We start from the raw sequence: 57,671 nt of genomic DNA, 5'->3' as shown, positions 1-57,671 counted from the left end.
TGCCGATGATAGTAATCACGTAGAACAGGATTACTGAGAACATGACGTAGTTGAGCAGTTCACCGTAGGAGCCGGACAAGCAGAGCAGCGAAGCCCAAACGCACTGCGCCCACAGCGCCACGCCCGGCACACCAGCCTTGTTCAGACGAGCCATGCCAGGGAAGAACAAGCCATCGGCGGCCATGGCGTAGTAAGCGCGGGCACCAGAAAGCAGAATGCTATTATCAGCACTAAACGTGCTGATCATGATCAGGATAGCCATAACATAGGCGCCTACCTGGCCTAGAATGCTCTCGGCTACCGCCGTGGCTACCCGCTCGTTGGTGGCGTACATAATGCCCCGGCCCACAACGGTGGTGGCTTCTGGGTTGCCGTGTAGGGGAAGTACCAGCAAATACACCACGTTGATGAGGATGTACAGTGCCGTGACGATGGCCGTGCCCAGGGCCATGCTCAGTACAATGGTACGCTCAGGCTTTACAATTTCATCGCCCGAGAAACCGATGTTGTTCCACGCGTCGGAGCTGAACAGGGAGCCGGTCATGGCCAACCCGATGGCCGTAATGAGGGCCGAGGTACTCAGTGGCGACGACTGGCCTAGGTTGTTGAAACTGGCGGCCTGCCACATGTCTTGGAAGTTCAGGCTCACGGCTTGCTGATTGATGCCCAGCGCCAGGCCACCCAAAATCAAGAGGCCTAGTGCCACCAGCTTGGTGCTGCCGAAGATGTTGGAAATGAGCTTGCCGCTGCGTACCCCACGGGAGTTGATGTACGTGAGCACCACCAGCAGCACAATTGCCAGCAGCTGCACCGTGCTGAACTGAAAGCTTCCCACGCTGAATAACACATTGGTTTCGCTGAACCACGGCAGCAGCACGCCGGTAAAGCGAGCAAACGCCACGGCCACGGCGGCAATTACTCCGGTCTGGATTACCAGAAACAACGTCCAGCCATACAGGAAGGCCACCAGCTTGTTGTAGGCCTCCCGCAGGTACACGTACTGGCCGCCTACTTTCGGGAACATCGACGACAACTCCCCGTAGCTCACCGCGCCAGCCAGGGTAATAAAGCCCGTGATGAGCCACACTACCAGCAGCCAGCCTGCCGAGCCAACCAGTTTGGCAATACCCGCCGACACAATAAAAATACCGGAGCCAATCATGCTTCCGGTCACAATCATGACGGCATCAAACAGCGTAATGGCCCGCTGGAAATGGCCTTGTTTTTCAGACATACAGGGAAAGTAGGAGGTGTTTCAGGGCCGGAAGATAGAAAAGAAAAGGGCTGATAGTAGAATGCCCGGTTGTAGAGCCGTAATTCACTTTGCAGCCTGATTCCAACTACTCCTGAGCGAGACCAGAAAGGTGCTAGGCCAGTAGCACGGGAGCTTGAAAAACGCTAAGGTCACATCATAAGCAGCCGTTTGTGCGTACTGCCGTAGCAGGAGTGGCCCTAATCATCGTGAGCCTAAGGAGTAATCCTTATTTTTGCCGCCCGCACTTCCCGGAATCCTGCATGTCGCAACGAGTACTGGTGTTTCTGACAGGTCTGCTGCTGCTTACGGCACTGGGTTCCTACGTGTACTATCGCCACCGCGAAGCCCAAATCCCCGTGGATCCGTGGGCGTTGGTGCCCGATGATGCCGTACTGGTCACCGTCACGCATGATCATCCTACCCTGGTACGCCACCTCAAGGAGACCCAGCTCTGGGACAACCTGACGGCCGTACGCTATTTCCAGCAGGTGGAAGACAACGTGGCATTGGCTGATAGCGTGACCAACAGCCAGGATGTGGTGCTGCGCTTTCTGGGACGCAAACGGGTCCTGACGTCGGTTCACGTGACGGGTCCTAACAGCTTTGATGTACTTTTTCAGGTGCCCATCAGTAGTGTGCGCGAGTACCGGCTAGTGCGCAACCTGGTGGAGGGGCTAGGACGCGATTCGCGCTTTGAGGTTAGCACCCGCGAGTTTCATGACCAACAGTTTACCCAGGTGCGGCAGCGCAGCACCGGTGATGGTATTACGTTTTTCAACTACCGCAACCACTTGCTTATCAGCGCCAGCTCCGCGCTGGTGGAGGCCGTTGCATTGCGGCTGGAGCACCCTGAGCAGCCCACCGTAGCGGCAGATTTCCAGAATACTGATTTCTTCCGGCAGAAAAACGTGGATGCGACGCTGCTGCTCAACCAGCGTCGGCTGCCGCAGCTGCTGGGGGTGTTTTTTAGGCGAGATATTGAATCTGATCTGGCTGAGGTCAGCAGCTTAGCCCGCAACGGGCTGGTGCAGATGAAGCTGGAGGGTAATAAGGTGGTGTTCAATGGCTTTGCCAACGCCGAAAATGCTCATCATAGCCTACACGAGCGCCTGCGTGGGCAGCCCGCACAACGCCTGCGCATGGCCGAGGTTGTACCGCTGCGTACGGCATTGCTCGTGCACATGGGGCTAGGCCAGTCGGCTATGCTTCGGAGTGGCACCGCTCCTGTAGCTTCTGATTCGCTGGTTACCACCGCCGCTCCGCTGATTGATAGCATGGCCACTCTGCTCCAGCAAGAGGTAGCCTTGTGCTACCTGAGCACAACATCTGCTCGTTTGCGGCCCAGTAAGCTGGCCCTGGCTTGGTGCTCTAACCCAGCGCAACTAGGCATACTGCTTGGCCAGATGCGTCGGGCTACTGGCACTACGCCTTCCTTTGAGCGGGTGGGGTCCTACCAACTCTACCAAACTGGGGTGCCCGAGCTGCCACAGCGCCTGCTAGGCCCCTTGTTTCATAATTTCCCGCAGCCCGTGGTAGCCCAGGTCGGCAACTACGTGGCGTTTGGGGAAGACGCGGAAGCGGTGCGCCAGTGGCTACGTAGCGTGGCTGCGGGCGAGGTCTGGAGCCGCTCACCCACGCAAGTAGCCTTCCTGCAGGATACGCAGCCACTGGCTAGACTAAGCGTACTCCTTGATATGGGTAATGCCTGGAACGTGCTGCTGCGCGGCTTGGTGGAAGAGCGCCGGGCTGGCCTACTGCGTAACGAGACCCTGTTCAAGCGCTTTCCTCAGGTGGCTATGCAGTGGGTGCCGGCCACTAATGAGGCCGAGGAAGGAGCGCAGTATTACACCCATTTTGTGCTCCGTCACCCCGCTGAAGGCCCCGCCGTGGCCCGGCCCCAAAACCAGGATGGTACCGGCAGCGTCTTAACCTTCAAAACGGCCCTCAGCAGCTCGCCAACGCTAGTGCCGGTGAGCGGAGCCCGCCTCTCGGGTATTCTGGTGCAGGATACGGCGCGGGTGCTGCACTACGTAACCCCCGATAATGTGGTGGCCTGGTCTGATACCTTGCCTGGACCAGTTATCAGTCAGCCTTATCATCTGCCTGGCAATGGTGGCTTTCTGATGGCCAGTGGCACGCAGCTATTCGGCTACAACGGCAGAGGGCAGCTACTGCCCAATTTCCCCCTGAACCTGCCCGATACGTTGCAGGCCACTTCCCTGACCGTGTTGCCGGCAAGCAGCGGGCAGACCACGCGCTTGCTGGTAGCGGGCAGTGGAAGCAACTTGTTTCTCTATGACACGCAAGGGCGCAGCTTCCCCAATTGGCAGCCCAAACAGCTCGACTTCCGGCTGGCCGCGCCTCCGCACTACCTAAGCGTGAACGGGCGTGATGTAATTGTCGTCTTGCTCGAAAACGGCTATGTCTATGCCTACGACCAATCGGGCGGGGTATACCCGGGCTTCCCCATTAGCGTGGGTGCCCGCCTGCACAGCGGTGCTCTGGCCGAAGTAGGCCCCACCATGCGTCGCTCCCGCCTAACGGTGGTAACTCAGCACGGGGAGAAAGTCAGCTTTAACCTCAGTGGCGATATTGTAGCCCGAAGCCGCATTGCCACCTGGAGCCGCAATTCAGAGTTTCGCCTGGTGCCAGACCAGCATCAGCGCACATTTGTGGTTACCCGTGAGGAGGGGGGGCGCTTGGCCCTGTTTGACGCCACGGGCCGCCAGCTACTTACCCAAACGTTCGTAACATCTGCCCCGAAGCAAGCGCAGTATTTCAATTTCGGCCCTGGCCGGCAGGTGTACGTGTTGTCGGAGCAGGGGCCTAGCAAAGTATATCTCTATGATGCCCGGTCCCGGCTAGTTGGGGGGCAGCCCTTTGATAGCTCTACCCCCCAGATAGCTCTGGAGTTCAACCCTGCCACATCCATCTATCACTTGTTCCGAGTGGTTGGTACTGAACTGCGCCGGTCTGACCTCCGGCTTAACTGAGCCTTCAGAAGGAGTAAGGTTCAGCTTCATCACTGTAGTAAGGCGCTACATCCCAAAAAATATGGGTGCCAGATGAAAAATTTATAGCCGATTAGGCTAGCAGGTCGGGCCAGTCATAATCTGCTGTTATCCAATTAAAATCAATATTTTGCTATTGGTTTGACTTTTTATTATCAAGTTGATAGGGGCAACAACTAATGGTTATATATATTGTATTATATTATTATAGTAGGAAAATATAGGATTGACTTATAGATTGGTCAAAATGTCGGCTGGTTCTGCTGCCGTAAGCTGCACAGTATATGCGCTGCTTTCTTGGAGCATACCAATAAGCAAAAGCCCTTTGCTGGCATAGATAATTTGTTCTGATCTATCCTTTCTTTCCACCAACAAACAAATTTATGAAGCACCTTAACCGCCTCACGGCGATGTTCGCTTGCTCTATCATCCTGCTCTCAGGATGCTCTAAGGAAACGGACAACACTATCCGCCCAAATACCACTACCCAACAATCAGCCGAGCTTTCTTCCTCTACCCGCGACAAAGTCAACCAGTTGCGGGCTTCTTTGCCCGCCGGCGTTGAGGCCAAACTCAAAGAGCGTTCCGCTCTGTTATTACAAACTGATCCTCAGTATCAGGAAAAAGTGCGGAGCCTGTTGGCTATTGAGCCCACGCCCTGCAACGATAATACGCCTGTTAACCAGTGGTTCGACCAGCAGCTGAAGGGCTGGAACAGCGAAGTAATTGGCTACGTGCTAGACTTCGCTATGCTAGATCTGCCACAATACGATGCGCTGGTTTTCGAAAACAGCTCGCAGGGACAGACCTTTGGGGTAAATGGCGAATACACCCAAACGCTGACCAAGACCTTTAAAGACCTGCAGCGCTTCTGGAATATTGAGTCGGCTGATATTGTGCTGGCCGCCATGCACGGCAACATGCTCACAAACCGCGACCGGGTTATTCGGACGTATGAGGCCGTGTACGGTGTAGATGCTGCTACGGCCGGTATCTTGGCTGATATCGTCACCATGCTGGCTGCTGAAATCCCGCAGTACCGAGAGGGCAACCACCCCATCTTTACATTTAATGCGTTTGCTCAGCAGGGCTTTAACTTTCCTCCCTACGGCCGCATCCCCGACAAGATTATCATGGGCGACGGCATCCTGAATGCCTTCACGGCCACTGGCTACGGCGACGTAGCTCCACAAGCCATTTTGGCCCACGAGTTTGGGCATCAGGTGCAGTTTCAGTTAAACCTGTTCGGGACTGTGCAAAGCCCCGAAGCAACCCGCCGCACCGAGCTGATGGCCGATGCATACTCTGCCTACTACCTCTCGCACGCTCGTGGCGCGGCTATGCAGTGGAAGCGGGTGCAGCAGTTCCTGGGCGTGTTCTTCAACATCGGCGACTGCAGCATCACCAGCAACGGGCACCACGGCACACCTACCCAGCGGCTTGCAGCAGCACAGTGGGGCTACAACCTAGCCAACAACGCCCAGAAGCAAGGGCACATCCTCACCAGCCAAGAGTTTGCCCGGTTGTTTGAGGCGCAGTTGCCAGTATTCGTGAAAAAATAAGGCAGCAATGAGGCTTCCTCTGAAGCCTAGGTGTGGCCTAGCTTCAGAGGAAGCCAAAGTCAACAAGCCCTTACCTCCTGCCGGAAGTAAGGGCTTGTTGCGTGATAACAAAGCAAGGAAAGTGCCCAGCAACTAAGCGCTAGGGTTGTCTATCTGTTGGTCAGCCAGCCTTTACGATAGAAATAGATTAGCTGAAATATCACAATTAGCGCCAGAATGGCTAGCAGTACCGGATAGCCCCAGGGGCTATAGAGCTCGGGCATATTAAGATAGTTGATGCGGCCATCGGGGGCTTCGCGCTGGAAGTTCATCCCATAGAGGCCTACCACGAAGCTAAGCGGAATGAAGATGCTGCTGATGATGGTGAGCACCTTCATTACCTCGTTCATGCGGTTGCTCTGGTCAGAAAGAAACAAGTCTACGAGGCTGCTCACCGATTCGCGGTAGCTCTCAGCTAAATCCATGGCCTGGATGGAATGGTCGTAGCAGTCCTTGAAGTAGGTCTTGATTTCTTCAGGCACAATTTCCTCGGGCATGCGCAGTATCTCGGCAATCTTTTCCCGCTCAGGGTACACCAAGCGCCGGAAGCGCACAATGTCTTTCTTGATATGTAAGATGCGGTTCAGCAGACGGCGGTCGGAGCGACCCGTGAAAATGCGCTCCTCAAGCTTCTCAATATAGTCGCCGATGGCCGCCATGGTGGGGTAGTAGTGGTCGAGCACTACATCAGTAAGGGCGTAGGCCAGGTACAGCGGGGAGCGCCGGCGGATAGAGCTGCGACCGGAGCGCAGGCGCTGGCGCACGGCCTCTAAGCAGTCCTCGTAATCGTCTTGGAAGGTTATTATGTAGTTGTCGCCAGTAAAAATGGAGAGCTGGTCGTCTTCAATGTCCAGCTGTGAGGTGAACTCCGTCATGCGCGACACCAGGAACAAGCCGTCTTCGGTTTCCTCTACTTTAGCCCGCTGATAGTCATTCAGTACGTCTTCCATCATCAGCGGGTGAATGCGGAAGTCGTCCTGAATCCGTTGCATCAGAGCCAGATTATTGTAGCCCCGCACATCAAACCAGTGCTTCAGATCAGGGTGCTCACGAATGAACGTGAGCAGGGCCGGATAGTCAAAGTACTCGCGCTCTTGAAAGAAGCTCTCAGAATAACTGACCAGGAATAGGCGGGGAGGCACGGCATCGGCCCGTACCATGAGGGTGCCGGGGCGCTGGCCTACCGTTTGTTCGTGTGCTTGGCGGGTGGCGTCGCGGTCGGCAAGGGCGCCGGTTGGACTTGGTAATTCAGCTTCCGGGTCCGGAAGCGCAGGCGTAGGGATAGCAGCTGAAGGGGAGGAAGCGGCAGAATTCATGGACGGCGGGGGCAAGTAAGCAAGGCAGTTTACGAGATTTGAAGGGAAGTTCGTTGTTGCAGACAAAACCATGCGGGCAGGAGCGCACCGTGCTTGGAAGTGGCGTGGGCAACCTGGCGCGCCATTTTTCTCGTACTTTCGCCACTACTCTGTTGCTTTTGCCTTTGGATTCTGCCGCTACCTCTACGCCCGATCTGCTGCCCCTGCCTTTGGAAGAGGGCCGCTACATGGTGCGTTGTGTGCGCGGCGTGGAGGCTGCCCCGGCCCGGCCCCTGGCCTACACCCCCTTCCTGTACCTGACCCCGGCGCACCTGGCCTTGCAGCAGGCTCCCGGCGAGTGGCTACACTTTCATTTGGAAGACCAGCGTAGCAACCACACCGTAGGGCAGTTTCAGGCTTTCTTGGCTGAGGGAGACACGGTGGCCTACAGCCCCTGGCAGGCGCCCTTTGGGGGTGCCCAACTGGCACCCGGCCTCCCGGCCGATGTGGTGGCTAGCTTTTTAACCGTAGTTGAGGCGCAGCTTATTCAGCGGGGCGTGCAACGGCTGCAAGTGCGTAGCTACCCCTTGGCGTACGATGAAGCTGGCGGGGCCCAACTCACCCAAGCCCTCACGCAGCAGGGCTTCCGCATCACGCAAACTGAGCTAAATAACCATTTGCCTTTGCAGGAGGAGTTTGTGGCCCGGCTGCACCCCTCAGAACGGCGCCGCCTGCGCAAGTGCGAGCGACACGGCTTTCAGTTTGAGCAAGAGCCCCCGCTGCTGCTGCCCCTGGCCTACGAATTTCTTAACCGCTGCCGTCAGGAGAAAGGGCAACACTTATCGTTACCCTTAGAGCGCCTGCAGGAGCTATTCCGGCTGTTTCCGCAGCACTACTTTCTATTCTCGGTACGCGACGCCAGCGGGGAGTGGGTTGCGCTGACGGTAGCCATCCGGGTTAACGACGAAGTGCTCTATAACTTCTATCCGGCCAGCCCTTTGGCCTATAATGCCTTCAGCCCGGTGGTGCTGCTGAATGCTGGCCTACACGCTTTCGGCAAAGCCAGTGGCATGCGGATATTAGATTTAGGCACCTCCATGCTGCCCGAAGGGCCCAACTACTCGTTGCTGCAATTCAAGCGGCACTTGGGCGGGGTGCTAAGTCTGAAGCTGACCTTTGAGAAATGAGCAGCCGGCTGTTCCGTATTTATTTTCGGCTCTGGGTGGCCTAGCTGCTGTACTTTCTGATGCAGCCAACCACGCCTTCTATTGTACCTCAGCCTGAACCCCGCGCTGCCGTGCTGGGGCGTTTTCTGCGGGGCTCGGTGGGCTCTGGGGTGGCCGTGTTAGCGCGGGCCGCAGGGGCTTTAATCCTCAATAAACTGCTGGCGTTATACGGCGGTGCAGGCGGCATCACGCTGCTGGCGCACTTTCAGAACCTGATGGCTCTGTTTACCACCCTGCCCAATGATGGGGTGCACGTAGGGCTAGTGAAATACTTAGCTCCTCTGCGCGCCGGATCGGGGCGCTACCGGGCTTGGTGGGGTGCGGGGCTAGTCTTGAATGTAGGTGCGCTGCTGGTAGGGTTTGTGGCGCTGGTGCTGGTGCCCACCCCGCTTATTGGTGTATTTCAGCCAAGTGTGGCCTGGGGGCTGTTATTTGCCCTGGGTATTGTGCTTCTAACAGGCCACGCCTTCTTAGTGTCGGTGCTGCTAGCCGCTGGCAAGCTTCAGAACTATGTTGCCCTAACGGTGCTGCTTAGCGGCTTGGGTGTGGGAGCCGTGGCCCTGGTGCTGGCATTGGGTGGGTCTAGTGAAGTGGCCCTACTGGCCTACCTGCTAGCCCAGGGGCTCACCGTGGTGCCCACGCTAGCTCTGGCGCACCGGGCAGGCTTGCTGCCTCAGCTGGTTGGGCGCACTAGCCGGCCAGCGGTACGGGGGCTGAGCCGCTTCTTGCTGATGGCCGTGAGCGTTCTGCTTTTTGGTAAGGGCGTTGATTTTGCCATGCGCGAGGTCCTGATTCGTCAGCTCGGGCTAGCTCAAACCGACCTCTGGCAGGCGGTGGCTAAGCTGTCTGATAACTACACGATGGTGTTTTCGGCCATTATGGGTAGCGTATATTATCCGCGGCTGGCGGCACTCACGGTCCAGCCCACGAAACGGCGTGAGCTAGTACGAGCGGTCCTGACGTTGTTGGCGCCGGGCTTATTCGTAGGCTTTACGGGGTTGTGGCTTCTGCGCAGCTGGCTGTTGCCATTGCTCTTCGACCAGCACTTTGCTGCTGCTGCCCCCTTGCTTGCTCCTCAGTTGCTGGGCGACTGGGCCAAGTTTCTGACCTGGACGATGCTGTTTCTGCTTACTGTACAGGCGCAAGTTGGGCGCTACGTATTGGTGCAGGCCGGCTCAGCCATACTATACTCTGTACTGCTGGTGTGGTTGGTGCCCCGCTATGGAACCATGGGAGCACCCATGGCTCATGCTGCCCGTTACTGGCTACTCTTGCCCTGGTGCTTTTGGTATTTTAGAAGAGATGTATTTTAAGGGGTAAGTTGCTATAAGAAGATGAACAATATATCATCATTTAGTTTATGTATGATATGATAAGTAGTTGATTATGTTTTGGTAATAATCATTGATATGGGCCTGATTAGCCTCCGGGTTTTCCTATAAAACAGCAATAGATAAAGCAACAGTAACTTGCACGCTATGTCTGATGCTGAGCTGCCGCTTGTAACTATTGTAGCCCTGTGCTACAACCACGCCCGCTTTCTGCCACAAGCCCTCGACTCCATTCTAGGCCAGTCGTACCCGAATTTAGAGGTGCTGCTGGTTGATGATGCCAGCACTGACAGTAGTGTTTCTATCCTGCAGCGGTATGCCGCGGCTACCCCCCAGTGGCGTTTGCTGCTGCTGCCCGAAAACGTTGGTAACTGCCGGGCCTTCAATTATGCTTTCCGCCAATCAGCCGGGGAGTTCGTGATTGACTTTGCCACCGACGATGTGCTGCTGCCGCAGCGGGTAGCCCAACACGTAGCAGCTTTCCAGCGGGCCGACCCGGCGTGCGGAATGGTATATTCCGATGCAGAGTTAATTGACGAAGAGGGCCAGCTGGTGCGGCGGCATTTTCGCCGGACGGCCCAAGGGTTGCAACCGCGGCCAGCTTCCGGTTGGGTGTTTGCTGATGTACTGGCTCGCTACTTCATTAGCACGCCCACCATGACGATGCGACGAGCCACGCTGGAGCAGTTAGGCGGCTACGACGAAACCCTGGCCTACGAGGACTTCGACTTCTGGGTGCGCGCTTCCCGCGACTGGCAATTTTATTTCCTGGATGAAGTAACCACCCAAAAACGCCTGCACCCGCAGTCGATGTCAAAGAAAGGCTACCGTCCCCATGACCCGTACTTGGCCTCCACCATTCGAGTCTGCTACAAAGCGTTGGCCTTGTGCCGCACTGATGCGGAGCGCGCCGCGTTGGCTGTGCGAGTGCAGTGGGAGCTTCGCCAAGCCGTACGCTGGCGTAATTACAGTGAAGCCCAGCAGCTTTACCAGCTTCTACAACAGCTAGGCCACCTCCGCCCGCTAGATAGGCTCCTAGGCCTATGGGCCAGAATAGTAAGGTGAAAACGGCACAACTAACCATCTCATCCTGAGGTAAGAGTGATGACATGATTAGTGATCCGCAGCCTATCTTTTCACTAGTACCTAATCACCACTTCACCTCATACAATGAGACCTTGCCATCCTCGGCGATAAGGCGACGACGGGGGTACCAGCTCAATACTGAGTCGGGAGAGTAGCGGATGAGCTTACGGGTGAGTTCATCGTTGGTGAGGGTGCTGCGATTGAGCAAAAGCCATGCGTGCTGGCCAGGCTGGAGCTGCAGTGAGTCGCGCGACCAGTAGCGCCGGAACTGCAGGTGCGGTGGCACCTTGAAACCGTAATAGAAATCGTAGTTGTCGATCAGAAAATCATCAACCAGCACCACACCCTGGGCTGGAGCCTGCAGGTGCTGCCGAATTACCCGATCCTGCGCGAAGTGGGAGGATACTGAAGGCTTCCACATAAAGTACGCCGGCCGAATAGCTAAGCAGCCAGCAAACACCACCATTGCCAGGATGAATACCCCCTCGTTGCCAAGACGGAACACCGCGGGCCGTTGACGCACATACTGGGCTGCCGCTACCGCGCCCAAAAACAGGCCTAGGCCACCGTATAATACTGATAGACTGTTGTGCAACCACACCGCACACAGCAACAGGCCTAGGGTTACCAACAGCAAGCCCTTTCCCGTGCGCAACATAGTACGTAGCCCAAACCCGGCAGCCAGTGCCAGCGGGGGCAGCAGGGGAGTGGTCATGCGCGGCAGCAGCGTAATGGGGTTATATTGGCTTAGGGAGGTGCTGCCCACCCAATAAAAAAGCAGTGTGCTGAAGCCTAGCGTAACCCAGAAGCGCCGGTCAGAACCCGGCTCCGCGGGCTGGAACAGGGCGGCACAGGCCAGCAACAGCAACGGACCAAGCCCCGTCCCGATGAAGAAAGCTAGCGGCTGCCAAGTAATGCGGCCTAGCAAAGCCGCCCGGTTACCGACCAGGTAGTTGCCTTCCTTCAAGAACTCATTGGTATGCTCAATGAGGTGCAGTCGGTAGAGCGCATCATCCGTATAGATTTGGTAAAAAGCCAGATAGCTCGCCAGCAACCCAACGCCCGTAATAACAGCAGCCACCCAAAACCGCCGATGTTGGCGCTGCCATGCATCGCGCGCCAATAGGGCTAGGTAGAAGGGCAAATAGTACACGATGGTTTCCTTGCTGAGCAGGGCCGCGAAGCTGAGCAGGGCAAACCCCACGCCCCAAGCCAACTCATAGTCTGCAGAACGCCGCCCCACCAACAACGCCGCTGCCCCAGCCAGGCACCAGAACATCAAAATGTTATCGGGGTAAAGGTAGTTTGTAAGGTTGAGGTTGAAGTAGTGGAGGCCCAGCAGCAACATTGCGGCGGCGGCCACCACCGGCTCGCGCCGGCGGTACAGCTTCCAGATAACAACTGAGCAGCCTAGCGTAGCCAGCAGGGGCCACAGCGTACTGCTAATGATGTTGGTGCCAAACAATGCGTAACAGAGCCCCACGGGCCCATAAATCATGGGCCGTTCTTTTAGGGGGTCGTGGAGGAGGCCCTGCGGATCGGGGGCTATCCGGAAGGTGCCGCTGATCAGTTGGTGTGCATACCGAGAATAGTAATAGTCATCAATAGCGTACAGCCCTTCGTGGCTGAGGAAGAAATAGGCCACAGTGAACAGCAGCACGAATAGCAGCGTCCAGTCGGCCAGGCGGCGAGATATCATGGGCGTAAAGCTACGCAGCAGCGCTATGGCAGAGGCTGTATCTTGCACGCATGAATCTGCCCCGCCTCTCCCTGTTGGTCTTGCCACTGCTATTGCTTCTGGTAAGTGGCCTAGGGCTAGGCTGCTTCAGCGAAACTAACGATGACCTCACCATCGTAGCGCTGTTGCGGGGCGTATCAGCCGCGGCTCCCGTGGAGAATCTGCACCTGTATTTCCACGGCTATGCGGTAGTTTTAAGCCAGTTATACTCCGCATACCCGTTGGTGCCCTGGTATGCTCTTACGTTGTATGGGTTACTGTACGCGGCTACCGTCCTCACGTTTGCGGTGTTGGAGCAAGTGCTGCGGCCTCAACTCTCGCTAGGCCAGAGGTTGATTTTCCTGGTCTTGTTCTTTGCGGTGGCATGGCTAGAGCATGGCTTCTGGTTCAATTACGTGCGGGTGCCGCTGCTGCTCGCCGGGGCCGGAATCTTGTTTGCGGCCCAACGCGCTCCGGCCCGCTGGGCGTTACTGGTGGGGCTACTGGCGTTTGCTTTAGCCTGGTTAATACGGCCCAGCGCGGCGGTGCTAGGACTTATAGCCGCGCTGCCCGGTGCTTGGTGGCTTGCTCGCCGGCAGGCACTGCCCGTTGTAGGTGGGGCAGTGGCTTGGGCTATGCTCGGGGCCCTGTGGCTCAACCTGACCTGGACCCCTGAGGAGGCTCGGTTCCGGCGGCTTGATGTGCTGAAGTCGAATATAAACGACTATCAGCTCTATCACCAGCAGCCTCGCACGTCTACCGATAGCCTAGGCCTAGCAGAAGTGCGCCATTGGATGCTCGGCGATTCTTCTTTGGTGAACGCAGCCCTATTCACCCGCGCTGCCCCACTCGATATCCCATATTTTCTGCAGCAAACAGCTCCTGAGAAGCTCCTGGTGCTGCTCCAACAGTTAGGGCGCGACTACTTCCCTGTGCTACTAGCTCTTTTGGCGGTGGCCTACCACGTAAGGCGTCAGCCCGGCTTGCAATACCGCCACGAGTTTTGGTTCGTGCAGTTAGCGTTTGCAGGCTTGCTGCTGGCCCTAGGCGTTGTGCTAAAACTGCCGCCCCGCCTGGCTCTGCCACTCCTCAATTTCTGGCTGCTGGCTAACCTGATTTATGTAGGTCAGCAGACGCGCGGTGCTCTAGGCCAGGTGTGGGGTGTACTAGGAGTGGTGCTGGTGCTGGCTGCTGGGCCCTATGCGTACAAAACCTGGCACCGGCGCACGATGCTAGGGCAGGAGCGGCGTACCAATGAGGCGCTACGGCGTGAGCTACTCAGGCCAGCCGGTGTGGCAGGCTTACTGGTGTCTGATGCGGTAGAACTGACGTACAAATCGTCCTCGCCCTTTGCCGACCCGGTATTTGGTTCTCCCGTGCAAGTGCTGTCCTTGATGGGATGGCAGACGCTTGATCCTTCCCAGCCCGTTTTCCGGCAGCAACTCACCGGTACGCGCAACTTTTCGCTGGCTTTGCGTCAGTTGGCTACCCGTGCCAATGTAAGCTGGATGCTGACGGAACAGGGGGCAGGGTTGCTCAACCGGCACCTGCAGCTAGCCGATAGTACCGCCTCAGCTTCCTTGAAATTCATGCCTAAGCCGCTGCAAACTAGCCAGGTGAGCGAAGTGATGGAATATGTAGTGAAAGTGAAGTAGCGGAAAAAGCCAAAATTTTATAGTACTGGTTTGGGACTTATTCCGCGTAATACGGGGTACTGATTACATACATTTGGCTCAGTTTTCCTTTCTCTCTTTCCGTCACCACCATGATTGCAACTGTCAGCTCCCGCTCGGAAGTACTGCAGCACCTCGAATCTTTTCTGAAAGAAAACATGAGTTCCTTTCTCAGAAGCGTTGAGGACAGCTGGCAGCCCACCGATTTTCTGCCCAACTCCAGCCTCGATAACTTCTTTGACGAAGTAAAGCTCTTGCGCGAGCGGGCCAAAGAACTTAGCTACGACCTGCTGGCCGTGCTCATCGGCGATACTATTACGGAGGAAGCCCTGCCGAACTACGAAGCATGGTTTCACCAACTAGATGATCTGAAGCGTGATCATAACAACGGCTGGGCTCAGTGGATTCGGGGCTGGACCGCCGAGGAAAACCGCCACGGTGACTTGCTCAACCGCTACCTCTACCTTTCGGGCCGCGTAAACATGCGCGAGTTTGAGGCTAGCACCCAGCACCTCATTGCTGACGGCTTCGATCTGGGTACGGCCCACGATCCGTATCGTGCGTTCGTGTACACCAGCTATCAGGAAACAGCTACTAATATCTCGCACCGCCGCGTAGGCCAGCTGGCCCGCAAAGCCGGCGACGAGCAGCTGTCCAAGATCTGTGGTATGATTGCCGGCGACGAAACGCGCCACGCCCGCGTCTATAAGACCTTCGTGGAGAAGATTTTCGAGGTTGACCCCTCCGAAATGATGCTCGCCTTCGAGGATATGATGCGCAAAAAGATTGTAATGCCCGCCCACTACATGCGGGAGCTAGGTGTGGAAATGGGCAAAACCTTTGGCCACTTCACCGACGCTGCCCAGCGTATTGGTGTGTATACCAGCCAAGACTACACTGATATTCTGGAAACGCTGATTCAGGACTGGAAAATTGAACAGATGACCGGCCTCAACGGCGCAGCAGAGAAAGCCCGCGACTACGTGATGGCCTTGCCCAACCGCTTGCGCCGCGTTGCTGACCGCATGCCCGTACCCAAGCTGGAGTACAAGTTCAAGTGGATCGATGAAATCGGCCGCTAGGCCAGTCTCTACATCAGAATTAAACAAAAAGCCCCCGCAACCTTAGTTGCGGGGGCTTTTTAGTTAACAGGTTAGTACGCTTAGCGCTGGCCGTCCATTGACTGACCCATAATCAGCTTGCCAGAGGCATCGAGAGTGTACTCAATGCTACGGCTGCTGGCAGCAGGAGCGGTACCATCAGTGGCAGCAGTAGCAGTGGTTACCGGGAACGTGCGAACGAGCTTGTTTCCACTGATCTGATAGGTGTCTTGGCCAGAGTAGCCGGTGCCTGCGTTGCCGCTAGGCGTGCTAGGAGCAGTGATGGGGGTGTAGCCCCGCTCCCCAAACTCATAGGCGTACAGGCCGCCGTTGGCCTTCTTGTTGTCCGTGAAAATATACAACTCAGGTTTGCCATTGCCGTTCAGGTCACCAGAAGCCACGTTCGTTACTGCGCCGTTGATGTCAAGGCGCAGTGGGTCAATGGTTTGGGCAGTGCCACGGTAGGAGCGGATGCTAGCTACACGTTGCTCCTGCGAGCCATAGGTCTTAACCGTAAAGCGGTAGTTCCCCTGCGTAACTTCGCGGTCGAAGCTCACATCAGAAGCTTCAACCGTAGGAGTCGTTGAGGCAGAGTCGTCGGAGCTTTCGCTGGCTACCGGGCGAGCTGAGTCGCAGGCAGTTAAGGCCGCGCTCAAACCGGAAGCGAGTAAGAGAAGGGAGAAGGAAGAGGTACGCATAATGGTGAATGGGTTAGGAGAGGCCAAAAGTCAGCTGGTGCGTCACCAAGCAGAACAGTAGTCCAGGGAGAGACTAAGAAAGTAAACGAGAGTGAAAGAAATCAGTTGTATTTTTCCTTTTAACTATAGTTTGCCAAAGCTATTTATATAAGTCAATATTAATATAATAAATAGGGACAAATTATGCCAGCGGGGAAATCTTTCTATCTAAGAGTAAAGGCGCTACAAAAATTGGGTGCTTCAAGTGTCTAAGTTTAGTGCTACTCTAGAGAGGACAGTAGGAATTTGATTAGCAAGGCGGAGCTATTTAGCGCGGCTCTGCTCCACTTTCCCCTGCCGCCACCCAGCAGTGCCGTTAGCTAGGGTATAGCGCACCGTCCGTTGGCCGCCAGTGGGGCAGCAGTTCGCATCAGCAGGGGCATAGACCGGAAACGTGCGCACAATTTCCTGGCCTAGCACCTGAAACGTATCATGGCCTTGGTAGCCCTGGCTGGCTGACCCCGTTAATTCAGGTAAGACGGGCAGGCGCTGTAACGTCTGGCCATTGGGCACGTAGCCATATAGTTGGCCGTAGGAGCCACTACCGGCGCTTTGCACAAAAACCAAGAGGTTAGATGGGGCAGTACTAGAAGCAGCCGGCAAGAGCGAAGCTTGCTGCACCTCGCCATCTAGCGTGTCTCGCACAGCGGCCAGCTCCCGGCCATTTTGGCGTACGGCTACAGTTAGCATCCGCATACTGCCCTCCCCAGTCGTCCGCACGCGGTATTGGGTAGTACCCTGGGTAAGGTCGCGGCGGTAGCTCGTAACCGTATCTACCCCTTGGGCTTCTGAAGGCATGGCCGTGGGAGCACCCGGTGTGGTAGCCGTCTCGCGAGTAGTATCGCAACTGGTAAGGGACAAGCCAGCAGCAGTAGCCAACAGGCCTAGTAAACGTAATGAAAACTTCATGTAGGAAAGAGAAAGAGAGCTTTCTATACGTAGGCCACTGTTCCGCTGTTAGCCTTATTTCTGCGTTTCGCCCTGAAAAATTCTACCTCCCTGTTGTGCCTCTTGAAGCGGGCAAATGCATAAGATGCGTTAAGCTTTATGTCAGCAAACCCCTCAATAAGAATGCAGCCTGTGCTGTGGCGCTTGTAACAAACACTGGGCCTCTGCTAACTATCTGCCCATGCTCCTATAGGCATATAAAAGAGAAAGGCTGGTTGAGGCCAGCCTTTCTGTAGAGAGCTACTTTTCTACTTTAACGCCTTTCCAGAAGGCTACGCGGCCCTCAATTTGCTGGGCAGCCTCCTTAGGTTCCGGATAGTACCAGGCGGCATCTTTGTTAAGCTCTCCATTGACACGCAGGGAGTAGTAGCTGGCGCGACCCTTCCATGGGCAGGTTGTATGGGCAATGCTGTCCTCAAAAAACTCTCGCTTGATGGAGTCGGCGGGGAAATAGTGGTTGTTTTCAACTACTACGGTGTCGTCGCTTTCGGCCACAACGGTGTTATTCCAGATAGCTTTCATGGGGTGTGGTGGGGTATGGAGGGAACTTGGTAACTTGAGAAATTGGCTTCTAGGCCAGTAACGCACCCCGCAAAACTCAACGGGAGCAATCCGGCACACAAAACGAACATTGCTGCCCGTGCAGTTGTTCTGATTTCTCACTCCCCCTTCATATGGCAGCAGGCTTTCGTTTCCGGGACTTCGTGCCCGAGGAGTCAACCGAGAAAGGTTTTGACTCCCTTTTCAAGATATTCATGCAGCTCATTACTATCACCAGCGGTGATGTAGGAGAGGCACTTTCCTGGCTTAATGAGCTCGATAAACAGTACGGCCTGACCGATGACGGTTACGGCATGGGCGACTTCATTGAGGACCTCAAGAAGAAGGGATACATTGATGAAGACCCGCAGGAGCAGGGGGCCTTTAACATCACTGCCAAAAGCGAACAAACCATCCGCAAGAGCGCGCTGGAAGAAATCTTTGGTAAGCTGAAGAAATCGGGGCAGGGTAACCACCGCACGCCCCACACCGGCCAGGGCGACGAGCAGAGCACCGACATGCGGGAGTTCCGCTTCGGCGACTCGCTCGACCAGATTTCCATGACGGAGTCTATCCGCAATGCTCAGCTCAACCACGGCCTCGGCTCCGGCGACTTCATGCTGACCGAGGGCGACCTAGAGGTGCGCGAGAACGAGCATAAGTCGCAGACCAGCACGGTGCTGATGATTGACATCTCGCACTCCATGATTCTGTACGGCGAAGACCGTATCACGCCCGCCAAGAAAGTGGCAATGGCCCTAGCTGAGCTAGTAAAGCAGAAGTACCCCAAGGATTTCCTCGACGTTATCGTGTTCGGTAATGATGCCTGGCAGATTGAGGTGAAGGAGTTGCCTTACCTGCAAGTGGGCCCCTACCACACCAACACGGTAGCTGGCCTAGAGCTGGCTCTGGATCTGCTGCGTAAGCGCAAAACGCCCAACAAGCAGATTTTCATGATTACTGATGGCAAGCCAACTTGTCTGAAGGAAGGCAACGGCTACTATAAGAATGCCTTTGGCCTCGACCGGAAAGTCGTTAACAAAACCCTGAACCTGGCCGCGGCCGCGCGTCGTCTAAAGGTGCCCATCACCACCTTCATGATTGCCTCCGATCCGTACCTGCAGCAGTTTGTGCAAGAGTTTACAGAGGTGAATCAGGGAAAGGCCTACTACAGCTCCCTCAAAGGGCTAGGCCACCTGATCTTCGAGGACTACAAGCGCAACCGTCGCAAGTCGGTGTAAACGGCCGGTAAGCCACTGCCCCGTAACAACGGCGGCCCGGATGTTGCATCCGGGCCGTCGTTTTCATTGAAGACCTACTCGCTAGGTGTACAGTAAGCTAGCGTAGCGCAATGGCAGGCTTATCTTCTGGCGTAGCATTTTGGATTTTAGGCACCGATTGCAAATAGATAAACAGTGCATGCACTTCCTCATCCGTCAGGGCTGAGTATTTGGGCATGGGGTAAGCAAGAGGCGAGTTAGGCGAGAGGCCATACTTCACACTCTTGGCAAATTGCTCCTCCGTCCAGTCACCAATGCCGGTTTCGGAGTCGCCGGTGATGTTGCGCGTCACCACTTCTTGTTGCTGCGTATTCAGAAGACGGTTGCCGCCACCCATATACCCCTTCGACTTTTCGGGCTCAAGGGCATTGTTAGTTTTGAAGTCGGCGCTATGGCAATCGTAGCATTTATAGCGTCCCACCACCAGGTAGCGCCCGTAGGCCAGTGCGTCAGTGGGAGCGGGAGCTACCACCGCTGCCGTTGGCAGGGGCGTGGGCTTCATCACCGTATTGGTAAGCGCCTTAAGCAGAAAGGAAGGTGCTTGCTGAGGCGTAGGAGTAGGGTCTGGCTTTACCATAGCGTTATCTGAGTGAAGAAACGCAACAATGCTGCTCACATCCTCATCCGACATTTGGCTGAAGCTAGGCATGATGACCCGGTATCGCCCATCGCGCCCAATGCCTGTGCGGAGCAGGGTTACCAACTCGGCATCCGACCATTTGCCTATGCCGTAGTTGGGGTCCTGAGTGATGTTGGCGGAATAAACCTGCCCAAAGTCCGGAGTTAGATCCAGTAGTTGATGGCCGGAAAGCGAGTTAGTTGCACGGTTAAGATGGCAATCGGCGCAGGAGGCCAGTACTAGCTTCTCGCCCAGCTCTACCCGCGTAGGAGTGCTGGCTACGGTCTGAGGCGTTAGCGTCGGCACAGTATAGTTTGGGATTCCTCGGGCCTGCACGAACACCACAAACCCAATCAAGAGGACTATCACCACAGATGCAAGGATACCAACAATTTTCAAAGCCCTTTTCATATAGCACTTGTTTAAGGCGTTGTATAAATAAAAATATATAAATTATAATATAAAAAAGAAGTCAATGGAAAAAAGGCATATACAATTGGTTGTTGAGGGCTACATTTTCTGCGGCCGAACCATTGGCCCTACTTGCTAGTTATACTACCAATCCGGCCTTCTGACGCCGACTGCTACTAGTCGGGCTCACGTAGACAAGCTGGTAACTCACTCCCCCGTATGACCCAACCCGACATCCGCACCCTTGGTGCCCTGAAAAAATCTGGCTATCAGCCACGCTCCGTGAAGCAGGAATTGCGCGATAACCTTATCGCCAAGCTGCGCAGCAAAGAAGACGTGTTTCCGGGCATTTTTGGTTACGAAGAAACCGTAATTCCGGAGCTCCAGCGCGCTATTCTGGCCGGCCACCACATTAACCTCCTCGGTCTGCGCGGTCAGGCCAAAACTCGTATTGCCCGACTGCTGATCGGCCTACTTGATGAGTACGTGCCCGTGGTAGAGGGCTCGGAACTGAACGATGACCCCCTGCAGCCGCTGTCGGTATTTGCGAAAAACCTGATTGCTGAGCACGGCGACAATACGCCCGTAGCTTGGCTGCACCGCGACGACCGCTACACTGAGAAGCTGGCTACCCCCGACGTATCGGTAGCCGACCTTATCGGCGACGCCGACCCTATTAAAGCCGCCACGCTGAAGCTGCCGTATTCTGATGAGCGTGTGATTCACTTCGGCCTGATTCCGCGGGCACACCGGGGCATTTTCGTAATCAACGAGCTGCCCGACCTGCAGGCCCGCATCCAGGTGTCGCTGTTCAATATTCTGCAGGAAGGCGACATTCAGATTCGGGGCTTTAAGGTGCGCCTGCCGCTAGATCTTCAGTTTGTGTTCACGGCTAACCCCGAGGACTACACCAACCGCGGCTCTATCGTAACCCCGCTTAAAGACCGCATCGACGCCCAAATCATCACGCACTATCCCAAGTCGATTGAAATCGGCAAGCGCATTACCAAGCAGGAAGCCCGCATTAAAGAGGAGCAGAAAGGCTTGGTGACTACCAACGAGATTGTGCACGATTTGGTAGAGCAGGTGGCCATTGAGGCGCGCGGCTCAGAGTTCGTAGACGCCAAGAGTGGTGTATCAGCTCGTCTGACCATTTCGGCCTACGAGCAGGTAGTGGCTGGCGCCGAGCGCCGGGCCCTCATCAATGGTGAAGCAAAAACCTATGTGCGCGTAGCTGATTTCGTTTCGGCAGTGCCCGCCATTACGGGTAAAGTGGAGCTGGTGTATGAAGGCGAGCAGGAAGGAGCCGGCATTGTGGCGGAGAAGCTAATGGGCAAAGCTCTGCGGACACTGTTCCTCAACTACTTCCCCGACCCCGACAAAGCCAAGAAACTGAAAGGCCGCCCCAGCCCCTACAAAACGGTGCAGGAGTGGTTCGGCAGTGGCCATACCGTAGACATCTTGCATGATGCCTCCGACAAGGATTACCACGCCGCCCTCGATCAGGTACCCGGCCTCCGCGATATAGTGAAGGAGCTGCACCCCAACGAGGACAAGGAAACCACCTACTTCCTAATGGAATTCCTGCTGCACGGCCTCTCCGAGTACAGCCTGATTTCGCGTAACCGCCTCACGGCCGGTGCGCAGTTCAAGGACCTTCTCTCATCAATGTTCACCATGCCTAGCTTTGGTGAGGATGATGACGACGAGGACGAAGACGAAAAGCCCCAGCGCGGCCGTCGTCGGTAAGTATCACTTGCCTGTCATTCCGAGCAGAGCAAGAAATCTGATACCTGGCCTAAATGCCAACTCAGATTTCTCACTTCGTCCGGAATAACAAAAAAGCCCCGCGTACCAACAGGTACGCGGGGCTTTTTTGTTATTGCAGGCTGGCCTAGGCCTGCTCGCTTACCACGATTTTCTCGATGGTATCGTTCTGCTTGATCTGGTCGATGATGTCCAGGCCTTCTACCACTTTACCGAACACAGTGTGGTTACGGTCGAGGTGGGCGGTGTTCTGACGGTCGTGCACGATGAAGAACTGTGAGCCGCCCGTGTTACGGCCGGCGTGCGCCATGCTCAGGGCGCCGCGCTCATGGTACTGATGGTCGCCGGTCAGCTCGCAGTCAATCTTGTAGCCGGGGCCGCCGGTGCCAGGCATGCCTTTCGCGCCCTCACGCGTGTTGGGGCAGCCGCCCTGAATCACGAAGTTGGGGATAACGCGGTGAAACTTCAGGCCGTCGTAGAAGCCTTTCTGAGCCAGATCGGTGAAGTTTTTCACGGTGTTCGGAGCATCCTGCTCATAGAACTCCACTTTCATTACACCTTTATTGGTGTGGATTTCGGCAGTTTTCATGGATGGTAGAAATGTTGGGTGATGTGCGTATACGCAAGCACGGCCGATGCCGGTGCATAAGGGGCGCAAATGTAGCCAATTTAGGCGCCCTCAAACATCCGAGTTATGGGCGAGTTGCGTAAGCATCTCCTGAAGCTTGGCTTCCGGTAAAACTATCCTTTCTCTCCCTTACCAAACCCTGTTCTACCTTCTTATGAAGAAGACTCTGCGTATCACCACGCTAGCCTTACTATCGGCTGGTACTGTTTCCTTCGGCCTCATTAGCTGCGGCGAAAATAAGTCGGCTGAAGAAACTACTGCTGCCACTGAAACTACCACCGAAACTACCGTTGATTCCACAGCTATGCTTTCCGACTCGGCTCGGATGGGCAAGAAAGAAGGCGTAATGGTAGACGGCGTGGCCATGACGCCCGACCGCACAATTGTGCAGAATGCAGTGCAGGCCAAGAGCGTAACTACCCTGGTGAAAGCCGTGCAGGCTGCCGGCCTTGATGGTACGCTTAGCGGTACGGGCCCATTTACGGTTTTTGCGCCCACCAACGCTGCCTTCGACAAGCTGCCCAAAGGCGCACTGGCTGGTTTGATGAAGCCCGAGAGCAAGGAGAAGCTTAAAGGCGTGCTCACCTACCACGTAATTGCCGGCCGCTTGCTGGCTCAGGACCTGAAAGATGGCCAAGAGCTGACGACCGTGAACGGTGAGAAAATTAAGGTGTCGGTGAAAAATGGCAAAGTGATGATCAACAACGCCAATGTGGAAACTCCCGATGTGATTTCCAGCAACGGCGTTACTCACCTAATTGATAATGTTTTGCTGCCGGAAGGCAAATAGCTCCCCTAAGATTTCCTGATTGGTTAGAAAGGCCCGGCTGCTTCAGCCGGGCTTTTTTGTGGTAGGAAAGCAGCTGGTTAAAGAAGGTAGCCGAGTTCTGCGAAGGGCTGAAGTGGAACAACTCGCAGAACTCGGCTACCTGACTGGCCTAGAGGCCGGCGTTTTCGGCGGCGCGCTCCGCGAAGCCGGCCCAGTCTACCTGCTCATTCTTAGCTACAGTAGTGGAGAGGTTGTCGTGAATGATGTTGGCGAAGGGCATCGGGGCCGTCTGGGCGCGTGACTCATCCAGCACCAGGCGCAGATCTTTGCGGATGATGGCCGGCGGAGCGCCCACCGGCTGGTAGTGGCGCTCGGCCACCAGCTTGCCGTAGCTTTTGTAGATGGGCGTGTTGAAGATGGTGCTGGTGAAAAACTCATACACCTGCTGCCGATCTAGGCCACTCTTCTGGGCCAGCGTAAAGGCTTCGGCCATGGCCTCAATGGCAGCACCCAGCATGAAGTTGCCGCAAAGTTTTACCACACTCGCCGCGCCGGGGTCGTCGCCGAAATCGTGCACGCCCTGGCCTAGCGCCTCCAGCAACGGCCGCACCTTCTCGCGGGCCGAAGCATCGGCACCGGCGGAGGCCAGCCACAGCTTGCCCGCTGCCGCCACATCAGGCTTGCCGAACACGGGCGTAGCAATGAGGTGGCTGCCGTGGGCGGCGTGCTCCTCGGCCAGACGGCGGTTGGTGCCGGGCGCTACGGTGCTGCAGGAGGCGTGAATGGCGCCGGCCTTCATGGCAGGCAAGATGCCATCAGTGCCCAAGCATATTTCCTGAAGGGCAGCATCGTCGGTGACCATGGTAAACACGAAATCAGCATCCTGTACGGCCTCAGCTGGCGTGGCAGCTACTTTGGCACCTTGCGCCTTAAGTTCGTCGGCTTTGCTGGCAGTGCGGTTGTAAACGGTAAGCTGATGACCGGCCTTCAGCAAGTTGGTGGCCATAGCCAGCCCCATGCTTCCCAGGCCCAAAAAGGCAACGGTGTGCGACATTGGTAATGAAGTGATGACAAGTGAAAATGTAACTGCTGCTTGGAACAGGCCTAGGTGGCGGGCTAAGCCCCTACGTTGTATACGCTGCCACGAGGCCTAGGTCCTGCAACAAAGCCTAATTAACCAGTCAGCCCACGTTCTGTTCACCCGCAAGTCTAATGGCGGTTATCGTCGCCTTCCAGCATGCTCACGTAGCTGTCGTAGCGGGGGAGGGCAATTTTGCCTTTGTCCACGGCTTCGCGCACGGCGCAGCCCGGCTCGTGAATGTGCTGGCAGTTATGGTAGCGGCACTGGTTGAGCAGGGCCCGCATCTCGGGGAAGTAATGCGCCAGCTCGCCCTTCTTAACGTCTACTAGCCCTAGTTCCTTAATGCCGGGTGTATCGATGAGGTAGGTGCCTGGCCGCACTTCCAGCATCTCGGCGAAGGTGGTGGTGTGCACGCCTTTATCGGAGAACTGGCTTATCTCGGCCGTTTTTAGATCGAGGTCAGGGACTAAGGCATTAATAAGGGTACTTTTTCCTACGCCGGAGTGGCCCGAGAGTAGGCTTACCTTATTGTCCAGAAGCGCATCAATGTCACTAACACCTTCGCCGGTATGTGCTGAGCTGCGCAGACTGGGGTAGCCCACACGCTTGTACATCTTGGCTATTTGCTCCTGGTAATCCAGCAAATCTTCATCGTAGATATCAGTCTTGTTAAAGAGAAGTGTGACGGGGATGTGGTAGGCCTCTGCTGTCACCAAAAACCGGTCAATAAACCCAAAAGACGTGGCCGGCGAAGCCAGCGTGACTACTAGCAGGGCCTGATCGAGATTGGCGGCTACAATGTGGGCATGCTCGCTCTTATGCACGGAGCGTCGGATGATGTAGTTACGGCGCGGTTCGATGTGGTGAATTACACCGGCACCTTCCGTTTGCTCCTCCACAGTAAAATCTACCTGGTCGCCAACGGCCAAGGGGTTGCTTACTTTGAGACCCTTGTTTTTGAACTTGCCACGCAGGCGGCAGCGGTGCAGCTGCCCCGTGGCAAGTTCGCGCACTACATACCACGAGCCCGTGGATTTAACAACAATACCCGTCATAGGGGAATGGTGAAAGGTGAAGTTGGGAGAGGTAAAGTAGTTAAATGGTGAAGTAGGAATTCTACATCCTAGTGGCCTAGGCGGTACTGGCAACGCCCGGGGGCAACAGGCTCAGCGCGGCATTATTTCACTACTTTACCTTCTATCCAGCGCATAATTCGTTCGGTAGCACCGCTGCTCTGGTGTACGTATTCGAGGCTGTCATCCAGGACACGTAGCCGAGCCGCCTCATCATGGTAGAGATACGCAAAGCTGCGGAGTAAGTCGTTGGGCTGCTGAATGGGAAATGCGCAGTTCAGCGCCACCAGATCCTTGGCCTCCTGAAACTTGCCATACGTAGGGCCAAAGAAAAGAGGCAGCCCAAAAGCCGCCGCTTCCAGCGTATTATGCAAGCCCTTGCCAAACGCCCCACCAATGTAGGCATACTGCCCAAAGCGGTAAAGCTGGCTCAGCAGCCCCACGTTGTCCATGAGCAGGACGCGCGACTGGCCTACAGTGGCTGCATCAGCCTGGGAGTATCGTACCACTTGCCCCGGCAGCGCCTGCTCCACTAACCGCAGATTGGTTTCGCTGATTTCGTGGGGTGCCACAATGAAGCGGAGCTGCTGCTGGTATTGCTGCAGCAGGGGCGTGAGAGCGGGAAGGTCTTCGGGCCAGCTACTCCCGATGATAAACACCGGCGCCCGGTCTTGCACAAACGCTTCCACCAGCGGTAGGGAGCGTGGTGGAGCCGCCGCGGTACGTACCACCGTGTCGAAGCGAGTGTCGCCAGCCTTGCTGGCTTGCGTTAGGCCAGCCTCGCGCAGTAATCTTACTGACTCATCATTCTGGGTGAAAATATGGGTGAACCGCCCTAGTATGCGCCGGAAAAAGCCTCCCCAAGGACGGAAGAAGCTTTGCTCTGGCCGGAAGATGGCCGACACGCTGATGGTTGGAATCTGGCGGCGGTGCAGCTCCGTGAGGAAGTAATACCAGAACTCATATTTTACAAACACGGCCAACCGGGGCCGCACGGCATCCAGAAAGGCCCGGGCATTTGCAGCCGTATCGAGGGGCAGGTAAAACACGTAGGCCGCGCCGGGCCAATTCTGACGTACCTCGTAGCCTGAAGGCGAGAAAAACGTCAGCACAATCTTATGTTGAGGATATTGAGCGGCGTAGGCTTCCATCAAGGGGCGGCCTTGCTCAAACTCACCTAATGAAGCGCAATGGAACCAGGCTAGCGGTGCCGTTTCATGGAGTAGAGCGGCCTGAATGCGAGGTAACAGGCCTTGCCTACCTTCCACCCAACGCGCCGCTTTGGGCACGAAAGAAGCCACTAACTGCAGCAGCATGGCGTAGAGGCGCAGACCAAAAGAATACAGAAAAAGCAAGGGTTAAAGCTGAGTATCTGAGTGAAGAACAGTAAGGAGTTTCACCATTCGAAAGTTGGGAACTTCTACCCCGCGAATTACTGGCTGCTGCTGCCCTTCTACTTCAAACCCGTAATGCGCAAAGAACGGGCGGGCGGTGCGGCTCGCATCGGTATGAACGGTGGGCAGGCCTAGCAGAGTGGCTTGTTGCAGCAGGGCGTGCAACAGCAGCTTTGCTATTCCTTGGCGCTGGTGCTGAGCACTGACGAAGAGAAAATCGAGGTAGCCATCGGGGCGCAGAGAGGCGAAGCCCGCAAGGCCAGTGGGCGCTTCGGCTACCAGAAAATGCTGGGCTTCTACCTTGGCTTGCCACCCCGCCGTATTCTGCCACCCACCCCGCCACGCCTCCACCTGATCGGGGGAGTAGTCGGCGGAGTTGATCTGGGTGATGGTATCGTAGAACAACTGCCCGATGTGCGGAATATCAGCCAAGGTGGCCCGGCGAAGGATCATGGTGCAAAAGTACGCGGTTCTGCTCCCGCACTAGCAACTTCATAAAAAAAGCCCCAGCCGTAACGGCTGGGGCTTTTTACAATTTAAGTACTGGCCTAGGTGCCGGTAGCGGGCCACTAGTGCAAGTGCTTAGTGGGCAGCTTGCTTGCCGAGGTAGTTAGCGACACCTTCACGGGTGGCCGACATAGCTTCTTTGCCTTCCTCCCAGTTAGCGGGGCACACCTCGCCGTTCTTCTCGAAGTACTGCAGAGCATCCACCATGCGCATAGCCTCATCGATGCTACGGCCCAGCGGACCATCGTTTACCACTTGGTGACGCACGATGCCGTCTTTGTCGATCAAGAACAGGCCACGGTAGGCCAGGGGCGAACCTACGAAGATCATCTCACCGGCTTCGTTGTAGTCGAAGTGACCACCCAGCACGTCGTAGTTAGCAGCAATAGTTTTGGTAGCGTCGGCTACCAAGGGATACGTTACACCTTCGATGCCGCCATTGTCGCGCGCAGTCTGCAACCAGGCAAAGTGCGAGAAGTGCGTGTCGGTAGAGCAGCCTACAATGGCTACGCCTTTAGCCTCGAAGTCAGCCAGACGCTCCTGGAAAGCAATGATTTCCGTGGGGCACACAAACGTGAAGTCGGCGGGGTAGAAGTAGAAAATAACGTGCTTCTTGCCCAGGTAGCGGTCGAGAGAGAAGTCCTCCTCAAATTCGCCGTCGATAACAGCAGTAGCTTTGAAAGAAGGAGCGCGTTTGCCAACAAGAACTGACATGAGTCTGAAAAATTAAAATGAAAAGTAAGTCTGTTTAGGGTTGCGTAATGCGCCTGTAAGTCAGGGTTATACGCTCAGTCTTTAAGGATGGCCGAATTAGTTTTTGCCTTTCACACCAGTAACGTGCAGGGAGAAGGAGTGAGGCTGAAAGTTTTTCAGGCCCCGGGCAGCAAAAAATTCACGAATCAAGAGGTCTAGCTGCGGGTCGCAGTAGTCAATAATCTCCTGGGTATCGGTACAGAACAGGTGGTGATGCTCAGAGCAGTCGGCATCATACCGGCGAGAAGCTCCCTCAGCAGATGCCACGCGGCGCGTGAGCCCAGCGGCCACAAAGGAATCCAACGCTTTATAGACGGTACCCAACGAAACGGTAGGCTCTTGCTCCACCACCCGTCGATGAACTTGCTCCGCCGTAGGATGACCGGGCAGCATCAAGAGGCTTTCCAAAATAACCACCCGCTGGCGGGTAGCCCGTAGGCCTGCCTGCCCCAAACGGCCGCGTAAGTGACTCTGGGAAGGAGGAGTGGGGAGAGGAAAAGATTCGGACGAATGGCTCACCAGACAAGAATGATTCTCCGCAAAGATAAGCAGATGCACTCTTGCTGGGCAATGATTATGGCTTGATGCCTCTAAAAACGCAATTATGCTCAAGCCAGCCTACCTATCTGGTGCGGCCCCGCCGACTGGCTGAGTAGCTGGCCTACAGGATTCTATCAACGCAAATGCTCGTGAGAGTCGGACCGGCACACAAACTGAAAAGTTTGACGGGTGCGCTGTTCCAGCAGCAGCTGCCGGTCCTCGGTAAGGCGGCGAATGCTGGCGGCGTTATAGTTTTTAATTGTGTATAGGTCTAGGCCAGTGTTGTAGTGAATGGAAAACTGGTCGCGCAGCAGCCCCAGCAATTTGTCGAGCCGGAACGCCGAGAAATCAGTGCACACTGAGAAGCTGATGGCGGAGTTCTGCATTAAGTGAATTTTGAGTCGCACCTGGGCAAGTGCCCCAAATATCACTTCCAGGTTCTCTTCAGAAATAAACGTGAGATCCTTCGACTCAAAAGAGAGTAGGCACTGGTTAGTTTTGCGGATGTAAGCCGGAGCCAGCAGGCCGTGGCGGCAGTTATGAATCTTGGTGCCCTCGGCCGTAGGGTCCAGAAACGACTTCACCAGCAGCGGAATCTGGCGTACTGCTAAGGGTTTAATAGTTTTAGGGTGAATGACTGATGCACCGTAGTATGCCATTTCAATGGTCTCCTGGTAGCTCACTTCCGGATAGCGGACGGTATCGCGAAACACCTTGGGGTCAGCATTCAACAGGCCCGCCACGTCTTTCCAAATCACTACCGACGATGCATCCAGGCAGTAGGCCAGGATGGCAGCCGTGTAATCGGAGCCCTCGCGGCCGAGGGTAGTGGTGTGGCTGCTGGCCGTGCCACCCAAAAAACCCTGGGTAACTACGTGGCCTTGTTGCAACAACGCGGGTACCGTTGCGCGCAGGTTACGCTCTGTGGTAGGCCAGTCTAGACGTCCTTCCCTCCAGGTATGGTCGGTACGGAGCAAAGGGCGGCAATCAAGCCATTGAGCAACTAGTGCCAGAGCCACAATGCGGGTAGCTAGTAGCTCGCCAAAGCTCACTATTTGGTCGTATTGCTTGTCATAGTCGCCGGGCGTAAGGGTAGCCAACCGGTCGTGCAATTGCTCTAGCAGTTCATCAACTGGGTTATCAGCAGTGGCGTCTCCGGTGCGTAGTTCTTCCGCAACTGAGCGATGAAAATCAGCCAGCTGCGCAAAAGCAGCCTCATATTCTTGCCCATTGTAGGCCAGTTGGAAGATGTCCTCCAGCGCATTCGTAGTCTTGCCCATGGCCGACACTACTATTAGCAGGCTTTGGCCGGAGCTAGTGGTGGCTACGATTTGGCGCAGGTTACGAATTGCGGCGGCATCCTTCACTGATGCGCCCCCGAACTTATAAACGGTAAGAAGAGGCAATGTGTGCATGGCCCCAAATGTAGGACGAACCATACGAAACATGCCCTCTCAACGGGCTTTTTACCCCAGAAAGGCGTACAACTATCCAGCACTATAGTGGCCGCGCTCCGTACTTCGCGGCGGGTTCCTATAGCCTGATAACTGTACAATAATTTAGCTAGGCCACTATGCACCTCGTATGTTATGGGCAGCGTAACTGAGGATAAGCCGTAAACTAGGTGAAGGTGCTCCCGACTTACCCTTTGCCAAAGCCCGCCAGAAAAGACTAATTTTGAGCACCCACCACCCGCACACATTTCATTTCCCTATGAATCAACACGACAAACTGGCGTTGCCCGTTGGCACCACTCTGGACCGCTTCATCATGCGTAAGCAGGAGGACTTTCCGTATGCTACCGGAGAGCTTTCTCAATTGCTGCGCGATATCGCTCTGGCAGCCAAAATCGTGAACCGAGAAATCAATCGCTCTGGCCTGATTGATATTGCGGGTGCCTATGGCAACCGCAACGTGCAGGGCGAAGACCAGCAGAAGCTTGATGTTATTGCCAACATTCGTTTTATCCGGGCCTTGCGCAACGGTGGGGAAGTGTGCACCATTATCTCAGAGGAAGATGAAGATGTAATCCAGACCGGCAATGTACAGGGTAAGTACGTGGTGGCCATCGACCCCCTGGATGGCTCTTCGAACATTGACGTTAACGTAAGCATCGGAACTATCTTCAGTATTTACCGCCGGGTATCGCCTACGGGAAGTGAAGGTACCAGCCAAGATTTTCTGCAGCCTGGTACCCATCAGGTAGCTGCCGGCTATGTAATATATGGCTCCAGCACCATGATGGTCTACACCACGGGCAATGGCGTAAACGGCTTCACTTATGAGCCTTCGCTGGGTGAATTCTTCCTCTCACACCCCAATATTCAAACGCCTAAGACGGGGGCTATCTATTCTATTAATGAAGGTAGCTCGGAGTCCTTCTCCGAAGGAATGAAAGCGTTTGTGGCCTATTGCAAAGAGCAGAGCTACTCTGCACGCTATATCGGCTCCTTGGTAGCAGACTTTCACCGCAACCTCTTGAAGGGTGGTATTTATATGTATCCGCCCACGGCCAAGGCGCCTAATGGTAAGCTGCGCCTCATGTACGAGTGCAACCCATTGGCCTTCATTGTTGAGCAGGCCGGCGGCAAATCCAGCAGTGGCCGCCGTCGCACCATGGAAATCGAGCCCAAGGAAATGCACGAGCGTTGCCCTCTGTTTATTGGCTCACCCGAGCTAGTTGAAAAAGCAGAGGAGTTCTTGGCCCGCGAACATGCCAACGAGACAGCAGTAAACGGCTAGGCCACTACTCCTTATAGTACATAAAAGAAGAAGGCTCTCGATGCATCGGGAGCCTTCTTCTTTTATGTAGCATTGAAAAAGCTATTCAGCCTTTTTGCTGGTTTTCTTGCTTGCTTTGGGAGTAGCTGCTTCTGGGTTGCCAGCTGCATTGCTTTCCTCAGTAGCCGGAATAATGCCAGCAGTGCTCATAGCTTCGTCGCTAGCCGGCGTGCTTTCTTCTTGAGTAGTTTCTTCCTCAGCGGCGTCATCAGCGGCGGGTGCCTGATATTCCAGCGTGCTGCTAACAGCCCGGTACCAAGTCACCAGTTTCTTGATGTCGGACATGTATACCCGGTCGCGGTCATAGTCCGGAATGATTTCGCCCATAAAGGCGGTCAGGTCCCGGTCGTCAGACTTATTGCTTAAGGGTAGATCAGCTCCGTACTTCTGATGAATACGGTCGAATACTTCCGTCAGGGGTACCGTCTGGTCGTAATCCTGGGTATAAATAGAAATCTCGTGGAGCAGCGATACCTTATTGCGGGCCGAGGCTACCGAACGGGTGGCTTTAGCATCCAGAGTTTCAATAATAACGCCAGCGCGGGTGGGCTTTAGCAGGCGGTACAGACCGGGCATTCCGCTGATAGCGGCAACTTCCTTCAGGTCGTAAGGCATAGGAAAAAACAGTTGTTGAAAGTGCTAAGGTACGCAGTAGCAGCTGCCGGAACGAGGTGCTACAGTTTGAACGTAATGGGCAGGCTGGTTAGGATGGCGTAATCGGGCTTTTTAAACTTAAGCAGGCGTACCACGCGCAAAGCCTCTTCGCCGCAGCCACCACCAATGCCCTTCACCAATTTAATGCCGCTCAGGGTGCCATCGGTGTTCAGCGTGAAGCTCACGATGCACTGCCCCTGAATACGGTTGCGCTTGGCCAGAATGGGATATTTCAGTTCCTGATATATGAAGTTATACATGGCGTCTTGGCCACCTTCATAGTATTCAGCTACGGGAATTGCTTTTGGGGCATGAGCCGGAGCGTCCTGCTCTGGCGCGGCTTCCGGGGCAGGAGCATCGGTTTTGGCCGGCACCTTGGTTTTCTGTGCCATAGCCGGCGCCGAAAGGGCTAGCAGGCCAATACCCAATAGGAGGGGGAGTTTTTTCATGTAAATACAAAGAAACTGATGAAGTGTCTATGACGACTACTAAGGCAATTACAAGGCCAAATTTACGTATTTGACGCTTCTTCAGCCAGTTGGCGGTTTACTTCTTCGATAAAGTTGAGCACCTCATCGCGGCCCGTTTTTTCCTCGGCCGAGGTTAGAAAGTGGCGCGGTACCTCATCCCAAGTTTCCTCCATCTTTCGTAGGTAGTCCACAACATTTTGTTGAGCCCTCGAACCTGAAAGCTTATCTGCTTTAGTAAATACCATTACAAATGGAATGCCGCCTGCACCTAACGTTTCCATAAAATCAAGATCAACGGCTTGTGGTGGGTGCCGTGCATCTAGTAAAACAAAAACGCATGCCAGATTTTCTCTTTTATGTAAATAATAATTAATCATTCGGCCCCATTTCACACGAGACTCTTTGCTAACTTTTGCATATCCATAACCGGGTAAATCTACCAGGTACCATTCATTATTAATGAGGAAATGATTGATCAGCTGAGTTTTACCGGGTAAAGAAGAAGTTTTGGCTAACCCCTTTTGCCCAGTAAGCATATTGATCAAAGAAGATTTGCCCACATTAGAACGTCCAATAAAGGCGTATTCCGGAATGGTAGGGGCAGGGCATTGCTCCACGCGGGAGTTGCTCATCAGAAATTTCGCTTCCCGAATAATCATAAGCGGCAGAGTGATAAGCGGCAAAGGTAGCCATTTAGCCGGGCCGTTTACGGCATAATTTTTTTGTGAAAAACCTTGCTATTTAAGATGCACGGCTATATTTGCGCGATTCTATTTGAGCAATCGGAGCCTCAACTAATGAAAAAGATTACTTCTAAAGTGATGATTTAGGTTTCATTAATAGGATGTGATAAAGGCCGTATTATAAAATTTCTATCTTTGGCCGCAAATTGACTGTAATTAAGAATAGACGAGCCGCGGTATTTAAAGTAGTTTCTATGTAAAACTATCGGCATAATCCATAAAATTGCTTTAAACAGCTTAACCCTGGCATCTATTTTCAGTATAAGAGGCAACTCATGAAAATCGTCGTTAACAACGACAGACGATCTTCAACAACTCTCCCTTGCAACTCCTTATTTCCCTAAACCCTCCTACAATGGACAACTTAGTCAGAAGGTTATTAAAAGCCTCGTGTGCGCTTGCGCTAACGGCGGCTGTGGCCCAACCTGCCCTGGCCCAAAGCACGCGTAAACAGCTTAAAACTGCTAATAAGTACTTTGATCAGGAGAACTACCGGGCTTCTATTCCTTTCTACGAACAAGTATTGGCCAAGGAGCCAAACAATGCACTAGCGCTGTTCCGGGCTGGTATTGCATATATGTCTTTTGATAAGGAAAAGGCTAGTGACTATATCTATAAAGCTCAAAAGCTAAAACCGAAGGTTGCTAAGGATGTAGAATATTGGCTGGGCCGTGTAGATCACCTGAACTACAACTTTGATGAAGCTATTCAGCATTTTCAGGCTTATAATACTACGCTGAAGCAAAAAGATACTCGTAAAAAGGATCTGGCTCAGTTGATTCAGCACAGCAAAAACGCGAAAGTGCAATTCAACAGCCCTAAGGATATCTTTGTAAAGAACCTGGGTCCAACTATCAACACGCAGTACTCTGAGCACAGCCCTGTTATCTCGAATGATGACAAGATGTTGCTGTTTACTTCACGTGGTGAAAACGTAACAGGCGCTGGTAGCACTAACTCCAAGGACAAAGGAAACGTAGCTGCCGACGGTGAATACTACGAAGACATCTTTGAAGCAAAGCGTATTGACGAGGACGAATGGGAAAAGCCCCGTTCGCTGAGTGGCGCGCTGAACGGTAAAGGCCATGACGCTTCCATCCAGGTGTTCGACAACGATACCAAGATGTTGATGTATCGTCAGGATGAGAATGGTGACATTTTCTATTCGGAGCGTTCAGGAGGTGATTGGACCGAGCCTAAGAAGCTGAACGGCAATATCAACTCAAAAGCGTACGAATCGGATGCTTATATCACCCCCGATGGAAAGACTATTTACTTCTCAACGGGTAAATACTCCGAGGACGGTACGCTCGATATTTACTACTCTACTCGTCAGCCAGGTGGCGACTGGGGACCTGCTAAGTCGCTAGGTGGTGCTATTAATACGCAGTATGATGATGACAGCCCTTATTTGAGCCGCGATGGTAAAACCCTGTACTTTGCTTCGCGTGGCCACAACACTATGGGTGGCTACGACATCTTCAAATCTGATTGGGACTCGGTAGGCAACAAGTGGGGCCGTCCGGAGAACATGGGCTACCCCATCAACACTCCTGACGATGATACCTACTATCGTCTCAGCCCAGACGGCAGCTATGCGTATCTGTCGTCGTACCGGATTGGTGGTTATGGTGAGAAAGACATTTACACCATCAACTACATTAAGAACGCCATCATTCGTGGTAAGGTGTTCAGCAAGCGCGATAGCAGCACTGTAATTCCGGGTGTTGAACTGGTATTCAGTGGCACCCAGGCTGATAAAACAGCTCTGAGCTACCGTGATGTAACCAAGCCCGGCACCGGCGACTACCAAGTAAATGTGCTTTCGGGCCGTACGTACCAAGTTGCAGTGTCGAAGGATGGCAAGAACATTGAAACGCAAGAATTTGCTGTTCCAATTTCTACCAACGACTCCACGGTAGTAGAAAAGAACTTCTATGTTGACTACATCGATACGACGTCGATGCTGGCTTCGCAGTTCAAGAAAATCTACTTCGATACCGACAAGTATAACCTGCGGCCAGAGTCTATTCAAGAGTTGAACAACATCTCTAACATCCTGAAGGCTAACCCTGGAATTAATATCTCCATCGAAGGTCACTGCGACTCACGCAACACTGACGAGTATAACATTGTACTGGGCCAGAACCGTGCTAACGCTTCCTACAACTACCTGAAAAAAGCGGGTATTGCCGAAACGCGCATGGTAACTGTTAGCTATGGTGAGCGTCGTCCGGCTGCTCCAAATGATTCTCCTGAGAACATGCAGCTGAACCGTCGCGTAGAGTTCCGTGTGATCTTGAAGGAAGGTGAAACTATGCCTCAGTTCAACACAGGCACGGGAACAGGTACAGGAACTGGCACCGGCACAACTGGCGCAACGGGTACGGGTACTTCGGGTAGCTCTAGCAGCTCAACCCGCACCACTGTTCCGCTCGAGCCAGGTAAGAGCAAAGCAAAGCTGCCCGATGGCACCAAGGTTAAAACCAAGGTGGATGAAGACAGCGATAAAGTGAAAGTGAAAACTAAAGGCGCTAACGACGAGAAGAGCAAGACTGTAACCAAAGAGGGTACAATCGACTCGAAAGTAAAAGAGGCCGATGGTTCGAAGACCAAAGTGAAGACTGACAACGACTAATCGTCTTGTGGTCAAGCTGAAAACGGGTCGGGCACAATGCCCGACCCGTTTTTTTTCAACATAATGCCGGGGTTGGCGTTATGATGAAGCAATTTTGCCCTTGTTTTGCCGTTCTTCGCAATAAGCATTATGGCCGTAGTACCCTACAAAGACGACACCGCCGGCAAGAAGTCGCAGGTGGCGCACATGTTTAACAGCATTGCTGGTAAGTACGATTTCCTAAACCACTTTCTAAGTGCAGGTACCGATATCTACTGGCGCCGCAAGGCTGTGAGTGAGCTTAAGCAGCTTCGCCCGGCCCGTATTCTGGACATTGCAACGGGTACGGCCGATTTTGCCATTGAAACACTGCGAGCGGCTGCACCAGATGCCAAAGTAACTGGCGTAGATATCTCGGAGGGCATGCTGGACGTAGGTCGTCGTAAACTGGAAGCCAAAGGCTTGAGTAACCGAATTAAGCTAGAACTAGGAGACTCGGAGAATCTGCCATTTGCGGATAATGAGTTTGACGCAGTTACGGCTTCATTCGGTGTACGCAACTTCGAAAACCTTGAGAAAGGGTTGACGGAAATGCGGAGAGTACTGCGCCCCGGTGGCAAACTTGTGGTACTGGAGTTTTCTAAGCCCACGGCATTTCCGCTTAAACAGGCCTACAATTTCTACTTCCGGCAAATTCTGCCGGTGTTTGGTAAACTGATTTCAAAAGACAATTCCGCCTACACCTACCTGCCCGAATCGGTGCAGGCATTTCCGGATGGCCCTGACTTTTTGGCCATTCTGCGTAAGGTTGGCTTTACCTCTCCTGCATGGCAACCCCTCACGTTCGGCATCAGCTCCATTTACACCGCACAAAAGTAGGCCGGCTTGGCTTATTGCTACTTGCCGCAGCTACTCTTCCATTTGCCGCTCAAGCGCAGAAGAAGAGTAGGAGTAGCGCCAGTCGTGGCAGAAACGGGCAAGTTAAATCCGTAACGGTGGAGAACTTGCCTGGCTACGATAGCCGCCCGTTGCACCTAGGCCTCTACATTGCGCCCAATTTCTCGCGCTTTAACATTGAGCAGTCGCCAGCCTATTTCAGCCAAGGTGTTTCCGCTAACTCCATGATCAGCCCGGGGCTGTCAGTTGGTTTTCTGGGAGACTTCCGCATTACGGACTATCTGAGCTTAAACTTTGCGCCGGGCGTGAGTTTCATGACGCGCCGCGTAGAGTTTAAGGAGCTCGGTTATTCACCTCAGGAGTCGGAAGATCCGGAGCCCGGAAAGATTGTCAACCAAGAAATAGCCAGCACCCAGGTAGATCTGCCGTTGCTGCTAAAGCTAAAATCGGAGCGCCGGCGCAACACGCGCGTGTATATAGTAGGAGGGGTGAAACCTAACTTCAATATTGGTAATCGTCGGAAAGACCCGGAAGTGAATTTGCTGCAGGCGGCTAACTCGGATGTAGCTATCGAGTATGGGGTAGGCCTAGACCTGTTCTACCCATTCTTCAAGTTTTCACCGGAGCTGCGTTTCTCCCACGGCTTACGTAATCTATACACCCCAGCAGGCGATGTATACAGCCGCAGCCTACAAAGTATGAAAACTAATACCGTGACCTTGTACCTGAACATCTGGTCAGGACGCTAATCAGAGAGTTATTAAATGACTAAAACCGCATTTATTACGGGAGCTTCTTCGGGCATTGGCCGCGCCACAGCCATTGCATTAGGTCAGGCCGGTTTTAAGCTGGTGCTGACGGGGCGCCGTCGTGAGCGACTGGAGGAGCTAGCGCAGGAGCTATCTACCGTGCCTACGCACCTCCTCACGTTTGATGTGCGTGACAGGCAGGCAGTGGAAGCCGCCGTGCAAAGCTTGCCTGCAGAGTTTCAAGATATTGATGTGCTTATTAACAACGCTGGCAACGCTCATGGCCTAGCGCCAATCCAAGACGGTGACCCACAGGACTGGGACGACATGATGGACGGTAACGTGAAGGGGCTGCTGTATGTGAGCAAGGCCGTGTTGCCGAGCATGACTCGCCGCAACGTAGGCCACATCATCAATATTGGCTCTATTGCAGGGCACGAAACGTACGCCAATGGGAATGTGTATTGCGCTTCTAAAGCAGCCGTAGCAGCCCTCACGAAAGGCATGCGCTTGGATTTGCTGCCTCACAACATTCGAGTGGCCGAAGTAAATCCTGGGGCAGTAGAAACGGAATTTTCTCAGGTTCGCTTTAAAGGTGATAATGCCCGCGCTGCTAGCGTATATCAAGGGTTTGAGCCGCTTAAGGCAGAGGATATAGCTGAACTAATACAATTTATGGTTACGCGCCCAGCGCACGTGAACATCGCGGAAGTGTTGATTTTGCCTGCTGCTCAAGCTGCAGCCACCGTAATCAAGAAATCATAGCATTTTGCACCAACCTACAAAGCAAAAGCCTCACTACTATAGTGAGGCTTTTGCTTTGTTGTAAGCCGGTTAAAGGCCCGCTAGGCCACGTAAAACTGGCGCACTTAGCGTGTGCTTGCCCGCAAAAGAGAGTACCTGAGGCTCCACACCTAGCTTACGAAGAAAGTCGCGTTGTTGCTCTACATGTTCCGGCTTGATAAACTCGTCTTCGTCACCGCAAACGAGGGTGACAGGCAGCTTATGCAAAAGATGGGTTGCCACCGTGAAATCCATATCGGGTGGAAAAGCGCCGGCCCATAAAATAAGGTGCACGGGTCGGAAATGCGCCCGTGACAACCACCGACTGACGGTAGCAGCACCCTGGGAGAACCCCAGTACCGTTACCTGCACCAGCGGGGAAGCTTCTGACAGCACTGCCTCTGCTAGCTGGTTTAGATACCCCACGTAATCATCAATCTCTGTGAGGCGGTCTTCGCGCGTCATCCAGGTGGCCCCAATCCGGCCTCCTGTGCCTTGCAGGTAAAAGCGGGAGAGTCCTTCAGGAGCTACGACTACCAGTTGTGGGTCAGCTTCGGTGAGGTGAGCGAAGTGCCGAATGAAATAAGCAGCTAACTGCCCATAGCCATGGCACACAAACCAGACCCGGCGCGTGTCTGCCGATAAGGTGCCCAACTGATAATAGCGGGCCGTGCGGGTAACAGGCAGATGGTTTTCCTGAACAGGCATCAGTAGAGAGTTAACTATAAAAGAGCCCCTGCTTCTGAGGGCAGAGCAACATCCTGGAGCAACAAACCTGGCCTAATAGGGGCTGGTTTGATGATAGCAGAATGTTGCTCTGCCCTCAGAGGCAGGGGCTATTGTGTTTGGACGTGAGCAAGATACTCACATCAGCGTTTAGGCTTTTGCCTCGGGCAGATCGTCGGGAGTGAAGCCGAAGGGGAGCAGGTCGGCAAGTGACTGGAAGCGGTAAATGCTTCCGTCGGGGCCTGGAAGCAGGAGCGGAATAGCTTGTTTCTGGCGGTGCTCATACTCAGCCATTACTTGGCGGCAAGCGCCGCAGGAAGTCACCGCCACGAAGTCGCCCTGAGCGGGGCGAGCGGCTACTGCCATTCCCACAATGTGGCGTTCGGGCTGCGAGGCGGCCAGTCCAAAGAGAGCCGTACGCTCGGCACACAAGCCCGAGGGGAAAGCAGCATTTTCCTGGTTGGTGCCCCGAAAGATAGTGCCGTCATCCAACAACAGAGCGGCGCCAACGTGAAAGTGGGAGTAGGGCGCGTAGGAGTGGTCAGTAGCAGCGCGTGCAGCTTGCCAAGTTGCCAGTTCGGCCGGGGTGAGGTCAGCCTCGGTGGCTACCTCAACAGTAATCGTTAAGTTTAAGGGATGGGCCATCTAGGGGCGGGAAAGCGTTCCGTGACCGAATAGCGGCCCCGGGGTGTGGAAAGGGGCGGTGAATGTACTACAATTTTGACACTTTTAATCGAGGCATTCAGACAATCAACAAGCAGCTCACGATGGTTGATAGTTTTTCCGATTATTGAAGCATAACTGCAAATCTGTATAGCTTGCAGAGTTCCATCCCACCCACTACCTGCTTATGTCTACTCGTCTGTTGTTGCTGGGCGCCGGTCGTTCGGCGTCTTCACTTATTAACTACCTGCTTCGGTACGCCCCTCTGGAAGGATGGCAGGTAACAGTAGGGGATGTAAACCCAGCACATTTAGAACCTGTTTTGGCCGCGCATACCGAGTACGCCCGAGCCGTTACCTTCGATATTCAAAACGAAGCCCGATTGGAAGAGCTGGTTCAGGAAGCAGACGTAGTTATTTCTATGCTGCCCGCACTTTTCCATCCAGTTGTTGCCCGTATGTGCGTGCAGCATAAGCGCCATTTGGCTACGGCTAGTTACGTGAGCGAGGCCATTCGAGAACTAGACCTTGACGCGCAGCAAGCGGGGATTACCCTGCTGATGGAATGTGGCCTAGACCCAGGGCTGGATCATATGTCGGCCATGCAGGTTATTGACGATGTGCGGGCCCGGGGTGGACGAATCACCAGCTTCAAGTCGTACTGCGGTGGGCTGATGGCCCCCGATTCAGAGGGCGACAATCCCTGGAAGTACAAGTTTACCTGGAACCCGCGGAATGTGGTGTTAGCTGGGCAGGGCACTGCCAAGTATAAGCAGAACGGACAGCTGCGCTTCATCCCATACCAGCAGCTCTTCGTGCAAACGGAAGACATAACGGTTCCTGAGCATGGGCTGTTTGAGGGCTATGCTAATCGTGACTCCTTAGGCTACCGGGCACCCTATGGCCTAGAGGATATTCCAACCATTTTACGCGGCACGCTACGGCGGCCAGGCTATTGCAGTGCCTGGGGTGCGCTGGTACGGTTAGGCCTTACGGATGACTCAGGGCCATTAGGCAACCCCGCTACTATGACGTGGAAACAGCTGGTAAGCTCTTATCTGCCAGTGTACCCAGACCCACAATGGTCAGTTGCGGCCCTTACTGCCAAGCACCTAGGCCTAGCGCATAACTCACCGGAGATGCAACGCCTGATCTGGCTCGGTCTGTTTACGGATGAGCCTGTGGGGTTGGCGAATGCCACTCCGGCTCAACTCTTGGAACATCTGCTCACCCGAAAGTGGCAACTAGAGCCTACTGACCGTGACATGATTGTGATGCAGCACCTGTTTGAGTACGAGCTAGGGGAGGAACTGTACTACCGTACATCGTCGCTGGTGGTACTTGGTGACGACAGCACGCATACGGCTATGGCAAAAACCGTAGGCCTGCCGCTGGGGATGGCCGTGCGTCGCTTAGCGCGAGGAGAAGGTCAGCAGCGCGGAGTTGTTATTCCCACTCAGGCTACCCTCTACGAGCCCATATTGACCGAACTCGCCGAGGATTATGCCATTCGGTTTAAAGAAGAGGAACATCATTATGGCAAGGAAATGCTAGCCGGCGAAAGCAGAAAATAAAAGCCTACCTAATGATGCAGTGGCAGGTGCTCAGCCGGCAGTTAGCCGAACTGGGTTGATGGCGGTTGCTCCTGCTTTGGTTGTTGCCAGGCCTAGCACCAGTTCGGGCTCTGGTTTTGGCAGCCATTAGCTAACTAGCGCATCGGGCTGTTCCTGTGGCCGTGGCTACTATGCTTGCCAGTGCCCGTCGGCAGCCCTCGGATCTAGAATTCCTGCAATCTGCTGCTTCGCTGTACCTCCGAGGAACTATGTTGGGATAGTTGGTCTCCTATTTTGGAAATATTTTCTCTTTTTGAGTAAATGATATAACATTTAGATGTACTTTTACCTAAAGCTATTTAAGTGTGTGATATAGTATCTCTCCTGAATTATTCGTGGAGTCTCTAAAACTATCATACTCTGACACTGTAATACGGTCTTTCAAAAAGCTGATTTTCGTTCTAAACACCTATTGCACAAGAGCCGCGCCTAAAGGTGCGGCTCTTTCATTTTATGCAAATGGCTTCATATCGTGAACAGACAGTTGAAGAGGTTAACAATCAGCTTAATAGCTACTCCAGTTACAATGCTAAATAGAACTGACCTAATAGATTCTGAAATTGCTTTGAATACACTTCAGTGGCTGCTTCATGTAGAAATAGCTCCTGAACATCAAGAGCAGCCGCTGTCTTCGAGAAGGATGTAATGTGACGTAGTGGCTTGCTACCCGGCCGGTGATGCATGACCATTCGAGAAATAGGATAGAGCCCCGCTTGAGAGGCAGCACGCTCGAAGTGCTGCATTTCAGGTAGGGGAAGCAACACCGTTAGGTGGCCTAGTGGATGGAGAAACTCAGCTGCAAAGTTGGCTAGCTCCTGAAAGGTTAGCGAATCGGGGGCAGTATGGCGAGCCGTAGTGCGTTGGGCGTCAGGGGAGCGTAGGGAATGTCGAAAGAAAGGCGGATTGCAGATAATATGGTCGAAGGCTGCGGGATTGGTGGCAGCAAACTGGCCTAGCGACATCGCGTGCACCGTAAGCCGATTCCTCCACGGACTGCTACGGAAGTTACCTGCGGCCTGGGCCGCAGCGGCAGTGTCAAGCTCTACGGCTTCAATACAGGCTGTGGGGTTGCGCTGAGCGGCCATGAGCGCCAGTAAGCCAGTACCCGTCCCAATATCCAAAATATGTTGCGCTGCCGTCAGGTCAGCTACCGCGCCCAGCACGCAGGCATCGGTGCTTACCTTCATAGCACACTCGCCCTGCTCTATCCGAAACTGCTTAAACTGGAAGTAGGAGTTAGCCACGCTCAATCAGCTGCATACTGGCCTAGGCGCGCTTGGCCTCCAGCATTTCATATCCCTCGTCAATGAGCAGGGGGCCGTGTACCGCGCTGCGTACAGCCAGCTGGTCGCAACGCTCATTTTCGGGGTGGCCGTTGTGGCCGCGTACCCAGCGGAATTGTACGTTGCGCTGGCGGTACACCTTCACAAAGCGGCGCCAGAGGTCTTCATTCGCCTTCTTACCAAAATCCGGCTTGTTGATCCAGCCAAACACCCACTTCTTTTCCACGGCATCAACCACATACTTAGAGTCGGTGACGACGGTAATGGGCAACTCCGGGCGCGTGATAGATTCTAGGCCTATGATCACGGCCAGCAACTCCATACGATTGTTGGTGGTGAGGCGGAAGCCTTGGGTTAGTTCTTTTTCATGCTGACCAAAGCGCAGAATAGCGCCGTAGCCGCCCGGACCCGGATTCCCCCGTGAGGAGCCATCGGTGAATAGGTAAATCAAAGGGTGATGCTTGTTAGGAGGTTGTTGCTTGTTGATAGTTGTCTATTGTGACGTGAATAACCAATCAACAACCAACAATCAGCCTCCATTTAAAAGTTAGATTTAAAAAGCTTGATGGCAATAGCCAGCAGGATCACGCCAAACACGCGGCGCAAAATATCTTCACCGGCTTTGCCCAGCTTGCGCTCAATCCAGGCACTGCTTTTTAGCACCAGATACACAAAGAGCAAGTTCACGAGCACACCCGCCAGCACGTTGGGCAGCTGGTAAGCCGCCCGCAACGACAAGAGCGTCGTCATGGTGCCGGCTCCCACAATCAGCGGAAACGCCAGCGGTACAATGGAGCCTGATGCCGCCAACGGGTTGTGCCGAAACAGCTCGATGCCCAGAATCATCTCCATGCCAATCAGGAAAATGATAATGGCGCCAGCAAGGGCAAACGACTGGAAGTCAACGCCAAAAAGGGAGAGGATGCTCTGGCCTAGAAACAGAAAAACCACCATCAGAACGCCCGCTACCAGTGTGGCTTTCTCGGAGTGAATCTTGCCCTCGCGCTGCCGAATTTGAATGATAATCGGGATGGAACCCAAAATATCAATCACGGCGAAAAGCGTGAGCGTGACGGATGCTATTTCTTTGAGGCTGAACATAACAATGAGTGAGTAAGTGAATGAGTGATAGAGTATTGAGGGTAACGCTAGATATTTTCCTCATTTACTCTATCACTCATTCACTCATTGATTTCAGGCAAATTCTCTAGCAAAGAACTGCACCAGCTGCTCAAAAGCCGCATCGGGGATGGCGGGGAAGTTCGCAATGCGCAGGGTAGTTGGTTTCCAAGTACCGTAGCCGCTGCCCAGCTGGAGCCCTTGCGAGAGGGCCCGCCGCTTTACCTCGTCAATGAGCGGCGCTGGTGCTTGCAAGCCAATAACCGTGGTAGAACGGGTCTCGGGGTTCTGCACCATGGGTGTGAGCTGGGTGGCCTGATCGAAGTAATCGTAGAGCTTGGTGGCGCGGTCCTGTAGGTGCTGATGCGTGACTTTGATGCCCGGCCGGTCGTGGAGGGTACGGCTCAGTAGGTAGATACCCAGTACGTTGGGCGTGTGAGTAGTCTGGAAGTTGAGCATCTTCTCGTACTGGGCCGTGAGCGAGTTGTAGTGGCTGCGCTCATTGATTTTGCGGAACCGCTCTACCGCCCGCGGAGACAGGAGCATTACGGAGAGGCCGGCGGGCTGCCCGAAGCACTTCTGCACCGAAGCGTACCAGATATCGGCCTTGATATATTTCAGCTGAATGCCGGCCAGCGACGAAGTGGCATCAACGGCCAGCAGCGTGTTGCCGGGCAAGCGGTTATATATGTTTAGGATAACACCATCGCGGAGCTGCGTGGCATTGCTGGTCTCGTTTTGCGTGATGCAAACTAGGTCAGTCTGCTCGTCTAGGCCAGGTAGGTTGTTCGCATCGGGCACTTCATCGAGGCCAAACTTGATACCTGTGCTGTTAGGGCGCAGGGCCTTGGCGTAGTCAAACCACTTCTCTCCGAAAGCACCGCTGTAGAGGTGAAGGCTTTTGTTGGGCGTTAGGCTCTGGGCCAGTACTTCCCAGCACTCCGTGGCCGAGCTCATGAAGAACACGGTGTAGTCCTGGGGAACATTGAGTTTGTTTTTCAGCTCAGTGACCGTCTGGCGCATGAGCTGCACAAACCGCTCGCCGCGGTGTTGGGCCGACAGCCACCCTTCGTCAAACGCATCCTGAAGGTATTGGCGCACCTGTGGGTACACCTGCGAAGGGCCGGGATTGAATGTATACATATAGGTGAAGGAGCTAGGAAACGGGAAATACAAAGGTAGAAACAGAAAAACAGCGCACAGGAGAAATACTCCCTAAGGGGCCGCTATCCTACCCAAAACAAGACAACCAGCTGCCTTCAAAACCGGGCAGCCGAGGTGCCTAAACGTACGTAGGGCCAGACTTCGTCAGAAGAGCAGAATTTTTTATCCGGCTGAACCCGCGCTTCGCCAGGCTATATTTTAAAGCCTACTCGCTTGGGGCGAAGGCCATCGAAGTAATGCAGCGCCAAGCGGTAGCTGTCGAGCTTAAACCCACTTATGTTGCCGACGCAGTTGCGGCCGATGAGACTTTTTTGCCGGAACTCCTCGCGGGCGTGCAGGTTGCTTAGGTGCACCTCTACTACAGGAGTAGCAATGGCCGCAATGGCATCGGCGAGGGCTACGCTGGTATGGGTATAGCCGCCGGCGTTGAGCACAATGCCGTGGTAGGTGAAGCCTACTTCGTGCAGCTTGTCAAGTAGTTCGCCTTCGTGGTTGCTTTGGAAGTAGGTCAGTTCAAACTGCGGAAAGGCCTCTTGCAGCTCAGGCAGGTAGTCTTCGAAGGAGCGGGTGCCATAGATGCCCGGCTCGCGCCGACCAAGCAGGTTAAGGTTAGGACCGTTGAGCAGGAGGATTTGCATAGCGTGAGGGGGAAATGTAGCGTAAGCTTTAGCTTGCGTCGTGGCAGGAAGTACTTCGTCACCGCCGTGCGCAGCTACGCACGGCGCAAGCTAAAGCTTACGCTACATTTTTCGTCTATGTCTACCTGGCCCGTTGCCATCAAACAGTTTGAAGGGTATCTCCAACTGGAAAAGTCCCTTTCGGGCAACTCCGTGGAGGCCTATGTGCGCGACGTGAGCAAACTGCACCAGTACCTGCAACTGGAAAAGCTGCCCGCCTCGCCCCAGCAGGTTACCACCCGCATCCTGCGCGACTTTCTGACCTGGCTAGGTGGCTTAGGAATGTCGGCTACCTCCCAAGCCCGCACCCTGTCCGGCATTAAAGCCTTTTATAGCTTCCTGATTATGGAAGATATGCTGGCCCTGGACCCCACCGATACGCTGGAAGCTCCTAAAACGGGCCGTAAGCTCCCCGACACGCTGAGCTACCCCGAGATTGAACAGCTACTAGATGCTATTGACCTGAGCACCCCCGAAGGTACCCGCAACCGGGCCATCCTGGAGGTTCTCTATAGCTCCGGCTTGCGCGTGAGTGAGCTCACTGACCTGCGGCTCTCCAACCTCTACGCTGACCAGGGCTTTGTGCGCGTGACCGGCAAGGGCAATAAGGAGCGCTTGGTGCCCATTGGGCGCGATGCGCTCAAGCACCTGGGGTTTTACCTGCAAGGTATTCGGGCCCACCTCGACATAAAGCCCGGCAACGAGGATATTGTGTTCCTCAACAAGCGCGGCACCAAGCTTTCCCGTGTGATGGTGTTCAACATTATCAAGGCAACCGCCGATAAAGCTGGCGTGCGCAAGAGCATCAGCCCGCACACCTTCCGGCACAGTTTTGCCACTCACCTTATCGAAGGTGGGGCCGACTTACGTGCCGTGCAGGAGATGCTAGGCCACGAAAGCATCACCACTACCGAAATCTATACTCACCTCGACCGCGACTACCTGCGCCAAGTGATTACGGAGTTCCATCCCCGGAGCTAGTGCTACTGGAGTGGCCTAGTATTGGGTTGCTAGGCCACTCCTGGGGTGTGTTGCCAAGCTAGGCTCGCTGTGTGATCTAGGGCAGTAAGCTGCAACGGTTAAGGCCCTGGCCTAGCTGGTTTGGCGAATGCTCATTACATAAACACCGGGAGTAGGGGAGGAGCGGAGACATAGGGCAACTGCGTAATTTATAGACAGAATTATATTCTTATTATAGTCAACAGTAACTCAGATAGTCAGAGTCTAGGATACTCATAACTCAATGCAATTGCCTAGATTTGGTGCTTTGGTGCGTGAGAATGGCTAAAAATACCTACAAGCAACAACCCAACGCGGCCCCGAGCCGCGCCAACGAGCCCCGACCGACTGAACCGCGTACCCCGCGTAACCAGTCGAGGCCGGCTGCCGCTGAACCCATACGCGAAACCCGCCGCAACGAGCCGAAAGGCACGGCTGCGCCCAAACCACCGCGCCAGCCCATCAAGCTGCCCTCCATCCGGTTGGGCGGCGTGTTTGGCTTTCTGCGCGACCGGCGCTTCCAGCTGTTTCTGGGCTTCTTCTTCCTGCTTTCTTCTATCTACCTGACCATTGCCTTCTTGTCGTTTCTCTTCACGGGGCACGCTGATCAGAGTGTAGTTGAAACCTTGGGCAGTACTCCGGCGCAAGCGGCCGGCCAGGAAACCGGCAACTGGTTAGGCCTGGTAGGCGCCGTCTTTGCCCAAGCCCTGATTTACAAAGGGTTTGGGGTGGCGGCCTTCGCAGTAGTGCCCATCGTGTTCTTCCTGGGCTATAAGATCGTGTTCCGCCGCGCGGGGCTATCCATCAGTTACGTGCTGAGCCTGTGCTTATTCACGATGCTGTGGCTGAGCGTGCTGCTGGGCTACGTGGTTCTGACGATTCAGGCCCCCGATGCCGACCCCACGCTGGCGCACCGCTTAGATTTTCTGTGCGGGGGCATTGGCTATGAAACTGCTCTGTGGCTCAACAACCTTATTGGTTGGGGCACGGTGCTGCTGCTGGCCTTTGCACTGATTTCCTTCGTGGTATTCTTCTTCAACGTGACTAGCCTTAACCTCAATCTGCGCCGCAGTGGAGTGGAAAGTGAGGAAGAAACCGCAGCAGATGCATCGCCCTTTGGTCGTCCTGAGCCCGCTGGTAACCGCGCGGCGTATGCGCCCATCAGCGAGCCAGAAGAGGAGAAAGAAGATGACTCTCTTGGGATTACGCTCAAGAGAGTTGGTCCGCTGGCGGCTCCGCAGCCGCAGCCAGCACCGGCTCCAGTTGATTTTGCTGAAGACGACGAGGAGGAAGAGTATCAGCCTGAGCCAGTCCGCACGGGCTCGGTTGTGCCATCGGGCCCTTCCTTTAGCGTAGCAACACCCACGGCTGCTGCAGCCGCTACGGTTGCAGCTGGTGGCCTAGCCGCCGGCGCGGCCGCCATGCCCCTAACGGTTGCGTCGGCTGCTGCCGGTACTGTTGCAGCGTCGTCGGTGACGCCAGCGCCCGTTGCGGCCGGCCCGAGCTTCTCCTTCGAGGCCCCGGTAGCGGAAGCCCCCGCAGTGGCTCCGGTAAGCTCTAGCATTCCAACGCCGCTGTCGTTGGCTGACCTTGCTGATGACAACACGCCATTGCCTGCACCAGCGCCGGCCCCAGTTATCCCCGTGGCCGTTGCACCAGTTTCATCGGTAAGCAGCGGGTTGTCGTTTGAAGTGGAGGACGCTACTTCACATGAGCTAGACCCCTCGGCGGGTGCCGATATGGCCGTTATTGCGGAGGAGGAAGAGGATGCCGAAGTGATGCCCACCGGCGACTATGACCCCACCCTGGACCTGCCACGCTACCAGTACCCTACTTTGGAGCTGCTCAACGACTACGGTGTAGCCAAAGCTCAGGTAACTAAGGAGGAACTGGAGGCTAACAAGGACCGCATTGTAGAAACCCTAGGCCACTACGGTATCAACATTGCGAGCATCAAGGCCACCATCGGCCCAACCGTGACGCTGTATGAAATTGTGCCTGATGCTGGGGTGCGTATTTCCAAGATCAAGAGCCTAGAGGACGACATTGCCCTGAGCCTCGCGGCCTTGGGTATTCGTATCATTGCGCCAATTCCAGGTAAGGGCACTATTGGTATTGAAGTACCAAATGCCAAGAAGGAAATGGTGAGCATTCGGTCGGTGTTTAACACCGAGAAGTTCATCAACAGCGAAATGGATCTGCCCATTGCCTTTGGGCGCACCATCACCAATGAGGTGTTTGTGGTGGATCTGGCGAAAATGCCTCACTTGCTAATGGCCGGTGCTACGGGTCAGGGTAAATCGGTAGGTCTGAATGTGATTCTGGCCTCACTCCTGTACAAGCGCCACCCCTCGCAGCTGAAGTTTGTGCTGGTCGATCCGAAGAAGGTAGAACTGAGCATTTTCAACAAGATTGAGCGCCACTTCCTGGCTAAACTCCCCGATACTGATGAGCCCATCATCACCGACACCAAGAAGGTAGTTAACACGCTTAACTCCCTCTGTATGGAGATGGACCGGCGCTACGACCTACTCAAGGATGCCGGCTGCCGCAACCTCAAGGAGTATAACCGGAAGTTTATTGAGCGTCGTCTCAACCCTAAAAAGGGCCACCGCTACATGCCCTTTATTGTGCTGGTGATTGACGAGTTGGCTGACTTGATGATGACGGCGGGCAAAGAGGTAGAAACACCCATTGCCCGTTTGGCCCAGTTGGCCCGGGCTATTGGTATTCACCTGATTGTGGCCACCCAGCGCCCTTCAGTAAACGTTATTACTGGTATCATCAAGGCTAACTTCCCCTGCCGGATTTCCTTTAAAGTGACATCGAAGATTGACTCCCGGACTATCCTTGATGCCGGTGGGGCTGATCAGCTAGTCGGCCAAGGTGACATGCTTATCTCGCAGGGCTCCGACATGATTCGGGTGCAGTGCGCCTTTATCGACACGCCCGAAGTTGACCACTTGTGTGACTATATTGGCGAGCAGCAGGGCTACCCCGACGCTTACCACCTACCTGAAGTGGTAGGTGAAAGCGGTAGCGGCAACGGCGACATGGAGGACATGGACCCTGCCCAGCGCGACTCTATGTTTGAGGAAGCCGCCCGGGTTATCGTTACGCACCAGCAAGGCAGTACCTCGTTGCTGCAGCGCCGCCTGAAGCTGGGGTACAACCGCGCCGGCCGCCTTATTGACCAGCTAGAACATGCCGGTATTGTAGGGCCTTTTGAAGGTAGCAAAGCCCGGGAGGTTTTAATTCCGGATGAATATAGTTTGGAACAGTTGTTGAATACTCTGCCAAAATAGCCCGTAGTACTGCACTAAGTGAGACTTTATTCGGGGTTCAGTTGTTTAAACTTTGCGTCCCGACGTACGTCTTAACGCGCACTACTTCACACACCTCTTTTTGAAATGAAAAAATATCTCGCTCTGCTCGCCTTATCGGTATCGGTCTCGACGGCTGCCTCGGCGCAACAAGACCCCAAAGCCGGTAAGATCCTCGACCAGATGAGTGCGAAATACCAGGCCATGAAGGCTTTCAAGGCCTCATTTACCCAAACGTTGGAAAATGATGCAGCCAAGGTGAAGGAAAACCTGAGCGGCGACATTACCGTGAGCGGTCAGAAGTTCCGTCTGAAAATGAGTGGCCAGGAAGTAATTAACAATGGCCAAACCATGTGGACGTACATGAAGGCTGAGAATGAGGTAAACATCTCAGATTACGACCCGGAAGATCAGGAGATTTCACCTTCTCAGATCTATACGCTCTACAAGAAAGGGTACAAGTACTCGTATGTGGAGGAAGCCAAAGATGGTGGTGAAGCAGTTGATGTAATTGAGCTGGCTCCGGAAGACCGTTCGAACCCCGTGTTTAAAGTGCGGTTGAAGGTTAGCAAAGCAGACAAGTCAGTGAAAAGCTGGCAGATGTTCAAGAAGAACGGCAACCGCTATACCTATCGAATCAGTAAGTTTCAGCCTAACCCGCCGGTTGATGCTACCACCTTCAGCTTTGATAAGACGAAGTACAAAGGCGTTAAGGTAATTGACCTTCGCTAGGCCACATTCGCCAAGATATAACAGCCCGCCTCTGCCGCTAGCAGGGGCGGGCTGCTTGTTTGTAGGTTCTTTTGTGTGAAACAGAGGTAGTTAAGTTCTTAGCAATTTGCCCTTGGATAAGAATTAGGATTATATTTACTCTGACGAGCTGTCGGTAAGCTGTTATTGTTACTTGATTGATATGAAAGAGGACTTTTTACACTATGTATGGCAGCATCAATATTTTGATAAAACTCAGTTAGTGACTGAGGACGGACAGTCACTAACTATTATGCGTCCGGGCTTTCGTCACACGGATGCTGGCCCTGACTTCCCTAATGCGCGGCTGCAACTGGGAGAGGTAGAGTGGAATGGCGCGGTAGAAATTCATCTCAAGGCCTCTGACTGGTACCGCCACCAGCACCAACAAGACCCCAAGTACGACCAGGTAATTTTGCACGTGGTACACACCGCCGACCAGCCCGTGTACCGCACCGATGGTAGCTTGGTGCCCGTGCTAGAATTGACCTCCCGGTTGCCCGCCGGCTTGCTATTGGCTTACAAGCGTCTGCTGGAACAGCAAAATGAGCCAGCCTTGCCCTGCGGTGCCTTGCTAGGCCAGGTGTCAGAGCTTACCCGCACCTTGATGTTGGACCGGGTACTACTGGAACGGGTAGAGCAGAAAGCCGACCTGATAACCGCTTTATATGAAACACTAGGCCAGGACTGGGAAGCCACCACGTGGCATGCGCTGGCGGCGGCATTTGGCTTTCAGAAGAACAGCGAACCACTGAGCCGGCTAGCCAAAGCATTGCCTTTAAGTATTCTGCGCCGGCACCGTCACGATGTACGTCAGCTAGCTGCACTAGTCTTTGGCCAAGCTGGGTTCCTCGTTGAGCAGGAGAATACCAGCCATGATCTTTATATCCGGGACTTGCAGCAGGAGTTTGCGTTTCTCAGGCACAAGTACAACTTGGCCGGGACTGGCCTAGCCCTTCACGACTGGAACTTCCTGCGCCTGCGACCTGCCAATTTCCCAACGGTGCGGCTCGCTCAGCTTGTAGGCCTGCTTCATGCCCGCCCCACGCTGTTCGATGCCTTATTCACGGCTGTTGACGTGCCCGCGCTCGAGCAGTTTTTCACAACTCCGGTGCCAGAGTATTGGCTCAATCACTACCGGCCCGGTAAGCCCGGTAAGGTGCCCGCATTAGGCCGGAGTAGTGTGCACCTGCTCATCACCAATGTGGTGGTGCCGCTACGGGTGGCCTACGCCCGCCACATCGGCAGCGCCGATTTGGTGGAAGCCTCCGTAGCTTTGCTAGAACAGTTGCCCGCGGAGCACAACCATATCACGGACCTCTACGATGCGCTGGGTTTCCGACACCGTACCGCCGCCGATTCTCAGGCGCTGCTGGCATTGCACCGTGGCTACTGCACGCCCCGTCGCTGCCTGCACTGCAGTATCGGGAGCCGCCTTGTTCAACCTAAGCTAGTAACGCGTTGAAAATCTTGTTGGCCATTGTGCTGAATGTTGCGTTGCTGTGGGTGGTGAGGTACTGGCTGATACGTCTGCGCCGCATCCCGCAGCTGGGCGACTGGGTGCTGCCAACGTTCCTTCTGAAAGGATTCTCGACTGGTTTGTCGGTGGTGTTACTGAGCGGTGACTCACGCTACTTCATGTTATGGGCGCAACGCATGACCGCTCAACTATGGGAACAGCCCGTAGCGTGGGTCCATATGCTTACCCAAGATGAGTTCCATTTTGGTGGGTGGCACTTGGTGTTTCATGGCTTCTCCAACACCTTCTTCCTCATGAAGGTGATTTCAATGCTGAACTTGGCATCGATGGGAAATGTGTGGCTAAACTCGTGTTACCTGTCATTATTCAGCTTTTGGGGGAGTTGGGAACTGGTGCGCATGTTGCGCCATATTTGGTCTACTACTGTGGCGCGGGGCGCAGTTGGTGGGTTTCTATTGTGGCCAACTATCGTCTACTGGACGTCTGGCTTAACCAAGGAGAGTCTGCTGGTGGGTAGTGGGGCCTTAGTGGTAGCCATTGTGCTGCAGCTTTGCTACGGTGAAAGGTTCAAGACTGGCCGGCTGCTTGTGGTGCTGGCAATAGTGGCGGGGCTTCACTTTAAAATGCGCTTCTTTTCAGCGGCCGCGTTGCTAGGCGTTATGAGTGGCCTAGGCCTCATCAGGGTGGTGCAGAAGCTGGGCGGGGCCCAGCGCTGGATAACGCAAGTAGCGTTGCTGCTGGCAGTGTTGGCAGGTGGAGTGTGGGCCGCAAGTGAGATTAGCCCAGCTTTCCGGCTCAATAAATTCACGAGTCAGCTGCAGCGCAATTACTCAGAGCTACTTCAGTCTTCCCTTAACCGGCCCCACCTAGAGTACCCTACACTTGCGCCCACTACGGAGAGTGTATTGCAGAATGCCCCTCGAGCAATTGCCAACGTGCTCACTTACCCGCGCCCGTGGGAAGGGGGTGGCTTTCTCTATGTAATTGCAGGTCTCGAAAACGTGCTGCTGCTAGGGCTGTTGCTGGTAGCGGTGGCCAGCCTGACGGAACGGCAGCGCGGACTACTGCCTTTTGCCGTGGTGCTGTGTTTGCTAGTGTACTGCCTCCTGCTGGCAGCGCTGCTAGGCCTCACCACCCCTAACCTTGGCACCCTAAGCCGCTATCGGGTATCTTTTTTGCCGTTTCTGCTGTTGGTGGTCTTGCAAAACAGCTACGTAGCTCGCCTGCAGCGGCGCCTCGAGCCCGACAATGTATAACCAATAGGGTACAACCATCCGGCAACCCGTATCTTTGCCTTTTGAAATAAACTGCCGGCCTGCTTGGGGCCGTTTTTCGATTCTATGGAAAACCCCGTAATCATTCTGGGTGCGCAAGCCGTTGGTACGGCCGCACTGGATGCCTTTCAGAGCAACGACGTAGTCATTTACTGTATGCTTGATGACGATGCCAAGCTGCAGAATACTGAACTGAATGATGTGCCCGTGATGGGCAACACCGACGATAAAGAACTGCTCAAACTGTTGGGCAAGAAATGCGAAGTATTTGTAGCTACCGAGGACACGGCTAGCCGCCGTAGCCTCACCAATATGCTGCGCGAGGAGTACGAAGTGGCTCCCGTCAATGCCATTCATGAGCGGGCCAGCGTGTCGCCGCACGCCTGGCTAGGCCATGGCAATCTCATTGGTCCTAACGCTGTGGTGGCCGGCACGGCTAAGCTCGGCGACGGGTGCATTGTGGGCGCCAATGCTGTAGTAGATGTGAAAGCCGAACTTGGTGATTTTGCCCAACTTGGCGCCGGGGCAATCCTTAATGCCGAAGTGACGGTAGGAGAGCTGGCCTTTATTGGGGCTGGTGCCGTGGTGGTAGCTGGCGTGAAAATTGGGGCTAAAGCACGCGTTGGAGCTGGCTCAGTAGTAGTAGCAAATGTTCCCGCCAATCAAACTGTTTTCGGTAACCCTGCGCAAAAAGTTTAATTATCAGTGAACAAAGAGCAGTGAACATGGCGCTACAGCCAGACAGAGCTTGTTCACTGCTCATTGCTACTTGCTCATTACCATATGGACTACCTCGTTCTGCTGTACTATTGCTACACGCCCATCGAGAATCCCGAGCAATTTCGGGAGGAGCACCACCGGTTGTGTCTGCGTCTAAACCTGCTGGGCCGCATCATTGTGGCGTCCGAAGGGCTGAATGGCACCGTCTCCGGCCGGCGTGCCGACTGTGAGGAATACATGCGCCTGGTAAAGGCCGACCCACGCTTTGCGGCGCTAGAGTTCAAGGTGGAGGAAGCTCCTGCTCATACATTCCAGAAGCTACACGTGCGCGTGAAGCCAGAGATTGTGCACGTAGGCCTGCCCCACATCAAGCCGTATGAGCGCACTGGTATCCATCTGTCGCCTGAGGAGTTCCGCGACCTGAAAGACCAGGAAGATGTAGTAGTGCTGGATGTGCGGTCTGACTATGAGCACCAGCTCGGCCGCTTCAAGAACGCCGTTACGCTCGATATTGAGAACTTCCGGGAGTTTCCGGAAAAAGTAGAGGAGCTGGAACAGTACAAGGACAAAAAGATCCTCACGTATTGCACCGGTGGCATCAAGTGCGAGAAGGCCAGCGCCTTCCTGCTGGAGCAGGGCTTCGAGAACGTGTACCAGCTGCACGGTGGTATTATTAAGTATGGCCTAGAGGCTGGAGGCGAAGACTTTGAAGGGAAATGCTATGTGTTTGATGGCCGCGTGGCCGTTGATGTAAACAGCGTCAACCCCACCATCATCAGCAACTGCCACCACTGCCACACGCCCTCCGACCGCATGGTGAACTGCGCCAACCCGCACTGCAACGCCCACGTACCCTTGTGCGAGGCTTGCGCTGAGCAGTTGGACGGGGCCTGCTCCACTACCTGCCAGGAGCACCCCGACAAGCGACCTTACGACGGCACTGGCACGTATCCGAAACTCAGCAACAACTATAATCCCGAGCAAGGGTTACTGTCGTACCGGGCGCCAGCCCGCTAACGTTTACCTAGCCTACTCCGCATCATCCTGCTGAAGGAAGAAGTAGCTGCTACTGAAGCCCCAGACAACTTCTGGCGCTAGTAGGAGTAAGCTTTCTTTCCTTGGCAGGATGATGGTGGTTTCTAGGCCACTCAATTTTGTTTTCTGTACCATTCACCTTCCTTTCAAAAATCCCCTTTTATGGCCATCCCTGACTCCGAACTGATTCTCAATAAAGACGGCAGCATTTACCACCTGAATCTGCTGCCTGACCACATTTCGGACACTATCATTACCGTGGGTGACCCAGATCGGGTGCCGTCGGTGAGCCAGCATTTCGATTCAATTGAAACTGTAATCCAGAAGCGCGAATTTGTCACGCATGTGGGCTACTACCGCGGCAAGCGCCTAACGGTTATTAGCACCGGTATGGGCACCGACAATATTGACATTCTGCTCAATGAGTTGGATGCCTTGGTAAACATCGATTTTGTTACGCGGGAGCCTAGGTCGCTGGAAGAGCGCATTAACCTGCGCATTATTCGGGTGGGCACGAGCGGTGCCCTGCAAGCCGATATCCCCGTGGGTTCCCACCTTGTAACGGAGCACGCCGTGGGTCTTGACTCGCTGATGCAGTTTTATCCGCTTGTGGAGACTGGCCTAGAAGTGGAGGTTGCACGTGAGATTCAGCAGAGCCTGCAACTCGACTACCGCCCGTACTGCGTGCGCGGCTCTGACCTGCTTCGCGAGCAGCTGGGTGCTGGCATGATAGCCGGTAACACGCTCACTTGCCCCGGCTTCTATGGTCCGCAGGGCCGCGTACTGCGCCTCGATCTGCGCCTGCCCACTCTCATTCAGCAGTTTCAGCAATTCCGCCACCAGAGTGCCGAGGGGGAGTTCCGCCTCACTAACTTCGAGATGGAAACGGCTGGCTACTATGCACTAGGACGTATGCTAGGCCATGAGGTAGTTTCCCTCAACGCTATTGTAGCAAACCGTGCTTCGGGTGAGTTTGCGACTAATTCAGAAGCGGTAATAAACGACCTGATTGCCAAAACTCTGGCTCGGGTGTAAGATTTGTGCTGGCTCTAGGCCACCCAAAGCTATCTGAGCGGTAGATAAAGACGCGAGGGTCCCGGCAGTTAGCAGCCGGGACCCTCGCGTCTTTAGTATGACCTATTTCTTCTTCAGCGTGGAGGAAGCCCGTACCAAAAGGTCAGGCTGCAGTACCACTCGGCGGGGCGAGAAATTGGTGCTGCTTTCCCGTAGTATTTCCAGTAGCAACCGCACCGCAGACTGGCCCATTTGTTCGCACCGCTGATCAACGGACGTGAGCATTGGCTCGGTTAGGGAGGTGAAAGTTTCGTTGCTAAACCCTGCCAGCGCTATGTCTTGGGGCACGCGCAAGTGATGGCGCTTAAGCTCCTGCATAGCGCCTACAATGGAAAAGTCGCTGGCTGAGAAGATGGCATCGGGGCGCTGGGGTAAGGCTAGCATGTGTTGCATACCTGTTACGCCATCTTCGAGAGTCATGTCACAGATGAATAGGAGTTCTTCCTCAACGGGCAAGCCGTACTCCTGTAGAGCATCTAGGTAGCCTTGGCGCCGATTTTTGTAAATGTTAAGGTGCTGAGGGCCACTGAAGTGCGCAATGCGGCGGCAGCCTTGCGCAATCAAATGTTTAGTGGCTTGGTATCCGCCAGCTCGGTCATCGATAACCACGGCATTCACATCTAGGCCATCCAGCACCCGATCAAAAAAGACCAACGGGATTTCCTGCTTTTGCACTTTCTCAAAGTGCTTAAAATCAAGAGTATTGCGAGCTAGTGAGACTAATATTCCCTCCACCTGCGCACTCAGTAACGACTCAATGTTCTTGCGCTCATGCGCCACATCTTCGTTCGACTGGCAGATCATGATGTTGAAGCCCGCCTTACTCGCAACCGTTTCAATGCCTTTCACCACCATCGTGAAGAAGTGCCCATCAATGTGGGGTACCATCACCCCCAGCAGGTTGCTGCGGCCTTTGCGCAAACCCGCCGCCATATGATTGGGCTGGTAGTGTAATTCCTTGGCCAGCTTCCAGACCTTTTTCTTGGTGGGGTCACTGATGCTGGGATGGTCACTCAGTGCACGAGAAACCGTGGACACAGAAATGCCGAGCTGCTTAGCCAGATCAGTAATTGAAGCTTTTGCGCGCGCCAAAGGGAATGGGTATTAAAAGTTTAAGCAAAAGGATAGAGCAAACATCTACGCAAATTTCACGCAACTATTTGCATTGGCACAGCAAGCTTTCGGTGTAAGCCAGCTTATTCTAGATAATCAGCGGCGGCTGGCCGTCGGGAGTGGCTTAGCCATGCGTTTGCAGGCTAGCTTGGCAGCGGCTGGGGCGTATAGGTTGGGCCTTGACAACGCGGGCCCTGGGCCGTCCAGGCCAGCTTGTCGATGCAAAGCTGCCGCTCCTTCATTCCCTTGTCCCAAGCGTGGTAAACCAAATATTCCGTCTTACCATCGGGGCTAAGCACGTGGGAGTGGTGACCGGGCCCGCGTACATGTCCTTCCACGGCATGGAGTACTCGCGGCCCCTTTTCGGCCCCCGCATCGGAGTAAGGGCCCACAATCTTATCAGCTACGCAATAGTCAACGCCATAACGCGGAGTCAGGAAGTTGGCACCGCTGTAGAAGCAGTAGTATTTGCCGTTGTGTTTGCGCACGAAGGGGCCTTCCAGCGTGTGCCACTCTTTAAACGTCTGATTGTTATAGAGCGGCATCGTGCGGTTCTTCTCGAATACGGTCCAGTCGTGGCGGGCCCGCATGACGGTGCGGCTTTCTCCGGCCAGGCTCGTCAT

51 protein-coding genes (2 of these 51 only partly in view) are annotated in these 57,671 nt (G+C 54.5%); 24 read left to right on the top strand and 27 right to left on the bottom strand.

The genetic code is table 11. From position 1 onward, the window contains the following. Positions 1-1,234, bottom strand: the 5' portion of a protein-coding gene (locus EU557_RS12490; protein WP_135530783.1) for an APC family permease. It extends 236 nt beyond the left edge of the window; only the first 1,234 of its 1,470 coding nucleotides appear in the window; the start codon lies at positions 1,232-1,234; its stop codon lies off the left edge, out of view. Positions 1,235-1,515: 281 nt separating this feature from the next. On the opposite strand from EU557_RS12490, the gene EU557_RS12485 reads away from it, so the two are divergent. Beyond that, positions 1,516-4,248, top strand: coding sequence for a hypothetical protein (locus tag EU557_RS12485; protein ID WP_135530782.1), 2,733 nt, complete (start codon positions 1,516-1,518; stop codon positions 4,246-4,248). Positions 4,249-4,649: 401 nt separating this feature from the next. Next, positions 4,650-5,828 carry a neutral zinc metallopeptidase gene (locus tag EU557_RS12480; protein WP_135530781.1) on the top strand — a complete coding sequence of 393 codons (1,179 nt, stop codon included), beginning with the start codon at positions 4,650-4,652 and terminating at the stop codon, positions 5,826-5,828. Between the two features lie 149 nt (positions 5,829-5,977). On the opposite strand, the gene corA is transcribed toward EU557_RS12480, so the two are convergent. Further along, the gene (corA, locus tag EU557_RS12475; RefSeq protein WP_135530780.1) at positions 5,978-7,183 is read right to left on the bottom strand and encodes a magnesium/cobalt transporter CorA; all 1,206 of its coding nucleotides are present in this window, start codon (positions 7,181-7,183) and stop codon (positions 5,978-5,980) included. Positions 7,184-7,347: 164 nt separating this feature from the next. Between corA and EU557_RS12470 the strand changes: the two genes are divergently transcribed. The 3 genes from EU557_RS12470 (at position 7,348) to EU557_RS12460 (ending at position 10,784) form a co-directional block, all read left to right on the top strand. After that, positions 7,348-8,349: a GNAT family N-acetyltransferase gene (locus tag EU557_RS12470; protein WP_135530779.1), complete on the top strand. Its 1,002-nt coding sequence runs from the start codon at positions 7,348-7,350 to the stop codon at positions 8,347-8,349. 59 nt (positions 8,350-8,408) lie between these two features. After that, positions 8,409-9,701: an MATE family efflux transporter gene (locus EU557_RS12465; protein ID WP_135530778.1), complete on the top strand. Its 1,293-nt coding sequence runs from the start codon at positions 8,409-8,411 to the stop codon at positions 9,699-9,701. A gap of 165 nt (positions 9,702-9,866) precedes the next feature. Next, complete coding sequence (locus EU557_RS12460; RefSeq protein WP_135530777.1) at positions 9,867-10,784, top strand: glycosyltransferase; 918 nt, start codon at positions 9,867-9,869, stop codon at positions 10,782-10,784. 85 nt (positions 10,785-10,869) lie between these two features. Here EU557_RS12460 and EU557_RS12455 read toward each other — a convergent pair whose 3' ends face one another. After that, positions 10,870-12,504, bottom strand: coding sequence for an ArnT family glycosyltransferase (locus EU557_RS12455; protein WP_135530776.1), 1,635 nt, complete (start codon positions 12,502-12,504; stop codon positions 10,870-10,872). Positions 12,505-12,554: 50 nt separating this feature from the next. Between EU557_RS12455 and EU557_RS12450 the strand changes: the two genes are divergently transcribed. Continuing rightward, positions 12,555-14,177 (top strand): hypothetical protein, encoded by a 1,623-nt coding sequence (locus tag EU557_RS12450; protein ID WP_135530775.1) that lies wholly within the window; start codon positions 12,555-12,557, stop codon positions 14,175-14,177. A gap of 110 nt (positions 14,178-14,287) precedes the next feature. After that, positions 14,288-15,277, top strand: a complete 990-nt coding sequence (locus EU557_RS12445) for an acyl-ACP desaturase (RefSeq protein ID WP_135530774.1) — start codon at positions 14,288-14,290, stop codon at positions 15,275-15,277. Positions 15,278-15,357: 80 nt separating this feature from the next. Here EU557_RS12445 and EU557_RS12440 read toward each other — a convergent pair whose 3' ends face one another. The 3 genes from EU557_RS12440 to EU557_RS12430 all read right to left on the bottom strand — a co-directional run bounded on the left by EU557_RS12440 (position 15,358) and on the right by EU557_RS12430 (position 17,502). Then, positions 15,358-15,993: a hypothetical protein gene (locus tag EU557_RS12440; protein ID WP_135530773.1), complete on the bottom strand. Its 636-nt coding sequence runs from the start codon at positions 15,991-15,993 to the stop codon at positions 15,358-15,360. 303 nt (positions 15,994-16,296) lie between these two features. Next, entirely contained in the window at positions 16,297-16,941 is a 645-nt protein-coding gene (locus EU557_RS12435) for a hypothetical protein (RefSeq protein WP_135530772.1), read from the bottom strand. A gap of 279 nt (positions 16,942-17,220) precedes the next feature. Then, positions 17,221-17,502 (bottom strand): DUF427 domain-containing protein, encoded by a 282-nt coding sequence (locus EU557_RS12430; RefSeq protein WP_135530771.1) that lies wholly within the window; start codon positions 17,500-17,502, stop codon positions 17,221-17,223. 152 nt (positions 17,503-17,654) lie between these two features. Between EU557_RS12430 and EU557_RS12425 the strand changes: the two genes are divergently transcribed. Beyond that, on the top strand, positions 17,655-18,761 hold the full coding sequence (locus tag EU557_RS12425) for a vWA domain-containing protein (protein WP_135530770.1): 1,107 nt from the start codon (positions 17,655-17,657) through the stop codon (positions 18,759-18,761). Between the two features lie 97 nt (positions 18,762-18,858). Here the strand turns inward: EU557_RS12425 and EU557_RS12420 are convergent, their stop codons facing one another. Beyond that, positions 18,859-19,791, bottom strand: a complete 933-nt coding sequence (locus tag EU557_RS12420) for a c-type cytochrome (protein WP_167855187.1) — start codon at positions 19,789-19,791, stop codon at positions 18,859-18,861. Between the two features lie 258 nt (positions 19,792-20,049). On the opposite strand from EU557_RS12420, the gene EU557_RS12415 reads away from it, so the two are divergent. Beyond that, entirely contained in the window at positions 20,050-21,579 is a 1,530-nt protein-coding gene (locus tag EU557_RS12415) for a sigma 54-interacting transcriptional regulator (RefSeq protein ID WP_135530768.1), read from the top strand. Positions 21,580-21,724: 145 nt separating this feature from the next. On the opposite strand, the gene EU557_RS12410 is transcribed toward EU557_RS12415, so the two are convergent. Further along, positions 21,725-22,186: a peptidylprolyl isomerase gene (locus tag EU557_RS12410; protein WP_135530767.1), complete on the bottom strand. Its 462-nt coding sequence runs from the start codon at positions 22,184-22,186 to the stop codon at positions 21,725-21,727. Between the two features lie 193 nt (positions 22,187-22,379). Here EU557_RS12410 and EU557_RS12405 point away from each other — a divergent pair, with 193 nt between their 5' ends. After that, positions 22,380-23,015, top strand: a complete 636-nt coding sequence (locus tag EU557_RS12405; RefSeq protein WP_135530766.1) for a fasciclin domain-containing protein — start codon at positions 22,380-22,382, stop codon at positions 23,013-23,015. A 148-nt stretch (positions 23,016-23,163) separates the two neighbouring features. Here EU557_RS12405 and EU557_RS12400 read toward each other — a convergent pair whose 3' ends face one another. The 7 genes from EU557_RS12400 to EU557_RS12370 all read right to left on the bottom strand — a co-directional run bounded on the left by EU557_RS12400 (position 23,164) and on the right by EU557_RS12370 (position 29,757). Beyond that, positions 23,164-24,048, bottom strand: a complete 885-nt coding sequence (locus EU557_RS12400) for an NAD(P)-dependent oxidoreductase (protein WP_135530765.1) — start codon at positions 24,046-24,048, stop codon at positions 23,164-23,166. Between the two features lie 155 nt (positions 24,049-24,203). After that, positions 24,204-25,130 (bottom strand): ribosome small subunit-dependent GTPase A, encoded by a 927-nt coding sequence (gene rsgA, locus EU557_RS12395; protein WP_135530764.1) that lies wholly within the window; start codon positions 25,128-25,130, stop codon positions 24,204-24,206. Between the two features lie 122 nt (positions 25,131-25,252). Further along, positions 25,253-26,503, bottom strand: coding sequence for a 3-deoxy-D-manno-octulosonic acid transferase (locus EU557_RS12390; RefSeq protein WP_135530763.1), 1,251 nt, complete (start codon positions 26,501-26,503; stop codon positions 25,253-25,255). 3 nt (positions 26,504-26,506) lie between these two features. Next, positions 26,507-26,995, bottom strand: coding sequence for a GNAT family N-acetyltransferase (locus EU557_RS12385; protein WP_135530762.1), 489 nt, complete (start codon positions 26,993-26,995; stop codon positions 26,507-26,509). Positions 26,996-27,124: 129 nt separating this feature from the next. Then, positions 27,125-27,763 carry a peroxiredoxin gene (locus EU557_RS12380; protein WP_135530761.1) on the bottom strand — a complete coding sequence of 213 codons (639 nt, stop codon included), beginning with the start codon at positions 27,761-27,763 and terminating at the stop codon, positions 27,125-27,127. 96 nt (positions 27,764-27,859) lie between these two features. Then, the gene (locus EU557_RS12375) at positions 27,860-28,321 is read right to left on the bottom strand and encodes a Fur family transcriptional regulator (protein WP_167855186.1); all 462 of its coding nucleotides are present in this window, start codon (positions 28,319-28,321) and stop codon (positions 27,860-27,862) included. 155 nt (positions 28,322-28,476) lie between these two features. Continuing rightward, the gene (locus EU557_RS12370) at positions 28,477-29,757 is read right to left on the bottom strand and encodes an aspartate kinase (protein ID WP_135530759.1); all 1,281 of its coding nucleotides are present in this window, start codon (positions 29,755-29,757) and stop codon (positions 28,477-28,479) included. Between the two features lie 298 nt (positions 29,758-30,055). Between EU557_RS12370 and fbp the strand changes: the two genes are divergently transcribed. Continuing rightward, positions 30,056-31,084, top strand: coding sequence for a class 1 fructose-bisphosphatase (gene fbp / locus EU557_RS12365; protein ID WP_135530758.1), 1,029 nt, complete (start codon positions 30,056-30,058; stop codon positions 31,082-31,084). A gap of 81 nt (positions 31,085-31,165) precedes the next feature. On the opposite strand, the gene EU557_RS12360 is transcribed toward fbp, so the two are convergent. From EU557_RS12360 to yihA, 3 genes are all read right to left on the bottom strand, one after another. Next, positions 31,166-31,738 (bottom strand): DUF5606 family protein, encoded by a 573-nt coding sequence (locus EU557_RS12360; protein WP_135530757.1) that lies wholly within the window; start codon positions 31,736-31,738, stop codon positions 31,166-31,168. Positions 31,739-31,797: 59 nt separating this feature from the next. Then, positions 31,798-32,226: an energy transducer TonB gene (locus EU557_RS12355; protein WP_135530756.1), complete on the bottom strand. Its 429-nt coding sequence runs from the start codon at positions 32,224-32,226 to the stop codon at positions 31,798-31,800. A gap of 62 nt (positions 32,227-32,288) precedes the next feature. Continuing rightward, a complete protein-coding gene (gene yihA / locus EU557_RS12350; protein WP_135530755.1) occupies positions 32,289-32,906 on the bottom strand; it encodes a ribosome biogenesis GTP-binding protein YihA/YsxC in 618 nt (205 codons plus the stop codon). A 499-nt stretch (positions 32,907-33,405) separates the two neighbouring features. Between yihA and EU557_RS12345 the strand changes: the two genes are divergently transcribed. From EU557_RS12345 to EU557_RS12330, 4 genes are all read left to right on the top strand, one after another. Continuing rightward, positions 33,406-35,628, top strand: coding sequence for an OmpA family protein (locus EU557_RS12345; RefSeq protein WP_135530754.1), 2,223 nt, complete (start codon positions 33,406-33,408; stop codon positions 35,626-35,628). 129 nt (positions 35,629-35,757) lie between these two features. Beyond that, a complete protein-coding gene (gene ubiE / locus EU557_RS12340; RefSeq protein WP_135530753.1) occupies positions 35,758-36,486 on the top strand; it encodes a bifunctional demethylmenaquinone methyltransferase/2-methoxy-6-polyprenyl-1,4-benzoquinol methylase UbiE in 729 nt (242 codons plus the stop codon). Further along, a complete protein-coding gene (gene porT, locus EU557_RS12335; protein ID WP_135530752.1) occupies positions 36,435-37,253 on the top strand; it encodes a type IX secretion/gliding motility protein PorT/SprT in 819 nt (272 codons plus the stop codon). Before ubiE ends, porT begins: the two co-directional genes overlap by 52 nt. A 15-nt stretch (positions 37,254-37,268) precedes the next feature. After that, the gene (locus EU557_RS12330; RefSeq protein WP_135530751.1) at positions 37,269-38,018 is read left to right on the top strand and encodes an SDR family NAD(P)-dependent oxidoreductase; all 750 of its coding nucleotides are present in this window, start codon (positions 37,269-37,271) and stop codon (positions 38,016-38,018) included. A 69-nt stretch (positions 38,019-38,087) separates the two neighbouring features. On the opposite strand, the gene EU557_RS12325 is transcribed toward EU557_RS12330, so the two are convergent. Both EU557_RS12325 and cdd read right to left on the bottom strand, forming a co-directional pair. Beyond that, on the bottom strand, positions 38,088-38,744 hold the full coding sequence (locus tag EU557_RS12325) for an alpha/beta hydrolase (protein WP_135530750.1): 657 nt from the start codon (positions 38,742-38,744) through the stop codon (positions 38,088-38,090). A 168-nt stretch (positions 38,745-38,912) separates the two neighbouring features. Then, positions 38,913-39,407 carry a cytidine deaminase gene (gene cdd / locus EU557_RS12320; RefSeq protein WP_135530749.1) on the bottom strand — a complete coding sequence of 165 codons (495 nt, stop codon included), beginning with the start codon at positions 39,405-39,407 and terminating at the stop codon, positions 38,913-38,915. A gap of 205 nt (positions 39,408-39,612) precedes the next feature. On the opposite strand from cdd, the gene EU557_RS12315 reads away from it, so the two are divergent. Beyond that, positions 39,613-40,998 (top strand): saccharopine dehydrogenase C-terminal domain-containing protein, encoded by a 1,386-nt coding sequence (locus tag EU557_RS12315; RefSeq protein WP_135530748.1) that lies wholly within the window; start codon positions 39,613-39,615, stop codon positions 40,996-40,998. Between the two features lie 560 nt (positions 40,999-41,558). Here EU557_RS12315 and EU557_RS12310 read toward each other — a convergent pair. From EU557_RS12310 to aroQ, 5 genes are all read right to left on the bottom strand, one after another. Then, positions 41,559-42,281: a tRNA1(Val) (adenine(37)-N6)-methyltransferase gene (locus EU557_RS12310; RefSeq protein ID WP_135530747.1), complete on the bottom strand. Its 723-nt coding sequence runs from the start codon at positions 42,279-42,281 to the stop codon at positions 41,559-41,561. A gap of 22 nt (positions 42,282-42,303) precedes the next feature. Next, complete coding sequence (rnhA, locus tag EU557_RS12305) at positions 42,304-42,771, bottom strand: ribonuclease HI (protein WP_135530746.1); 468 nt, start codon at positions 42,769-42,771, stop codon at positions 42,304-42,306. An 89-nt stretch (positions 42,772-42,860) separates the two neighbouring features. Further along, positions 42,861-43,421: a MarC family protein gene (locus EU557_RS12300; protein WP_135530745.1), complete on the bottom strand. Its 561-nt coding sequence runs from the start codon at positions 43,419-43,421 to the stop codon at positions 42,861-42,863. 93 nt (positions 43,422-43,514) lie between these two features. Continuing rightward, complete coding sequence (locus EU557_RS12295; protein WP_135530744.1) at positions 43,515-44,582, bottom strand: aminotransferase class V-fold PLP-dependent enzyme; 1,068 nt, start codon at positions 44,580-44,582, stop codon at positions 43,515-43,517. Between the two features lie 212 nt (positions 44,583-44,794). Continuing rightward, positions 44,795-45,241, bottom strand: a complete 447-nt coding sequence (aroQ, locus tag EU557_RS12290) for a type II 3-dehydroquinate dehydratase (protein ID WP_135530743.1) — start codon at positions 45,239-45,241, stop codon at positions 44,795-44,797. Positions 45,242-45,358: 117 nt separating this feature from the next. Between aroQ and xerD the strand changes: the two genes are divergently transcribed. From xerD to EU557_RS12250, 8 genes are all read left to right on the top strand, one after another. Beyond that, a complete protein-coding gene (xerD, locus tag EU557_RS12285) occupies positions 45,359-46,261 on the top strand; it encodes a site-specific tyrosine recombinase XerD (RefSeq protein WP_135530742.1) in 903 nt (300 codons plus the stop codon). A gap of 299 nt (positions 46,262-46,560) precedes the next feature. Further along, positions 46,561-49,584 (top strand): FtsK/SpoIIIE family DNA translocase, encoded by a 3,024-nt coding sequence (locus EU557_RS12280; RefSeq protein ID WP_135530741.1) that lies wholly within the window; start codon positions 46,561-46,563, stop codon positions 49,582-49,584. 105 nt (positions 49,585-49,689) lie between these two features. Beyond that, on the top strand, positions 49,690-50,334 hold the full coding sequence (lolA1, locus tag EU557_RS12275) for an outer membrane lipoprotein periplasmic chaperone LolA1 (protein WP_135530740.1): 645 nt from the start codon (positions 49,690-49,692) through the stop codon (positions 50,332-50,334). A 181-nt stretch (positions 50,335-50,515) separates the two neighbouring features. Further along, positions 50,516-51,817, top strand: a complete 1,302-nt coding sequence (locus EU557_RS12270) for a DUF2851 family protein (protein ID WP_135530739.1) — start codon at positions 50,516-50,518, stop codon at positions 51,815-51,817. Beyond that, positions 51,814-53,088 (top strand): hypothetical protein, encoded by a 1,275-nt coding sequence (locus EU557_RS12265; RefSeq protein WP_135530738.1) that lies wholly within the window; start codon positions 51,814-51,816, stop codon positions 53,086-53,088. The genes EU557_RS12270 and EU557_RS12265 overlap by 4 nt, the downstream gene beginning before the upstream one ends. Before the next feature lie 84 nt (positions 53,089-53,172). Further along, positions 53,173-53,805 carry a NeuD/PglB/VioB family sugar acetyltransferase gene (locus tag EU557_RS12260; RefSeq protein ID WP_135530737.1) on the top strand — a complete coding sequence of 211 codons (633 nt, stop codon included), beginning with the start codon at positions 53,173-53,175 and terminating at the stop codon, positions 53,803-53,805. Between the two features lie 84 nt (positions 53,806-53,889). After that, positions 53,890-54,843: an oxygen-dependent tRNA uridine(34) hydroxylase TrhO gene (gene trhO, locus EU557_RS12255; RefSeq protein ID WP_135530736.1), complete on the top strand. Its 954-nt coding sequence runs from the start codon at positions 53,890-53,892 to the stop codon at positions 54,841-54,843. Positions 54,844-55,023: 180 nt separating this feature from the next. Then, complete coding sequence (locus EU557_RS12250; RefSeq protein ID WP_135530735.1) at positions 55,024-55,896, top strand: nucleoside phosphorylase; 873 nt, start codon at positions 55,024-55,026, stop codon at positions 55,894-55,896. A gap of 102 nt (positions 55,897-55,998) precedes the next feature. Here EU557_RS12250 and EU557_RS12245 read toward each other — a convergent pair whose 3' ends face one another. After that, positions 55,999-57,027, bottom strand: coding sequence for a LacI family DNA-binding transcriptional regulator (locus EU557_RS12245; RefSeq protein ID WP_135530734.1), 1,029 nt, complete (start codon positions 57,025-57,027; stop codon positions 55,999-56,001). Between the two features lie 164 nt (positions 57,028-57,191). Beyond that, positions 57,192-57,671: the 3' end of a glycoside hydrolase family 43 protein gene (locus EU557_RS12240; protein WP_210116033.1), read on the bottom strand. It continues 594 nt past the right edge of the window; 480 of the gene's 1,074 nt are visible here — the last part of the coding sequence; the start codon falls outside the window, past its right edge; it ends in the stop codon at positions 57,192-57,194.

The sequence above is a fragment of the Hymenobacter wooponensis genome, assembly GCF_004745865.1.
GTDB classification, from domain to species: Bacteria; Bacteroidota; Bacteroidia; order Cytophagales; family Hymenobacteraceae; genus Hymenobacter; species Hymenobacter wooponensis.
The sequence above is the reverse complement of the archived record's forward strand: the minus strand, read 5'-3'. Positions and strand labels throughout refer to the sequence as shown.

Coding starts and splice junctions, on each gene's coding strand:
- EU557_RS12485 (WP_135530782.1), top strand. CDS start 1,516: ATGTCGCAACGAGTACTGGTGTTTCTGACAGGTCTGCTGCTGCTTACG.
- EU557_RS12480 (WP_135530781.1), top strand. CDS start 4,650: ATGAAGCACCTTAACCGCCTCACGGCGATGTTCGCTTGCTCTATCATC.
- corA (WP_135530780.1), bottom strand. CDS start 7,183: ATGAATTCTGCCGCTTCCTCCCCTTCAGCTGCTATCCCTACGCCTGCG.
- EU557_RS12465 (WP_135530778.1), top strand. CDS start 8,409: ATGCAGCCAACCACGCCTTCTATTGTACCTCAGCCTGAACCCCGCGCT.
- EU557_RS12460 (WP_135530777.1), top strand. CDS start 9,867: ATGTCTGATGCTGAGCTGCCGCTTGTAACTATTGTAGCCCTGTGCTAC.
- EU557_RS12455 (WP_135530776.1), bottom strand. CDS start 12,504: ATGATATCTCGCCGCCTGGCCGACTGGACGCTGCTATTCGTGCTGCTG.
- EU557_RS12450 (WP_135530775.1), top strand. CDS start 12,555: ATGAATCTGCCCCGCCTCTCCCTGTTGGTCTTGCCACTGCTATTGCTT.
- EU557_RS12445 (WP_135530774.1), top strand. CDS start 14,288: ATGATTGCAACTGTCAGCTCCCGCTCGGAAGTACTGCAGCACCTCGAA.
- EU557_RS12440 (WP_135530773.1), bottom strand. CDS start 15,993: ATGCGTACCTCTTCCTTCTCCCTTCTCTTACTCGCTTCCGGTTTGAGC.
- EU557_RS12435 (WP_135530772.1), bottom strand. CDS start 16,941: ATGAAGTTTTCATTACGTTTACTAGGCCTGTTGGCTACTGCTGCTGGC.
- EU557_RS12430 (WP_135530771.1), bottom strand. CDS start 17,502: ATGAAAGCTATCTGGAATAACACCGTTGTGGCCGAAAGCGACGACACC.
- EU557_RS12425 (WP_135530770.1), top strand. CDS start 17,655: ATGGCAGCAGGCTTTCGTTTCCGGGACTTCGTGCCCGAGGAGTCAACC.
- EU557_RS12415 (WP_135530768.1), top strand. CDS start 20,050: ATGACCCAACCCGACATCCGCACCCTTGGTGCCCTGAAAAAATCTGGC.
- EU557_RS12410 (WP_135530767.1), bottom strand. CDS start 22,186: ATGAAAACTGCCGAAATCCACACCAATAAAGGTGTAATGAAAGTGGAG.
- EU557_RS12405 (WP_135530766.1), top strand. CDS start 22,380: ATGAAGAAGACTCTGCGTATCACCACGCTAGCCTTACTATCGGCTGGT.
- EU557_RS12400 (WP_135530765.1), bottom strand. CDS start 24,048: ATGTCGCACACCGTTGCCTTTTTGGGCCTGGGAAGCATGGGGCTGGCT.
- rsgA (WP_135530764.1), bottom strand. CDS start 25,130: ATGACGGGTATTGTTGTTAAATCCACGGGCTCGTGGTATGTAGTGCGC.
- EU557_RS12385 (WP_135530762.1), bottom strand. CDS start 26,995: ATGATCCTTCGCCGGGCCACCTTGGCTGATATTCCGCACATCGGGCAG.
- EU557_RS12380 (WP_135530761.1), bottom strand. CDS start 27,763: ATGTCAGTTCTTGTTGGCAAACGCGCTCCTTCTTTCAAAGCTACTGCT.
- EU557_RS12370 (WP_135530759.1), bottom strand. CDS start 29,757: ATGCACACATTGCCTCTTCTTACCGTTTATAAGTTCGGGGGCGCATCA.
- fbp (WP_135530758.1), top strand. CDS start 30,056: ATGAATCAACACGACAAACTGGCGTTGCCCGTTGGCACCACTCTGGAC.
- EU557_RS12360 (WP_135530757.1), bottom strand. CDS start 31,738: ATGCCTTACGACCTGAAGGAAGTTGCCGCTATCAGCGGAATGCCCGGT.
- EU557_RS12355 (WP_135530756.1), bottom strand. CDS start 32,226: ATGAAAAAACTCCCCCTCCTATTGGGTATTGGCCTGCTAGCCCTTTCG.
- yihA (WP_135530755.1), bottom strand. CDS start 32,906: ATGATTATTCGGGAAGCGAAATTTCTGATGAGCAACTCCCGCGTGGAG.
- ubiE (WP_135530753.1), top strand. CDS start 35,758: ATGGCCGTAGTACCCTACAAAGACGACACCGCCGGCAAGAAGTCGCAG.
- porT (WP_135530752.1), top strand. CDS start 36,435: ATGGCAACCCCTCACGTTCGGCATCAGCTCCATTTACACCGCACAAAA.
- EU557_RS12330 (WP_135530751.1), top strand. CDS start 37,269: ATGACTAAAACCGCATTTATTACGGGAGCTTCTTCGGGCATTGGCCGC.
- EU557_RS12325 (WP_135530750.1), bottom strand. CDS start 38,744: ATGCCTGTTCAGGAAAACCATCTGCCTGTTACCCGCACGGCCCGCTAT.
- cdd (WP_135530749.1), bottom strand. CDS start 39,407: ATGGCCCATCCCTTAAACTTAACGATTACTGTTGAGGTAGCCACCGAG.
- EU557_RS12315 (WP_135530748.1), top strand. CDS start 39,613: ATGTCTACTCGTCTGTTGTTGCTGGGCGCCGGTCGTTCGGCGTCTTCA.
- EU557_RS12300 (WP_135530745.1), bottom strand. CDS start 43,421: ATGTTCAGCCTCAAAGAAATAGCATCCGTCACGCTCACGCTTTTCGCC.
- EU557_RS12295 (WP_135530744.1), bottom strand. CDS start 44,582: ATGTATACATTCAATCCCGGCCCTTCGCAGGTGTACCCACAGGTGCGC.
- aroQ (WP_135530743.1), bottom strand. CDS start 45,241: ATGCAAATCCTCCTGCTCAACGGTCCTAACCTTAACCTGCTTGGTCGG.
- xerD (WP_135530742.1), top strand. CDS start 45,359: ATGTCTACCTGGCCCGTTGCCATCAAACAGTTTGAAGGGTATCTCCAA.
- EU557_RS12280 (WP_135530741.1), top strand. CDS start 46,561: ATGGCTAAAAATACCTACAAGCAACAACCCAACGCGGCCCCGAGCCGC.
- lolA1 (WP_135530740.1), top strand. CDS start 49,690: ATGAAAAAATATCTCGCTCTGCTCGCCTTATCGGTATCGGTCTCGACG.
- EU557_RS12270 (WP_135530739.1), top strand. CDS start 50,516: ATGAAAGAGGACTTTTTACACTATGTATGGCAGCATCAATATTTTGAT.
- EU557_RS12260 (WP_135530737.1), top strand. CDS start 53,173: ATGGAAAACCCCGTAATCATTCTGGGTGCGCAAGCCGTTGGTACGGCC.
- trhO (WP_135530736.1), top strand. CDS start 53,890: ATGGACTACCTCGTTCTGCTGTACTATTGCTACACGCCCATCGAGAAT.
- EU557_RS12250 (WP_135530735.1), top strand. CDS start 55,024: ATGGCCATCCCTGACTCCGAACTGATTCTCAATAAAGACGGCAGCATT.